We start from the raw sequence: 57,671 nt of genomic DNA on the forward strand, positions 1-57,671 counted from the left end.
GCGATCTCGTCGAAGGGGTTCATCGACATCTTCACGTTCGCAAGGTCAACACCAGACCCGTCCGCCTTCACGCGAACCTTCACGTTGTAGTCGATAACCCGCTTCACGGGCACCAGGATTTTCATGGACAGCTCTCCTTTGCGTCAGGGCGGTTCCCCGGTTCGGGTCATAAACCGGCCATGGCGCAATGTCTATTGGTAGTACCTATAAACCTATAGAGTGCCGCGCATTTCGCCTGCTTCCTGGCTTGTCGTGAAGGGCAGTCACGAAAACGGGCCGTCCCTTTGCCGGGGCGGCCCGTTCGCTTTGGGAGTGCTGCTTACGAGGTCGTCAGGTCAGAAGGGCGAAGAGGCCGACCCAGATGAGGCCGCCCAGGATCACGGCGAGCAGGATTCCGGCGCCCGCTGGCAACGCGCCTGAGCGCGGGGGGGATGCCAGGAGCGCAATATCGGTCTCTGCCCGTGTGTTCATCGCCAAATCCTTCCGAATGGACCCAGAATGATCCTGATCCATGAAGGAACTCTTAACGGGGGCGAAAATATGGCGGCCTCGGGGCGATTCCGAGAGCGGTCAGCGCGTGAGCAGCGCCTCGACCTCGGCCCGCTCGGGCATGGCGGCGGCGGCACCGGGCCGGGTCACCTGCAGCGCGGCGGCTGCGGCGGCATAGCGCATCGCGGCTTCAACCGCCTCGCCCCGGTCCAGCGCCGCGGCCAGCGAGCCCGCGAAGCAATCCCCTGCGCCGGTGGTGTCGACGGGCGTGACACGCAGCGACGGCACGAAAAGCGGCTCTCTGCCTGCGGAAATCCACTCCGCCCCCTCGGCGCCGCGGGTGACGATCACCGCCTCGACCGGCTGGTCGGCCAGCGGAGTGCCGGTGGCCTCGACCAGCGCCCGCGCCTCGCCTGCATTGACCAGCAGATGCGTGACATGGGGCAGCACCGCCAGCAATGGCGCCAGCGCGAAAGGCGCGGCGGAATAGAAGACGCGCATCCCCCGGGCCCGGGCCAGCGCCGCGGCCTCGACCTGATGCGAGGTCTCGTTCTGCAGCAGCAGGATATCATCGGGCCGGGCGCCCGAAAGCGTGGCCTCGATCAGGGCCGGATCCTGCGCCTGATTGGCGCCGGAATAGATGATGATCTGGTTCTCGCCCCGGTCATCGACGGCAACGATGGCGTGGCCGGTCGGCTCGGCCACGGCGCGGATGCTGTCCATGCCGATGCCATGCCCGGCCAGCGCGGCGGCGATCCAGCCATCGCCTTGCCCAACCGCGCCGATATGCACGACCCGCGCCCCGGCCCGGAGCGCGGCGATCGACTGGTTGATGCCCTTGCCCCCCAGACCCGGCTGATAGGCCCGGGCCGAGGCCGTCTCACCGGCCAGCGGCAGGGCCGGCAGCCGGTAGACGTGATCGATGTTGATCGAGCCCAGGCAATAGACGCTCATTTTCCGGCGATCCCCACCCGGCAGGCCGCCATCACCGCCATGTTCATGATGTCGTTGACGGTGGCCCCGGTCGACAGGATCTGAATCGGCTTCGGCACGCCGGTCAGGATCGGGCCGATCACCGTGGCGCCCGCCATCTCCTGCATCAGCTTGACCGAGATCGAGGCCGAATGCCGCGCGGGCACCACCAGGATATTGGCCGGTTTGGAGAGGCGCGAGAAAGGATAGGCCTCGGCCGCCTTGGGGTTGAGGGCGACGTCCACGGTCATCTCGCCCTCGTATTCGAAATCGACGCCGCGGGCCTCCAGCACATCGGGGGCGAGGTGCATCTTGTGGGCGCGTTCCGAGATCGGATAGCCGAAGGTCGAGAAGCTGACGAAGGCGACCCGGGGCTCCATCCCCAGGGCCCGCGCCACGCCCGCCGCCCGCACGGCGATATCGGCGAGGTCTTCTTCCTCGGGCCATTCATGGACCAGGGTATCGGCGATCAGAACGATCTTGCCCTTGTGCAACAGCGCGGTCACGCCGACCGCCCCGTCCTGCGCCCTTGCGTCGAAGACATGGTTTATCATGTCCATGACCAGCGCCGATTTCCGCGTGGCGCCGGTGACCAGCGCGTCGCCATGCCCGTGCTGCAGCATCAGCGCCGAAAAGATATGCCGGTCGCGGGTGGCCATGCGGTGGACGTCGCGCTGGTCGAAACCTTTGCGCTGCAGCCGCTGGTAGAGGAAGTTCTTGTAGGCCTCCAGATGCCTTGTGTTGGCCGCGTTGACCACGGTCAGCTCGCGCACCGCATCGCCCAGACCCGCGGCTTCCAGCCGGCGTTTCACGTCATCGTCCTGACCCACGACCAGCGACTTGCCCAGCCCGGCGCGCTGATAGGCGACAGCGGCGCGCAGGACGCGCTCGTCATCGCCTTCGGCAAAGATCATGCGGCTCTGCGCTTGCCGGGCGCGGGCAAAGAGGCTCTGCTGGATCGAGGCGGTCGGATCCATCCGCGAGCGGAGGTTGTGCTTGTAGGCCTCCATGTCGATGATCGGACGGCGGGCGACGCCGGTGTCCATCCCGGCCTTCGCCACCGCGGGCGGGATCGTGTAGATCAGCCGCGGGTCAAAGGGCGTGGGGATGATGTAGTCGCGCCCGAAGCTGAGCTTGCGGCCATAGGCCATGGCAACCTCGTCCGGCACATCCTCACGCGCGAGTTCGGCCAGCGCCCGGGCGCAGGCGATCTTCATCTCGTCGTTGATGGCCCGGGCGTGGATATCCAGCGCGCCGCGGAAGAGATAGGGGAAGCCCAGGACGTTGTTGACCTGGTTGGGGTAATCCGAGCGGCCGGTGGCGACGATGGCATCGGCGCGGACGGCCTGCGCCTCTTCCGGCGTGATCTCGGGGTCGGGGTTGGCCATGGCGAAGATGACCGGGTTCTCGGCCATGCTTGCCACCATCTCGGCCGTGACCGCGCCCTTGGCGGAGACGCCGAGGAACACATCGGCGCCGACCATCGCCTCTTCCAGCGTGCGGGCATCCGTCACCACGGCATGCGCCGATTTCCACTGGTTCATGCCCTCGGTACGGCCCTGCCAGATCACGCCCTTGGTGTCACACATGATGCAATTGTCGTGCTTGGCGCCCATCGACTTGATGAGTTCCAGACAGGCGATCCCGGCGGCCCCGGCGCCGTTCAGCACGACCTTGCAATCCTCGATCTTCTTGCCCGAGATCTCCAGCGCGTTGATGAGACCCGCGGCGCAGATCACCGCCGTGCCGTGCTGGTCATCGTGGAACACCGGGATATCGCAAAGCTCTTTCAGGCGGCTCTCGATGATGAAGCACTCGGGGGCCTTGATGTCCTCGAGGTTGATGCCGCCAAAGGTGGGCGACATGAGGTGCACGGCCTTGATGATCTCGTCCGCGTCCTCGGTCGCCAGTTCGATGTCGATGGCGTTGACGTCGGCGAAGCGCTTGAAGAGAACCGCCTTGCCCTCCATCACCGGCTTCGAGGCCAGCGCGCCGAGATTGCCAAGGCCCAGGATCGCCGTGCCGTTGGAAATCACCGCGACCATGTTGCCCTTGACGGTGTAGTCGTAGGCCAGCCCCGGGTCCCGTGCGATCGCCTCGACCGGCACAGCCACGCCCGGCGAATAGGCCAGCGACAGGTCGCGCTGGGTGGCCATCGGCTTCGATGCCTGGATCTCGTATTTGCCCGGCACGGGCTCGAAGTGATAGCGCAACGCCTCTTCGGGCGTGGTACGAGACTTGCGGGACATGGGGCCTCCTCCGTTGCGCCTTGTCTAGCGCCTCGGATGGCGCCGAACAACGCGGGAATCGGGGTTTTCCCGGGGTTAGCGGTTTTGTAGGGTCGCGCGAAAATCAAGGAGCAGGATGTGAGCGAGGCGGCTGCCGGCGTCACGCCGATGATGGCGCAATATCTGGAAATCAAGGGCCGGCACGCTGATGCGCTGCTGTTCTACCGGATGGGCGATTTCTACGAGATGTTCTTTGACGACGCGGTTGCGGCGGCGGCGGCGCTGGATATCGCGCTGACCAAGCGCGGGCTGCATCTGGGCGAGGAAATCCCGATGTGCGGCGTGCCGGTCCATGCCGCCGAGGGCTATCTGCTGACGCTGATCCGCAAGGGCTTTCGCGTCGCCATCGCCGAACAGATGGAGGACCCGGCCGAGGCCAAGAAGCGCGGCTCCAAATCGGTGGTGAAGCGCGACGTGGTGCGGCTGGTCACGCCCGGCACGCTGACCGAGGACGCGCTGCTGGAGCCCCGGCGGCACAATTACCTGGCCTGCTGGGCCGATATCCGCGGCGAGGCGGCGCTGGCCTGGGCCGATATCTCGACCGGGGAGCTGAGGGTCATGTCCTGCACCGGCGCCCGTCTGGCGCCGGAACTGGCCCGGCTGGGCGCGCGCGAGATGGTGGTGCCCGAGGATCTGGCCGAGGGGCTGCGCGACCTCGCCGCCGACATGGGGCTGGCCTTGGCCGAGCGCGGTCGGGGATCCTTCGACAGCGCCGCCGGGGGCAAGCGGCTCTGTGCGCTTTTCGGGGTGCAGACGCTGGACGGGTTCGGCACCTTCGGCCGGGCCGAGGTTTCGGCGCTGGGCGCGCTGGTCGATTATCTGGACCTGACGCAGAAGGGCCGGATGCCGCTGCTGCGCCCGCCAGTGCGCGAAAGCGCGGGCGCGGCGATGCAGATCGACGGGGCAACCCGGCGCAATCTGGAACTGACAGCGGCGCTGGCCGGCGGGCGCGAGGGTTCGCTGCTGGCCGCCATCGACATGAGCGTGACCTCGGGCGGCGCGCGGCTGCTGGAACGGCGGATCGCGGCCCCCTCCTGCGATCTGGCGGTGATCCGGGCGCGGCTCGAGGCGGTGGCGGCGCTGGTCGGCGACGACCTGCTGCGCGGCGATCTGCGGGCGGCGCTGCGGGTGGTGCCGGACATCGACCGGGCGCTGTCGCGGCTGGCGCTGGACCGGGGCGGGCCGCGCGATCTGGCGATGCTGCGGGCGGGGCTGGCGCAGGCCGGGGTTCTGGCCGGGCTCATGGCCGACGATTTGCCCGAGGCGCTGGTCACGGCCCGCCGGGCGCTGGTCGGTCATGACGAGATCGCCGGGCTGCTGTCGGGTGCTTTGGTCGAGGAGCCGCCCTTACTGGCCCGCGACGGCGGCTTCATCGCCAAGGGCGTGGACCCGGATCTGGACGCGGCGCGGGAGTTGCGGGACGAGGGGCGCGGGGTCATCGCCCGGATGCAGGCCGAGTATATCGCCGAAACCGGCATCCCCTCGCTGAAGATCAAGCATAACAACGTCTTGGGTTATTTCATCGAGACGACGGCGACCCATGCCGAGAAGATGCTCTCGGCCCCGTTCAACGAGGTCTTCAAGCACCGGCAGACGACGGCCAATCAGGTGCGCTTCACCACCGTGCCCCTGTCCGAGATGGAGACGAAGATCCTGAACGCGGGCGCCCGGGCGCTGGAGATCGAACTGCGGATCTTCGGTGAACTGAAGGCCGCGGTGCTCGACTCCGCCGCCGCGATCCACGGCGCGGCGCGGGCGCTGGCCGAGGTCGATGTGACCGCCGGTTTCGCCGAACTGGCCCGGGTGCGGGACTGGGCGCGGCCGCTGGTCGATGCCAGCCGGGTGTTCGAGGTCGAGGCCGGGCGGCATCCGGTGGTGGAGGCGGCGCTGGCCCGGGCCGGTCAACCCTTCGTCGCCAATTCGCTGGATCTGGAACCGGGCGACAAGGGCGCGGCGATCTGGCTGGTCACGGGGCCGAACATGGCCGGTAAGTCGACCTTCCTCAGGCAGAACGCGCTGATCGCCATCCTGGCGCAGGCGGGAGGCTATGTCCCGGCGCGCTCCGCCCGGATCGGGCTGGTGGAACAGGTGTTCAGCCGGGTCGGCGCCTCGGACGATCTGGCGCGGGGACGCTCGACCTTCATGGTCGAGATGGTGGAAACCGCGGCCATCGTCAATCAGGCGGGGCCGCGGGCCTTTGTCATCCTCGACGAGATCGGGCGCGGGACCGCGACCTATGACGGCCTGTCCATCGCCTGGGCGGTGCTGGAGCATCTGCACAGCGTGAACCGCTGCCGGGCGCTGTTCGCCACGCATTACCACGAGATGGTGGGGCTGGCCGACAAGCTGGAAGGGGTGGAGAACGCCACGGTGGCCGTCCGCGAATGGGAGGGCGAGGTGGTCTTCCTGCACGAGGTCATCAAGGGCGCGGCGGATCGGTCCTATGGCGTGCAGGTGGCGCGGCTGGCCGGTCTGCCGGAGGCGGTGATCGCCCGGGCGCGCGAGGTGCTGGGACTTCTGGAACAGGGCGACAGCGGGCAGAAGGGCGCCAAGGCGCTGATCGACGACCTGCCGCTTTTCGCCATGGCCCCCCCTGCCCCGGTGCGGCGGGTCGAGGCGCCGAAAGCCTCGGCGGTGGAGGAGAAGCTGCGCGGCGTGCATCCCGACGCGCTGACCCCGCGCGAGGCGCTGACGCTGCTCTATGAACTGCGGGATATGCTGGAGCCGTGATGTCGGATGGTGCGTGCGAGCACGCACCCTACGGGGCGCGTCGGGCCCGGGCATGAAAAAGGGTGGGGTGAAACCCCACCCTACAGGGTATCTGGCGCTGTAGGGTGGGATTTCATCCCACCGTTCCGCAATCAACCGGGCGTCGAGCTGACGCCGACCTGCGCCGGACGCAGCAGATGCTCGTGCAGGCGGAAGCCTTCCGAGATCACCTGGATGATCTGACCGGCCTTGGTGCCGGGCACCGGGGCCTCGAACATCGCCTCGTGGAAATGCGGGTCGAATTGCTCGCCGACCTGCGGCGCGACCAGCTCGATCCCGTGCCGCTGGAAGATGTTGCCCAGATCGCGCAGCGTCAGGTCCAGCCCTTCGGCCAGACCCTTCTGCTGCTCGCGCAGGCTGTCGTCCATCAGCGCCAGCGCCCGGTTCAGGTTGTCATAGACCGAGAGCATGTCGCGGGCGAGCTTCTGCCCGCCATAGATCGCCGCCTCGCGCCGGTCCTTCTCGGCCCGTTTGCGGATATTCTCCAGATCCGCCAGCGAGCGCATCAGCCGGTCGCGCATCTCGGCGCGCTCGACCTCGAAGGCCGCGTGGATCGCGTCCAGATCGGGGGTGGGGTCGCCCTGCTCGTTCGGGGCGGCGGTCGTTTCGTCGACCGGCTTTTCCTGGGGTTCAGCCATAGAATCCTCGTCTCAATCGGAACCCAGATCGGTCAGCATGCGGCCGACGAGCTGGGCGGTGTAATCCACGATCGGGACGATGCGGCCGTAATTGAGCCGGGTCGGGCCAATCACCCCGACCGCACCGACGATCTTGCTGTCGGCGTTCATATATGGAGAAACCACCAGAGTGGAACCCGTCAAAGAAAAGAGTTTGTTCTCCGCGCCGATGAAAATGCGCACCCCCTCGCCGCGTTCGGTGTGTTCCAGCACCTCGGCGATGTCGCGCTTGCGTTCGAGGTCGTCGAAAAGCTCGCGGATCCGTTGCAGGCTGTCGGCGTCGGCCTGTTCCAGCAGGTTCGCCCTGCCCCGCACGATCAGGCGTTCATGCCGCTCGCCCTCGTTCTCCCACAGCGCCATGCCGCGGGTGATGAGGTCGGTGGCCAGCGAGTCGATCTCCTGCCGGCGGGCGGTGATCTCGGTCCTCAGGCGGCCGCGGAGACCGGTGAGGGTGAGACCGGCGGCGAAGGCATTGATGAAATTGACCGCCTCGCGCAGCGCCGCGGGCATCAGGCCGGGCGGCGGGGTGAAGACGCGGTTCTCGACATGGCCATCGGCAAAGACCAGCACCACCAGCGCCCGGTCGTTCGAGATGGGGACGAATTCGATATGCTTGATCGCCGCCTCGTGCTTCGGCGCCAGTACCAGCGAGGCGCCGCGGGTGATCCCGGAGAGCGCATTGCCGACCCGGTCCAGCATCGCCGTCACATCGCGGTCGTTCGACTGGCGCGTGGCCTCCAGCCTCTCGCGGTCGGTGGCGGTGACGGGATCGACCTCAAGGAGCGCATCGACGAAAAGCCGCAGCCCCTGCTGGGTCGGCACCCGCCCGGCCGAGACATGCGGGCTTTCCAGAAGGCCCATGTATTCCAGATCCTGCATCACGTTGCGGATCGTCGCCGGGGACAGGCGTTCGTGGAAATCGCGGGTGATGGTCCGCGAGCCGACCGGGGCCCCGGTATGGAGGTAGCTGTCGACCACACGGCGGAAGACCTCGCGCGCGCGGTCGTTCAGATCGTTGAAGGCTTTGTTTTCTGCGCTCATGTCGGTCAGGTTTCGGCAGGTCCAGGGGCGCGGCAGCCCGTCAATCCGGTTGCAAGGCGGGGCGCCCGCCCGTATCTGAGAGCCGCAGCAGGAAAGGATCATGTCATGCGCCCATCGGGTAGGAAACTAGATGAAATGCGGGTGGTTTCAATCGAAACCGGCGTGATGCGGCATGCCGAGGGCTCGTGCCTGATCAAGGTGGGCAACACGCATGTGCTGTGCACCGCCTCGGTCGAGGATCGCACGCCGCCTTTCCTGAAGAACACCGGGCTGGGTTGGGTCACCGCCGAATACGGCATGCTGCCCCGCGCCACCAACACCCGCAACCGGCGCGAGGCCGCAACCGGCAAGCAAGGCGGAAGAACTGTTGAGATTCAACGGCTTATCGGTCGGGCCCTGCGCGCAGGCGTCGATCGCTCGGCGCTGGGCGAACGGCAGATCGTCATCGATTGCGACGTGATCCAGGCCGATGGCGGCACGCGCTGCGCCTCGATCACCGGCGCCTGGGTGGCGCTGCGTCTGGCGGTGGACAAGCTGATGAAGGCCGGGCAGATCGTCTCGGACCCGATGATCGGCCATGTGGCGGCGGTGTCCTGTGGCATTTATGCCGGTCAGCCGGTGCTGGACCTCGACTACGACGAGGACAGCGCGGCCGGGGTTGATGGCAATTTCGTCATGCTGGGCGACGGTCGGCTGATCGAGGTGCAGATGTCGGGCGAAGGCACGGTCTTTGCCCGGTCGCAGATGGATCAGCTGCTGACCCTGGCCGAGAAGGGCGTGGGCGAGCTGGTCGCGGCGCAGAAGGCGGCGCTGTGACCGGCGGGCTGGGCGAGGTTCTGCTCTTTGCCACGCATAACGCGGGCAAGGTCGAGGAGATGCAGCAGATGCTGGCGCCCTATGGGGTGCGCGTGGTCTCGGCCAAGGAGCTGACCCTGCCCGAGCCCGAGGAGACCGAGGACACCTTCGTCGGCAATGCCCGGATCAAGGCGCATGCGGCCGCGAAGGCGACCGGGTTGGTGGCTTTGGCCGACGATTCCGGCCTCTGCGTCGACGCTTTGGGCGGCGATCCGGGCGTTCGGACCGCCGATTGGGCCGAAGGCCCGGGCGGCCGGGATTTCCTGCGCGCCATGGAGCGGACCCGCGCCGCTTTGGGCGATGCACCGCAGCCCTGGGGGGCGGAGTTCCGCTCGACCCTGGTGCTGGCCTGGCCGGATGGTCGGGATGAGGTCTATGACGGCGCGGTCCGCGGACATCTGGTCTGGCCGATCCGGGGCGCGCTCGGCCATGGCTACGATCCCATGTTCGTGCCGGAGGGCGAAACGCGGACCTTCGCCGAAATGACGGCGGAGGAGAAGAATGCGCTGTCGCACCGGTCGCGGGCATTGGCGGCGCTCGTCAAGGCTCGTTTCACGTGAAACATTCCGGGCCCGAGGATTGGCGGAACGGCGGCTTCGCGCTTTACGTGCATTGGCCGTTCTGCGCCTCCAAATGCCCCTATTGCGACTTCAACAGCCATGTGTCGCAGAGCATTTCGCACGAGGATTGGCGCCGGGCCTATGTGTCCGAGATCAAGCGCTGGGCCGAGCGAACCCCGGGGCGCGTGCTGACCTCGATCTTCTTCGGCGGTGGCACACCCTCGCTGATGGAGCCGGAAACGGTGGCGGCGGTGATCGACACCGCGCGCAGTGTCTGGCTGCCGTCCAACGACATCGAGATCACGCTGGAGGCTAACCCGACCTCGGTAGAACGCGCGAAGTTTCAGGCGTTTGCCGATGCCGGGGTCAACCGCGTGTCCCTGGGCGTTCAATCGCTGGACGACGAAGCGCTGCGGCTTCTGGGACGGCGCCACAGCGCCGCCGAAGCGCTGAGGGCCTGGGATGTCGCCAATGCGGTCTTCGCGCGGACCAGTCTGGATCTGATCTATGCCCGGCAGTTCCAGACGCAGGAACACTGGCGCAAGGAACTGACCGAGGCGCTGGCGCTGAGCCCCCGCCATCTGTCGCTCTACCAGCTGACGATCGAGGAAGGCACCGCCTTTGGGGATCGCTATTCGCTGGGCAAACTGCCCGGCCTGCCCAGCGAGGACCGCGGCGCCGACCTCTGGTCGATGACGCAAACGCTGTGCGAAGACGCCGGGCTTCCAGCCTATGAGGTCTCTAACCATGCTGAAACAGGCATGGAATCGCGCCATAATCAGGTCTATTGGCGCTATGGCGATTATGTCGGCATCGGACCGGGCGCGCATGGCCGCGTGACCGAAGGTGGCGTCAGGCGCGCCACCGAGGCCCTGCGGGCCCCTGCCCCCTGGCTGAGGTCAGTCACGCAAGGCATTCCTTCGGTCACCGAGGAGACCCTCAGCGGAACCGACGCCTCGGCCGAGATGCTGATGATGGGGATGCGGCTGCGAGAAGGCATAGATCTGGCGCGCTACACCGCCTTGGCAGGCAGCCCCCTGCCGGAGACTGCCCTGCGCGATCTGCGCGATCTGGACCTGATCTGGCAAGCCGAGGGTCGAATCGGCACCACCGACGCCGGCCGTCCGCTGCTCAACAGCGTGCTGCGCGCGCTGCTCTGAGCCTCAGCGAACCGAGGACAGCAGCTGGCAGAGTTGATCCAGTTGGTCGAGCGACTGATAGCGGATCGTCACCTGCCCCTCGCCGCCCGCACGATGGTCGATGACCACGCTCATGCCCAGATTGGCCGAAAGATCCTCTTCCAAGGCCCGGGTATCGGCGTCCTTCTGGCGGGCGGCACGGGCAGCGCCCGGCATTGGCTTGGTCGAAACGCGGCGCGCCAGATCTTCCGTTTCGCGCACCGAGAGCCCTTCGCCTGCGACCTTCAGCGCCAAGGCGACCGGATCCTCGGCCGTCACCAGCGCCCGGGCGTGACCCGCGCTGATGGTTCCGGCGACGACCATGTTCTGCACATCCTGCGGCAGGTTCAGCAACCGCAACAGGTTGGCGATATGGCTGCGGCTCTTGCCGAGCGCTTCGGCAACCTTCTCCTGCGTGTGGCCGAACTTGTCGATCAGCGCACGGTAGCCCGCGGCCTCTTCGATGGCGTTAAGGCCTTCCCGCTGGATATTCTCGATGATCGCGACTTCCAGGACTTCCTGATCGTCGAAATCCCGAACCAGGACCGGTACGCTGGCAAGCTGCGCCAGTTGCGCCGCCCGCCACCGGCGTTCCCCGGCGACAATCTCATACGTTCCCGCCTCGGCGAGCGGCCGCACCACCAGCGGCTGCACGATTCCCTTGGTTCGGATCGATTCCGCCAGTTCATTCAGCGCGCGCTCATCAAATTTGCGGCGAGGCTGGTCGGGATTGGCGCGAATCGCCTCGATCGGCAATAGCTCCAGGCCGTTGCGGCGGGGGTCCGGCGTGGCGACGGGATCGTTGACACCGGCATCGACACCAATATCCGCCATCAGGGCCGACAGGCCGCGACCCAGGCCACGACGTTCGGGCTTTCGTTCGCTCATCTCAGGCATCCTCACGCAGATCGTTGTTATTCTTCAGAAACTCGCGCGAAAAGGCGCGATAGGCCTGCGATCCTTTGGACGTCGGATCATAGGCCAGGACCGGGACCGCGAAGGACGGCGCCTCACTGAGGCGGACGTTGCGCGGGATGACGGTCTGATAGACCAGCGCCCCCAGGGTTTCGCGCGCGTCGCGCTCCACCTGCTGTGACAGGTTGTTGCGCTGGTCGTGCATGGTCAGAAGCACGCCCTCGACCCTGAGCGCCGGATTGGCGGTCTGGCGAATCTCGCGAATCGTCAGCATCAGTTGCGACAGACCTTCGAGGGCGAAGAACTCGCTCTGCAACGGAATCAGCACGGAATGCGCGGCGACCAGCGCGTTCACCGTCAAGAGGTTCAGCGAGGGCGGGCAATCGATCAGCACATAATCGAAACCCAGGTCCGCCAGTGACGGGCTCGCCAAGGCATCCCGCAGCAGGAAACTGCGCTTGTTGACGTTGTAAAGCTGCACGTCCGACGACGACAGCTCGGTCGTTGACGGGATCAGGCGAACATTCTCCGTTCCCGTATCCATCACGACAGCGCGCGGGTCGGCATCCCCCAGCAGCAGATCATAGACCGTCAGCCGTCGTTGTTCGAGCCCGACACCGAAGCCGGTCGAGGCATTGCCCTGCGGATCCATGTCCACAACAAGTACCTTGCGGCCAAGTTCGGCAAGGCTGGCGGCAAGGTTGATGGCCGTCGTCGTTTTGGCGACGCCGCCCTTCTGGTTGGCGATAGCGATGGTTTTCATCGGGTTCCGTCCAAGGGCCGCAGGTTACGAAGGACCAGGATCGCGCCGTCAGGATCGGCGCGGCTGGGCGATATCTCCAGATCGAAGTGCCACGATTGCCGGGCATCTTCAACCTCCTGCGCGGCATTTCGACCCTTTGGCAGCAGGGCCGTCCCTTCTGGATCGAGATGCCGATGGGCGTAAGTCAGAAGCAATGGCAAGGCGGCAAGAGCCCGGGCAGAGAGGATGTCGGCGCCCAGCGGTGGGGTCTTCTCGATCCTCTCGCGCAGCACCTTGACGTTCAGGTCCAGTTGACGCCCGGTCGTTGCAAGGAAGGCGGCCTTGCGGGCGTCCGATTCTACCAGCGTGACCAGCGCGGCGGGGTTTTCCTCGGCTGCCAGGCAGGCGATAACCAGACCGGGCAGGCCGCCCCCTGCCCCAAGGTCGGTCCAATGCCTGAAATCAGCATGGGCCAGAGGATAGAGCTGCGCCGAGTCGAGGATGTGGCGTGACCAGCTCTCGGCATAGGTGGCCTTGGCGATCAGATTGATCGCGCTCGACCACTTGAGCAGCGCGGCGTCAAAGGCCTCCAGCCTCTCCAGTGTTTCACGTGAAACACTCCGGCCGAGGATGCGCTCCAAGTCAGCCGATCGCGACACGCGCGGCCTGCTGCAAGACTTTGAGATGCGCGAGAATTGCCGTCAAGGCAGCGGGTGTCATCCCTTCGATGCTCCCGGCCTCAGCCAGCGTCGCTGGCCGCGAGGCGGCCAGCTTGAGGCGCAACTCGCTGGAAAGAGACGAAATTTTCGAGAAGTCGAGCCCCGTTGGGATCACTACACCGCCTTCACGCCTAAGCTGCTCTGCTTCGCGCGCCTGCCGCGCCACATAGGGTTCGTAGAAGGTTTCGCGAGCAACCTGAACCACATCATCATCCCGCAAGTCCGGAAATCGAGACCCGACGCCCTCCGAATTGCCGTGCAGCCCAAGAAGATGCCCGGCAACGAAGCGCCAGCTGCGCCGCTGCCCGTCTTTCGGAACAGAGATCCCGAGCTTGTCCAGTTCCGATGGCGTCGCGGGTTCAGCCTCCAGTGCCTGGGCGGTTGCTGCCAGCCGCCCGATCTTGTCCTCAAACGCCACCTTCCGGTGATCGGAAACCAGACCAAGCGACGCACCAATCTGCGTCAAACGCTGGTCGGCGTTATCGGCGCGCAGCGTCAGGCGATACTCGGCCCGCGAGGTGAACATCCGGTAGGGTTCGCTCACTCCCCGGGTCACCAGATCGTCGATCATCACGCCGATATAGCTGTCAAACCGCGACAGCGTCAGCGGCTCCATGTCCAGCGCGGCAGCCGCCGCGTTCGCGCCGGCCAGCAGGCCCTGCGCCCCGGCCTCCTCATATCCGGTGGTTCCGTTGATTTGACCGGCGAGGAACAGGCCAGGCATCGCCTGGACCTCCAGGCTCCGCGTCAGACCCCGAGGGTCGAGATAGTCGTATTCGATGGCATAGCCGAAATGCAGGATCCCGACAGTCTCGAGCCCGACGATGGACCGCAGAAACGCCTCCTGCACCTCGCGCGGCAGCGAGGTCGAGATCCCGTTCGGATAGATCGTGTCGTCGTCCAGACCCTCGGGCTCCAGAAACACGTTATGCGAGGTCTTATCGGCGAACCGGGTCACCTTGTCCTCGACCGAGGGGCAATAACGGGGCCCGACCCCGGTGATATTGCCGGAACGCATGGCCGAGAGATGCAGGTTCCGCTCGATGATCTCATGGGTCCGCGGGTTCGTCTCGGTCACCCCGCAGGCAATCTGTCGCGCCTCGGGCCGACGATTCAGGAAAGACATCATCACCGGATCAGCGTCGCCCTCCTGCCGGTCAACCCTGTCCCAGTCGATGGTTCGCCCGTCCAGCCTCGCCGGAGTCCCGGTCTTCAAACGCCCGATCCCGGTCGCCATCTCGCGCAGCCGTGCGCCCAGGCGATCCGCCGCCTCGGCGCCCCGGCGACCCGCCGACAGCCGTTCGGTGCCGATATGGATCTCGCCCCGCAGGAAGGTGCCCGTGGTCAGGACAACCGCCCGCGCCGACAGCACCATGCCGTCCGCCAGAACCACCCCGGCAACCCGCGCGCTGTCCATGTGGAAATCGACGACCTCGCCCTCCAGGACGGTCAACCGCTCCTGACCCGCAACATGGCGCTGCGCGAAATCGGCATAGCGGCGCCGGTCGGCCTGAACCCTCGGCCCCTGCACTGCGGGGCCGCGCGATCTGTTGAGCAGTCGGTACTGGATCCCGGCGTGGTCCGCCGCCAAACCCATCATCCCGTCCAGCGCATCAATCTCGCGTACCAGATGACCCTTGCCGATGCCCCCGATCGCCGGGTTGCATGACATCACGCCCAGATCGCTGCGCCGGAACGTCACCAGCGCCGTCTCAGCACCCCGCCGAGCCGCGGCCAGCGCTGCCTCAAGCCCGGCGTGCCCGCCGCCCACCACGATAACGTCGAAATGTTTCACGTGAAACGAGCCTCATTTCCCGATGCAGAAGGACGAAAAGATTCGCCCAAGCACATCTTCTACATCGACCCGCCCGATGATGCCATCCAGAGCGCGGATCGCCGCCTTCACATCTTCCCCGACCAGGTCCCAGCCGACTCCACCCGAGAGCCCCGCCAGCGCGGCGTCGACTCCCTCCGCCGCGCGCGCCAGCTTGTCGAAATGCCGCTCGCGGTTGAAGACCGAGGAATGGGCGATCCGTTGCTGCAATACCCCGGCGATCCGGCCGATCAACGCGCCGATCCCCTCCCCGGTCGCCGCCGAGATCCCCGGCTGCCCCCAAAGATCCGCCTTCGACAGCACGACGATATCCTCGGGCTCGACCCCCTCGGCCACCTCGCCCGGGGCGCCCAGCAGATAGACCCGCAGGTCCGCCGCTGCCGCCCGGGCGCGCCCTCGCTCGATGCCCAGCCGCTCGATCTCGTCCTCGGCCTCGCGCAGCCCGGCGGTGTCGATCAGCGTCACGGCCAGCCCGGCGATCTCCATCCGCACCTCGATCACATCGCGGGTGGTCCCGGCACGGGACGAGGTAATCGCCGCTTCCCGACCTGCCAAAGCATTGAGAAGCGAGGATTTTCCGGCATTCACCGGCCCGACGATCGCCACGTCGAAGCCGCTGCGCACCGCTTCCGAGGCCTTGCGACCGGCGATCTGCGCACCCAGGCTGTCGCGAACCCGCAGCAGCGGCGCCATCACATGCCCGGTCAGATCCGGCGGCAATTCCTCATCGGCGAAATCGAGCGCCGCTTCCAGCATGGCCAGCGACTGCAGCAGATCCTCGCGCCAGCCCTCGATCACCCGCGCTGCCGATCCCTCCATCACCGTCAGGGCCTGGCGCCGCTGCACCTCGGTCTCGGCGTCGATCAGATCGGCCAGCGCTTCGACCTCGGTCAGGTCCATGCGCCCGCCCAGAAAGGCCCGCCGGGTGAATTCCCCGGCCTCGGCCGCCCGCACGCCCTCGCAGGCAAGGCAGGCGCGCAGCAGGGCTCCCACCACGGCAATACTGCCATGCACCTGAAATTCGCAGATCTTCTCGCCGGTGAAACTCGCACCCTCGGCGAAGCACAGCACCAGCCCGCTGTCGATCAGCCCGCCCGAGGCATCGCGCAACCGGGCCAGCCGCGCCTCGCGCACCGGCGGCACGAAGCCCGCGAGCGCCTCGCAGACCGCCCAGGCGCAGGGGCCCGAGACCCGGACGATGGCGACACCGGCGCGCCCCTGCGCCGAGGCCAGGGCGACGATCGTGTCCATCGCCCGGACCTTACGAGTTCATCGATTCGAAGAATTCGCCGTTGGTCTTGGTCTGTTTCAGCTTGGAAATCAGGAACTCGATGGCATCCGTGGTCCCCATCGGGTTCAAGATGCGGCGCAGCACGAAGGTCTTCTGCAGGTTGTTGCGGTCGACCAGCAGCTCTTCCTTCCGGGTCCCGGACTTGAGGATGTCCATCGCCGGGAAGACCCGCTTGTCGGCCACCTTGCGGTCCAGCACGATCTCGCTGTTACCCGTGCCCTTGAATTCCTCGAAGATCACCTCGTCCATGCGCGAGCCGGTGTCGATCAGGGCGGTGGCGATGATGGTCAGCGAGCCGCCCTCTTCGATGTTGCGCGCCGCACCGAAGAAGCGTTTCGGCCGCTGCAGGGCGTTGGCATCCACACCGCCGGTCAGCACCTTGCCGGACGACGGCACCACGGTGTTGAAGGCCCGGCCCAGGCGGGTGATCGAATCAAGCAGGATCACCACGTCGCGCTTATGCTCGACCAGCCGCTTGGCTTTCTCGATCACCATCTCGGCCACCGCCACGTGCCGCGTCGCCGGTTCGTCGAAGGTCGAGGACACGACCTCACCCTTCACCGAGCGCTGCATGTCGGTCACTTCCTCGGGCCGTTCGTCGATCAAGAGGACGATCAGATAGCATTCCGGGTGATTGGACGCGATGGAATGCGCGATGTTCTGCATCAGCACGGTCTTACCCGTGCGGGGCGGGGCGACGATCAGCGCCCGCTGACCCTTGCCCAGCGGCGCCACGATGTCGATGATCCGGGCCGAGCGATCCTTGATCGTCGGATCCTCGATTTCCATTTTCAGCCGCTCGTCGGGATAGAGCGGCGTCAGGTTGTCGAAATGGACCTTGTGGCGGGCGCGCTCGGGGTCGTCGAAGTTGATGCGCGTCACCCGGGTCAGCGCGAAATACTTCTCGTTCTCGCCGGGGGCGACGATGACGCCCTCGATGGTGTCGCCGGTCCGCAGGCTGAACTGGCGGATCATCTCGGGCGAGACATAGATATCGTCGGGACCCGGCAGATAGTTGGCCTCGGTCGAGCGCAGGAAGCCGAAACCATCCTGCAGCACCTCCAGCACGCCGTCGCCGCCGATTTCCCAGCCGTCCTCGGCGCGTTCCTTCAGGATCGAGAACATCATCTCGCCCTTGCGCATCGAGGGGGCGTTTTCGATCTCCAGCTCCTCGGCCAGCGCCAGCAGCGCGGCAGGGGTCTGCGCTTTGAGATCGGACAGGTTCAGACGGTCTTCGGCCATGGTCAGCCCTCCAGGAGGCCCCCCGCATTCGGGCTCGGCATCCATTCTTCGCAAATGTCATCGGGAAACACGGGTACCGGACGGCCCCGCTTCGACCCCGGATCTAGGCGAAATCGCCGGTCAAGTCAATCAGGCGGGGTCTGGTGGGGCAAGCCGGTGCCACGGGGCCATTTAAATTAAAGAAAGAATGTAAGAAGGATGATGATGTAGTAAGGGCTGGGGATAAGCGGAATTCCTCATTTGCCCCCGAAATCATCCACAGGCGAGGGACAGTGCGGCAGCGCGGCGTCATGGACGCAAGTCTCTGATTCAAAGCCAGAAAACCGGATTTCCCGCCCGACCCTCTACCCCGTGTCACAAACCGTTCACACCCTGTGCACCGGACTTCTCCCGTGTGGAGAACCGGCCCCGGCGCCTTGACACGGACGGGGGTAACCGGCGATCACACCGCCAACGCCCGTCTTACCCCCGTTTCGCCCCCGGCCGCCGCACAGACTTATCCCCATGTCTATCCTCACCCTCGCGTCCGCATCGACGATCCGCGCCACGCTTTTGCGGGGCGCCGGACTGGAGATCGAGGTCCGTCCGGCCCGAATCGATGAGGAAAATCTGCGCGAGTCGCTGCTGGCCGAGGGGGCGAGTGCGCACGACCTTGCCGATGCGCTGGCCGAGCATAAGGCGTTGAAGATCGCCGCCCGCGATCCTGCCGCGCTGGTGCTGGGCTGTGACCAGATCCTTGAATGCGAGGGGCAGCTCTATGCCAAGCCCGCCTCGCCCGACGACGCCATCGCCCAGCTGACCCGCCTGCGCGGCAAGACCCACCGCCTGCACACCGCCGCCGTCCTCTATGCAGGGGGCGAGCCGGTCTGGCGCCATGTGGCGACCCCCCGGCTGACCATGCGTGACTTCTCCGATACCTACCGCGACGCCTATGTCGCCCGGCATTGGGACGAGATCCGCCATTGCGTCGGCTGCTATCAGATCGAGGGGCCGGGCATCCGGCTGTTCCAGCGGATCGAGGGCGATCTGTTCAGCGTTCAGGGCCTGCCGCTGCTGGAACTCCTCACCATCCTCACCCAGCGCAAGGAGATCGACGGATGAAGGCGCCCCTTCGCCTGGCCGGGGTCATCGGCGATCCCATCGCGCACAGCCGCTCGCCCCGCCTGCACGGCCATTGGCTGGCCCGCTACGGGATCGAGGGGCATTACATCCCGCTGCATGTCCGGCCCGAAGATCTGCGCGAGACGCTGCGCCTGCTGCCGAAGCTGGGGTTCGTCGGCCTCAACGTCACCATTCCGCACAAGCATGACGCGCTGGCGCTGGCCGACCGGGTGACGCCCCTTGCCGACCGGATCGGCGCGGCGAATACCCTCCTCTTTACCGAGAACGGGATCGAGGCCGACAACACCGACGCCTATGGTTTCACCCAGAACATCCTCGATGCGCAGCCCGGTTGGGTGCCGAAGACGGCGGCGCTGATCGGGGCGGGCGGGGCCTCGCGGGCGGTGATCGTGGCGCTGATGGACCAGGGCGCGACCGAGATCCGGCTGACCAACCGCACGCAGGCAAGGGCCGAAGAGCTGACCGGCGATTTCGGCGATATCCTGAGGGTGGTCGACTGGCAGGACCGCGCCGCCATGCTGGACGGTTGCGACACCCTTATCAACGGCACCGCCATGGGCATGACCGGCAACCCGCCGCTGGACCTGCCGCTGGACGCGCTGCCGCAGGGGGCCATCGTCACCGATCTGGTCTATGCGCCGCTGGAGACGCCCCTGCTGGCCGCCGCCCGCGCCCGGGGCAATCCCTGCATCGACGGGCTGGGCATGCTGCTGCATCAGGCCGCGCCCGGGTTCGAGCGCTGGTTCGGCACCCGGCCCGAGGTGGACGCGGATCTGCGCCGGGCGGTTCTGGGATGAGCCTGATCCTCGGCCTCACCGGCTCCATCGGCATGGGCAAATCCACCACCACCGACTTTTTCCGCGAGGCTGGCGTGCCGGTCTGGGATGCCGATGCCGCGGTGCATGCGCTCTACGCCCCGGGTGGCGCGGCCGTCGCGCCGATTGCCGCGCTGCATCCCGCGGCGGTCAGGGACGGGGCCATCGACCGTGCCGCCTTGCGCGACTGGATCGCCGCCGACGCCAGCGCGCTCAAGCGGATCGAGGGCGTGGTTCACCCCCTCGTCGGCCAGTCCCGGGCCGATTTCATCGCCGCGCATGCGGACAGGCCCCTGGTCGTGGTCGATGTGCCGCTGCTGTTCGAAACCGGCGGCGAGCGCTATGTCGACCGCACTCTCGTCGTCTCGGCCCCGGCCGAGGTTCAGCGCGCCCGGGTCCTCGCCCGCCCCGGCATGACTGAGGCGCATTTCCAGACCATCCTGTCCAAGCAGATGCCGGATGCCGAGAAACGCGCCCGCGCCGATCATGTCATCGAGACACTGACCCTCGACCAGACCCGCGCCGCGGTGCAAGGTCTGATTGCCGAGCTGACCGGAGGCAGAAACGATGCGTGAAATCGTCCTCGACACCGAAACCACGGGCTTTGAGCCCTCCGAGGGCCACCGTCTGGTCGAGATCGGCGGGGTCGAGCTGTTCAACCACATGCCGACCGGCCGGAACTATCACCAATACATCAACCCCGAGCGCGACATGCCCGAAGAGGCGTTCAACGTTCACGGCCTGTCCGAGGATTTCCTGCGGCCGCAGCCGAAATTCGCCGAGGTGGCGCGGGCTTTCGTCGAGTTCGTCGATGGCGCGACGCTGGTGATCCACAACGCCGCCTTCGACATGAAATTCCTGAATTTCGAGCTGGAGCGCGCGGGCCTTCCCCGGCTGAAGGTGCAGGTGGTCGATACGCTGGCCATCGCCCGGCGCAAATACCCCGGCTCTCCCGCCTCGCTCGATGCGCTTTGCCGCCGGTTCGGGATCGACAATTCGGCCCGGACCAAGCACGGCGCGCTCCTCGACTCCGAGATCCTGGCCGAGGTCTATCTGGAGCTGATGGGCGGCCGCCAGCCCGATTTCGGCCTGGCCAGCAGCGGCGGCGGACGCAATGCGGGGCCGGTGGACACCGCCTGGCGGGCCCGGCCGCGGCCGACCCCCCTGCCCTCGCGCCTGACCGAGGCCGAGGCCGCCGCCCATGCCGCTTTCGTGGCCGGGATGGGCGAGGCGGCGATCTGGAAACGGTATGACTCCTGACGCGCTGGTCATCGGCGCCGGTCCCGCCGGGCTGATGGCCGCCGACCGTTTGCTGTCTGCCGGATGCTCCGTGCTGCTGGCCGAGGCCAAGCCCTCACCCGCGCGAAAGCTGCTGATGGCGGGCAAGTCGGGCCTCAACATCACCAGGGACGAGGGGTTCGCAACCTTCCTCGCCGCCTATGCCGAGGCCGCCGACTGGCTGCGCCCGATGCTCGCGGCCTTCGGTCCCGCCGAGGTGCAGGATTGGATGCGTGGCTACGGGCAGGAGGTCTTCACCGGCTCCACCGGTCGGGTCTTTCCCAAGGCGATGAAGGCCTCGCCCCTGCTGCGCGCCTGGCTGATGGATCTGGGCGCCCGGGGCCTCGACCTCAGGACCCGCTGGCGCTGGACCGGCGCCGGGTTCGACACGCCCGAGGGGCCGGTTGTGGTGACGCCCAAGGCGACCGTCCTGGCGCTGGGCGGTGCCAGCTGGGCGCGGCTGGGCTCGGACGGGGCTTGGGCGCCTTTGTTGGCCGCGCAGGGGGTGGCGCTGGCCCCGTTCCAGCCGGCGAACATGGGGTTCCGGGTCGACTGGTCCCCGCATATGGCCAAACACTTCGGCCAGCCCCTGAAGAACATCGCCCTGATCGCCGGCGCGCAGCGGGTCCGGGGCGAGGCGGTGATCTCGGCCCGGGGCTTGGAGGGCGGCGGGATCTATGCCGTCAGCCGTGCCCTGCGCGAAGGGGCGGCGCTGCGCATCGACCTCTTCCCCGACCTCGAGGCGGGCGCGCTGGCAGAGCGGTTGGCGAAACGGCCGAAGGGCGAGACGTCGGCCAATACCCTGCGAAAGCTGGGCCTGACCGATGCCCGCCTCGCGCTGGTGCAGGAATTCGTCCGACCGCTTCCCCCCGACCCCGCCGCGCTGCTGAAAGCCCTGCCGGTGCCGCTGCAGGGCTCCCGCCCGATGGACGAGGCGATCTCGACCGCGGGCGGCATTCCCCGGGCGGAACTGACCGAAGACCTGATGCTGAAACGCCTGCCCGGCTGGTTCGCGGCCGGTGAGATGCTGGATTGGGAGGCGCCGACCGGGGGCTATCTGCTGACCGCCTGTCTGGCGACCGGACGCTGGGCCGGGGATGCCGCGGCGCGGTTCATCCAATCCCGGTGAGGATGAAGCCCGCGCCGATGGCAAACCGCCCCTCCAGCGCCTGCCCGGCGCGGAACGGGCCGACATCGCGCTGCCAGACGGCGCGGAACACGCCCTCGCCCAGTTCCACGGCGAAGGTCTCGAAGCCGAAAAGCTGTTTCGTGACAGGATATTGCGCCTTGTAGGCGCATTCCTTGGCGCTGAAGATCAGCCGCGCTGTCCGTCCATCGGCGCCGCGTTCGCCGGGCAACAGCACCGTTTCCCGCACCTCCTCCGGCAGGTCCTGATCCAGCTCCAGATCAATCCCGACCAGCCCCGGGCCGGTCACCGCCAAAGCCCAGCCGCCCGCATGGGTGATCGACCCCCGGACCCCCGGCGGCCAGACTGGCGCCCGGTCCGGCCCCATCGGCAGCGCCACGTCCCGGCCCAAGGCCGTCCGCGCCGCCGCCCGTCCGGCCGAGAACTCGGCCCGCCGCGCCGGGACCGCGCCAGAAAGCGCGGCCTCTTCCTCTGGTTTCAGCGAAACACCGTCGACCGGCGCGATCCCAACCGGCAGCCCCGGAAACACCGACGCCGCCAGCCCGAGAAGCTGGCGGCGCAGGAAGGGATCGCCGGGCGCGCTCACCCCAGCTTGCTCAGCCGTTCCGCCCGCATCGCCCGGCGCTTGGACATCGCGTCCAGCCGCCCGCGCGCAGCCTCGGCCTCGACCGCGGGTTCGGCCACCGGGGCGGCCCCCGAGGTGGCCCCCGAGGCGGCGGTCACCGGCTTCAGCTTGCCGTCGATATGGCCCGCCAGCGCCGAGAGGACCGGGAAGCGGAACACATCGGTGATCGAGAGACCCGGCAGGGCAAGCCCCTCGCGGATCTCGCGATGCGCCTGCACGGCCAGAAGCGAATGGCCGCCCAGCTGGAAGAAATTGTCCGAAGGCTTGACCTCGGCCACGCCCAGCACCTTCTGCCAGATCGCCGCGATCCGCGCCTGCGTATCCCCCGCATTGGCCGCCACCGGCGCTGCGACGGGTGCCGCGCGGACCACAGCCTGCGGGGCGGGCAGCGCCTTGCGGTCGATCTTCTTGTTCGGCGTCAGCGGGAAGCTCTCCAGCCGGACCACGGCCGAGGGCACCATATGCGCGGGCAGCACCGAGGCCAGCTGCGCCTTCAGCCCGGCGGTATCGGCATGGCCCAGCACATAGGCCACCAGCCGCACGTCGCCCGGCTGATCCTCGCGCGCCATGACCACCGATTGCGTGACCCCGGGCAGCGCATCCAGCTGCGTCTCGATCTCGCCCAGTTCGATCCGGTAGCCGCGGATCTTCACCTGATGGTCGGCCCGGCCGAGGAAATCGACCCCGCCATCAGCGCGCAGCCGCACCAGATCCCCGGTGCGATAGAGCCGCTCGCCGCCGATCTCCACGAACCGCTCAGCGGTTAGCGCCTCGCGCCGCCAGTAACCGCGCGTGACGCCAGAGCCGCCGATCCACAGCTCGCCCTCCTGCCCCAGCGGCACCGGGCGCTGGTCGTCGTCCAGCACATGCAGCGTGGTGTTGGCGATGGGCGTGCCGATGCCGACCACCCCCTCGCCGCCTTTCGACAGCGCGGTCGTGGACCAGATCGTCGTCTCGGTCGGGCCGTACATGTTCTGCACCGGCCCGCCGATGATCCCGGCCAGATCGGCGGCCAGCGCGCCCGGCAGCGCCTCGCCCCCGACCATCAGCTGTTTCACCTGCGACAGGGCCGCGCGGGCCTCATCATTGCCGGTCAGCATGCGCGCCATCGACGGGGTGCATTGCAGATGCGTCACGCCATGGCGCTGGATCTGCGCCGCCAGCGAGAAATCGTCCGCCGCCAGCTGCGCCGGCGCGTTCGAGCGTTTCAGCACCTCGGCCAGCGGCCAGAGCCCTTCCAGCACCTGCGAGGTGGGGATGCCGTAATCGATCAGGCAACCGATCTCGCCCACGCCGATCCGCTTCAACTGCTCGACGCGGCGCAGGCAATCCTCGACCGTGCCGAACAGGCCCGAATCCTCGAAATAGCGGTTGAACGCATAATCCAGGATCCCGTCCACCTCGTCCTGGCTGAGCGTGCCGAGGTCGATCTCCATCGGGTTGGTGGTGCCCTTCGGTTTCTTGAAGGCCGGGAAGGCCCAGGCGTATTGCTTGAGCAGCGCCGCCGCCGACATCAGGTAGCTTTTCATCGGCCCGCGCGCGGTTTCGCGGGCCAGATCACGGGTGCGCGCCACATAGGTGTGCAGCATCATCGTGACGATATGGTCCTTCGGATCGCGGCCGACCTCGCGCAGGGCCTCGTGATAGATGGCGATCTTTTCCGCCACCTCGTCGATGGACTGGCCCAGCAGGTGGGTCAGCACGTTGGCGCCGATCCGCCCCGCCTCGCGCCAGGTTTCGGGGTTGCCGGCGGTGGTCAGCCAGATCGGCAATTCCTTGGACACCGGGCGCGGCAGCGATTGCAGGCTGCGGGTCTCGCCGTTGTGGTCGAAGTCCACCGCCTCGCCTCGCCAGAGCGCGCGCACCTTCTCGATCGTGTCGAGCATCGCCGCCTTGTTGTTCGGCACCGAGTTTTCCGGTCTCAGCACAAAGTCGACCGGATGCCAGCCCGAGGCCATGCCGATCCCGGCCCGCCCGTTGGTCAGATTGTCGATGACCGCCCATTCCTCGGCGATCCTCAGCGGATGGTGCAGGGGCGCCACGCAGGAGCCGCCGCGCACGCCGATATTCTTCGTGACCGCCGCCACGGCCGCGCCGGTGACAGAGGGGTTCGGATAGGGGCCGCCGAAGGCGTGGAAATGGCGTTCCGGGGTCCAGACGGCGCTGAACCCGTGGGTATCGGCGAATTTGGCGCCTTCGAGCAGCAATTCGTATTTCTGGGGCCCCGGGCCGTCGTCATTGCCCCAGTAGAACAGGCTGAAATCCATCTTCTGGTCGAGGATCGGCAGCGAGCCGCCCGAGACCATCATCCGGTCCTCGTCCGAGGTCAGCACCAGCTTGAACCCGCGGGACAGCGTCCAGAAGAGCTCCAGCACCGAGATGTCGAAGGACAGCGAGGTCACGGCCAGCCAGACCCCCGGCGGGTCATGGCGGATGCGGTCATCCATCCCGGCGAAGAAATTGGCGACGTTGCGGTGTTCGACCATCACCCCCTTGGGCAGGCCGGTCGAGCCCGAGGTATAGATCAGATAGGCGAGGTTTTCGGGCGCGGCGCCGGTTTCCGGGTTGGTTTCCGGGGCCGAGGCAAGGCGGGTGTCGGTGTCCAGTACCAGCAGCTCCGCCGCATGCGCGGGCAGCGCGTCGATCAGCCCCGATTGCGTGACGATCACCGGCGCGCCGCTGTCGGTCAGGAAATGCTGCAAGCGGTCGGCGGGATAGGACGGGTCCATCGGCACATAGGCGCCGCCCGCCTTGAGGATGCCCAGCGCGCCGATCAGCAGATCGGGCGAGCGGCGGGTACAGAGGGCGACCGGCGTATCCGGCGCGATGCCGAGGCCCTGCAGCACATGCGCCACCTTGTTGGCGCGGGCGTTGAGCTGGGCATAGGTCAGGCTCACCCCTTCAAAGACCAGCGCCACGGCATCCGGCGTGCGGGCGACCTGCGCCTCGAACAGGCGGCTGATGGTCTGGTTGTCGAAATTGCGGGCGGTAGCGTTCAGGCGGTCCATGACCGCGCGCTCCGGGGCGCCGATCCGGTCGAGGTCGGCGAGCGGCGCATCGCCCGCCCCCGCCAGATGCGCGATCCGCGCGGCGAACAGGTCCAGCGTCGCCTCGTCCAGTTTCGACAGATCGGCCGACAGGCTCAGCCCCTCGGGTCCGGCCACCAGACACAGCGCCGTGCCCTCGATCCGCTGGCCGGTCTCCGACAGGCCCAGCGCAGGCAGGGCCAGCGGCATCAGGGCCGGGTCACGGCCGATCAGGTCGCGCGCATAGGCCGGGTGTTGCGCCGCCCTCGCCATCAAATCCGAAATCGAGGCCTCTATGGCGCCAAGGCTTTCGCCTTTGGGCGCCATCGGCAGCCAGCCCGCGATATAGGCGGGCGCCGCGGCCTGGGCCGCCGCCGTCGCCTGACCGCGATAGGCCCAGCCGCCCGGGGCATAGGCAGCGATGATCGCCGCCGCGCGGGCCGCCGAAACGCCGGTCAGCGCGCGGGTGGTGATGCCCTGCCCCTGTGCCCGGGCCGACACTTCCGCCGGGGCGAAGCCCTGCAGCGCCTTGCGCCAGCCCGCCTCGCCCGGGGCCAGTGGTGCCATCGCCTCGGTCAGCGCGGGGTCGGGCAGGGGCAGAACCTCACCCACCGCAACCACATCGCTTTCGGGCAGTCCGCCCAGACAGGTGATCCCGCCCAGTCGCACCGCGCCACTGCCGCAGGCGATGACCGGCTCGTCACCGGCCTCCAGCACCTTGCCCGGGGCACCCTGACCCTCCATCACCTCGGCCGAGGTCACGGCGAAGATGCCCTTTGCCGTCTCGATCTTCGGCAGCGCCAACGGGTTCCAATAGCCGCCGTGATCCAGCGCGCGGACCAGCTGCGCCAGCTCCTCGGCCGGACGGGCGAAATCGAGCCGCGCCGCCGTCGCCGGCCGGTCGTCGCGCTTGCAAAGCGTGCGCTGGCTCAGATCCTGTGCGCGACGGCCGGGGATCCCGGCCTCCAGCGCGCCGACCACGAAGGGGAAACTCTCGATGGCGGCGGCATAGCAGCGCGCGTTCAGCGAAAAAGCCGTGTCGTCCGGGGCGATGTCGAACAGCGCCTGCTCGACGATATCGCCCTCGTCCACCCCGCCCTCGATCAGATGCCAGGTGATCCCGTGCCGTGCCTCGCCCTGCATCAGCGCCCAGACCGGCGCGTTGAGCCCGGCGTAGCGCGGCAGCGGGCCGTCGTGGAAATTGACCGCGCCCTTGGCGGCACGCGACAGCAGCGCTTCGGGCAGGACAGAGAGGTTGGCGATGGACAACAGCCAGTCGAAATCCGCCGTGATCCTGTCCTCGATCCCCTTGCCGGGCGCCACCACCGGGATGCCCGCGCCGGTGGCCCAGGCGATGACCTCGGAATTGCGGCTGGCGACGGTGACGATCCGGTGTCCGCGGCCGGTCAGCACCTTGGCGCATTGCACCAGAAGGGATTCGTTGCCCACCAGGACACATGAAAACGGCGTCATCTCAACTCTCCTGCACAAGCCTTTTCGCGGGGCGCGATCCGAAGCTGTGTTTCAGAAGATCGCGGAGAAAATATGGCGGATTAACCTTTGGTTTCCTTTGAACCAGGACCCGGGCCCCATAGATGCCCAGCCCCGCCACATGCGCCAGCGTCGCCGCCATGGCGTAAAGCGCCCCGTGGTTCTTTTCGAAATAGTACCGGCGCGAGCGGAACCAATAGTCCGGCACCCGCCGCCATTCCTTCATGCCGGTCGAGACCGAGCCCAGATGCATGACCCGGCTTTCGACCACATAGACCGTGGGCCAACTGGCCATGGCAGCGCGGCGGCAGAGGTCGGTTTCCTCGAAATAGAGGAAGAACGTCTCGTCGAAGAGGCCGATTTGGTCCAGCACGGCCTGCCGCATCAGGACCGAAGCCCCCGCCAGCCAATCCACCCGCGTTGTCTGTGTCGGCAGCGGCGGCGCGACAATCGCGTTCTTCAACAGCTTCGACACCGGCCCGGTCTTCGCCGCCCCCTCGAATTCGCTGGCGATGGAGGGGAAGCGGAACGCCGTGGTATGCGGTTCGCCATCCTCGCCATGGATGTGGCTGCCGGCGAAGCCGACCTCGGGATGGGTGTCGAGGTAATCGACCAGCGCCCGGATCGCATCGGGCGCGGGGAAGGCGTCCGAGTTCAGGATATAGACGTAATCGGGGCTCGTGCCGTCCGGCAACCCTGCCCGGATGCCGACATTGTTGCCCGCGCCGTAGCCGCCGTTGCGCCCCGACTGGATCACCCGCACCCGGGGCCAGTCTTTCGCGGCCTCGGTCATCGCCTCGAAACTGCCGTCCTGACTGTCGTTGTCGACGATGGTGATGGCGCCGGGAATACCCTCCATCGCCACCAGCGCGGCTTCGGTGGCTTTCAGCGTCATCTCCGCCGTTCGCCAATTCAGGATCACGCAAAGCACGCTGTTCATGCCTCGGCCTCCGCGATCAGGGCTTTCAGTTTCGCCGCCATCACCCGCACATTCGGCTCCAGCACCATGCTGTCATGGTCGCCCGGCACCTCGTGGACCGAGAGCTTCGGCATGAACCGCGACCAGTCGTTGTCGTCAAAGACGTATTCCTTGGCCCGGCTGACCCAGCGCCCGCCCGTCACCTTCCAGTGACGGTCCAAGGGCGGCCGGAACAGCGCAACCGGCGCATCATAGCGGTCGAGCGCGACGAAGGGCAAAGCCTCGCGGAAGGCGGTTTCGATGGCGCGGTTGTGGAAGCCACTGTCGGCCTCGCCCGCGGCCTCGTCGGCCATGCGCGCCTGTTCCTCCTGCCAGCGTTTCCGGTCAGCCAGCCATTCGCCCAGATAGGCGGGGCCCTTGCGGCGGAATTCGGCCAGCTTGATCGCCGCCTTGTCAGCACGGCTCAGCCACGGCCGTTCCGGCAGCGGCGTGTCGAGCAGCGTCAGCAGCCGGACCTCCTCGCCCGCCGCCCTGAGCTGCTTGGCCATCTCCAGCGCCGTCAGCCCCCCGCCCGAGAAGCCGCCCAGCAGATAGGGGCCATGCGGCTGCACCTGCCGCACCTCGGCCAGGTAATCGCGCGCCGCCTCGTCCAGCCGCCGGTGCGGTTCGGCCCCGCCCAGCAAGCCCCGGGCCTGCAAGCCATAGAAGGGCCGGTCCTTGCCCAGCAGCTGCGCCAGATGCCGCAGGTTCAGCACGTTGCCGAACATGCCGGCGACCAGGAAGAACGGCGTCTTCTCCCCGCCCTCGCCCTCGTGCATCGGCACCAGGAATTCGTAGCGCTTGACGGGCGCCGCGACGGCCGGGGCCTCGCCGGTGTCGCTGATCCCGGCGATGTCGGCGACGCGGGCGGCGATCTTTTCCACCGTCGGGGCCTCGAACAGGACGGAGATGGGGAAATCCACGCTCCATGTCTTCTTGACCCGCGCAAACAGCCGCACCGCGATCAGCGAATGCCCGCCCAGATCGAAGAAGCTGTCCTCGACGCCGACGCCCTCGACCCCAAGCAATTCTTCCCACATGGCGACCAGCATCCGCTCCACGTCATTGCGCGGCGCGACATAGGCGCTGTCGAGGTTGGGACGCTCGAATTTCTGCCCGTCGCCGGTCTCGGCCTCCAAGGGCTGCGCGGCCTCGGCGATCAATTCCGGCAGTGTTAGAGACGAAATCACCACCTGCGATCGCCCGGTCCCCAGCGCCCGCAGGAAGGCCTCGCTCCCCTCCATGGGCGTGATGCCCTGCGCCAGATTGCGGGCCAGACGCGCCTCGCCGGGGCTGAGCGCGCGGTCGGCACCGGCGTCGGTGAACTCGACCTCCGAGGGCAACAGCGGCGCGGGCGCGCCAAAGCCGCCTTCCAGCCGCTTGATGGTAAAGCGCCGGATCTCGGCGCAGACGCGGCCCTCGGGCGTCGCCAGCGTCACGTCGAAACTGGCGAAACCGGGTTCGGCGGGGGCGATGCGGATATGGCTGACGATCTGCGCGGGCAGGGCGGAATAGACCCTGACATTGCCATAACTGACCGGCACCCAGAGCGCGCGGCCCTGATAGCCGGGGATCAGCTCCATCGCCCAGCCGGTCGCCAGATCCATCAGCGCCGGGTGCAGGACATAGCCCTGATCCAGATCGCCGCGGAAGGCTTCGGGCAGGGACAGCCGGGCGATCCCCTCGCCCGCGCCATAGGCCACGCGGTTCAGCACCCGCCAGCGGGGGCCGAAGTTGAGGTGATGCTCCTGCCCGGTGGCGATGCCGCCCGCGTCCTCGCGAATGCCGGTCAGGCAGCGCGCCTCGGTTCCGGCCACATCCAGCCCAGCGGCGGGGGCAATCGCCCCCATGTTGACCCTGGCCGAGGCGTTCAGCACGAACCCCTGCCGCCCGCGCAGGCTGACCTCGGAGCGCAGCGCGAAATCGTAGCCCGCGTCCGAGCGGGTCAGCACCACCTCCACCGCCTTCGGCTGGTCCACCTCCAGCGCGCGGAAGAAGGTCAGGTCGGCGATCTCGAAAGGCTCGACCTCGCCCTGGCCGTGCAGCGATTGCACGGCGATTTCCAGGATGCCGGTGCCGGGGACCAGCGCCTTGCCGTCCTTGGTCCGGTGTTCGTCCAAGAGCCACATGTCGGTGGAATAGGTCGCTGTGAAGCGCCGGTTCATCGAGGCGTCGAAACCCACCCGGTCCAGCAAAGGGACCGTTGCGGGTGCGTCGGGCAAAGCGGGGGCCTTGCCGCTGCGGGCGGCCATCGCCTCGGCCGCCATGCCGACCTCGGCCCAGATGCCCCAGTCGATGGCGGTGACTTTCGTCTTGCCGCTGCGGGCCTTGGCCCAGGCGTTCAGGTATTCGTTCGCCGCGACGTAATCGACCTGCCCGGCGGGCGCGGTGAGCGTCGAGGTCGAGGAGAAGACGACGATCCGCTCCACCGCGCCGTCGGGCAACAGCGCGTCGAGGACCCGCGTGCCGTGGACCTTGGGCGCGAAAACCGATTCCACGCTGCCGACGGTCTTGGCGGCGAGCGGCGCGTCGTCGATGGCGCCGGCCGCGTGGATCACGCCGTGGACCGCGCCGAAGCGGGCTTTCGCGGCATCGAACGCGCGGCGCATGTCGTCGATGTTGCAGACGTCGGCGGCGGCCACCATCACCTCGGCGCCGAGCGATTCCAGTCTCTCGACCTGCAGAATCCGGCGCAAGGCGGGCCCGCCCTGGGCCTTCACCGCCTCCCATTCCGCGCGGGGCGGCAGGGCGGTGCGGGCCAGCAGTACGATCTTCGCCTTGGAGCGCTGGATCAGCGCCTCGCCCACCGTCTGGCCGATCCCGCCGAAGCCGCCGGTGATGACCCAGACCCCGCCTTGCGGCAGGTCGGGCAGCGCGTCCAGCCCCTGCGGGCGCAGGCGTTGTTCATAGCGTTTTCCGTCCCGCAGCGCGGCGACCGCGGTCGAGGGCGCGGCCAGCAGTTCCTCCAGCAGAGCCGCGGTCTGATCCGGGCCGCGCTTGCGGGTCCGGGGCTCGATATCCAGCGTTGAAACCGTGATCCCCGGCATTTCATGCGGCATGACCCGGGCGGGCCCGGCGATCAGCGCCTTTTCCGGCCAGCGCAAAGCCTCATCGCGGACCTGTGCCGCGCCGGCTGTGATCACAAAGCTATGGATCGGGCCGGCCAGTCCCTCGGCGGCGATGGCCTGGCCGAGGAACAGCAGCGAATAGAAGCCCTGCTCGACATGCGCCTGAAACGCGCTGGAACCGGGGCGGAAATGCTCCTCGCCGCTCGCCAGCCAGAAATGGGCGATGCGGGTCGGGATCGTGCCACGATGCACCAGATCTTGCATCAGCTGGTCATAGCCCTCGCGCCCGCGTTCGGGCGGCAGGGTATAGGCGCTGTCGCCCCGGCGGCGGAAGGTGTCGCCGGCCTGAACCTCGATCACCTTCTGCCCCCCGGCGCGCAACCGGGCGAGGATCGGCGCGGCGATGCCGTCCTGATCGGCGAAGATGAGCCAGGTCTCGGCCATCGAGGCGAGCGCGGCATCCATATCCGCCTCGACCTCGGCCGAGCGGGCGACCCAGGCGAGCCTTGTGCCCATCTGCGTCACGTCCTCGATCCGGGCGGGCAGCGCGACGGCGGTTTCGGCCACGGGCTTGGCGGGGGCGATGAAGTATTCGCGGCGTTCGAACGGGTAGGTCGGCAGCGGCAGCTTCACCCGCCGCGCCTCGCCCCAGATCTGGCTCCAGTCGAAGGACCCGCCCAGCGCCCAGATCCGGCCCAGCAGGCCCATGTGATAGAGGTCGTCGGCGATGGCTTCCTCAGGATGGCGCAGGACGGCCAGAACCTGCTGGCCGGGGACCGCGCCATGCATCCGGGTCAGCGAGGACAGCGCCTTGCCCGGCCCCACCTCGATCCAGATGCGATTGGGATTTTCGGCAAGGTTAGAGACACATTCGGCAAAGAGAACCGTGTTCCGCAGGTGCTGCGTCCAATAGTCCGGGCTGGTCGCCTGTTCGGCGGTCAGCGGCTGGCCGGTGCGGTTCGAGATGATCGGCAGGCGCGGCGCCTGCAGCGGGATGGAGGCGAGGAAGGCGCGGAACTGGCCGAGGATCGGCTCCAGCATCCGGGAATGCGCGGCGATGTCGATGGCGATGCGCTGGGTGTCGATGCCGTCAGCCGAGAGGCGCGCGGCCAGATCGACCAGCGCCGCATCGGGGCCGGAGACGACGGTCAGTTCCGGCGCGTTGACGGAGGCAATGTCCAGATCGCCCAGATAGGGGGTCAGTGCCGCGACCGACAGCGGCACCGAGAGCATCCCGCCCGCGGGCACCGTGTCGAAGAGCGAGCCGCGCAGATGCACCAGCGCGATGCAATCCTCAAACGACAGCACCCCGGCAAGACAGGCGGCGGTATTCTCGCCCATCGAATGACCGACCAGCGCAGCCGGTTGCACGCCCCAGGCCATCAGCATCTGCGCCAGCGCGTATTCGGTGATCATGATGAGCGGCAGCTGGACGGAGGGTTTTTTCAGTGCCTCGTCGGCCGCGGCCTCGGCCCCCTTTTCGGGCAGCCACAGGGCGCGGATGTCGTAGGAAAGGCGCGGTTGCAGGATCTCCAGCCCCCGGTCCATCCATTCGGCGAAGACCGGCTCGGTCTCGTAGAGGTCGCGCGCCATGCCGGCGTATTGCGCGCCGCCGCCGGGGAAGAGGAACACCACATCGGGGTTGTCCAGCGCGGTATGGGTGAAGACCCGGCGCGGGTTGTCGGATTCGAGCAGGTCGGCGGCTTCCTCGGCCGTTTCCGCGACGACCACGCGGCGCTTGTCAAAGGCGCGGCGGCCCTTGTGCAGCGTCCAGGCGGTATCGGCGAGGTCGATGCCGGGATTGGCGCGCAGATGCGCGGCGAGCCCCTTGGCCTGCGCGTCGAGTGTGGATTTCGACCGGGCGGAGAGGGTGAACAGCTGGAACGGCCAGTCCGATTCCTCGGACGGCGCGCGGGCGGGCGCTTCCTCCAGGATCGCATGGGCATTGGTGCCGCCGACGCCCAGCGAGTTGATGCCGGCGCGGCGGGGATGGCCGCGCTGCTCCCAGGGGGTCAGCGCGGCGTTGACGGCGAAGGGGGAGGTGGCGAAGTCGATGGTCGGGTTCGGCGCCTCATAGCCCAGGGACGGCGGGATTTCCCGGTGATGCAGCGAGAGCGCGACCTTGATGAGGCTGGCCACCCCGGCGGCGGTGTCCAGATGCCCGATGTTGGTCTTGACTGAGCCGATCTTGCAGAATTGCACGGCGTCGGTCTGGTCGCGGAAAGCCTGGGTCATGGCGGCGACCTCGATGGGGTCGCCCAGATAGGTGCCAGTGCCGTGGCATTCGATGTAATCGACCGTCTCGGCGGGCACATCGGCCACCGCCTGCGCCTCGGCCACGCAGCGCGCCTGCCCCTCGACAGAGGGCGCGAGATACCCCGCCTTCTGCGCCCCGTCGTTGTTGATGGCGGAGCCCTTCAGCACGGCCCAGATATGGTCGCCATCCCGCACGGCATCGGCCAGCCGCTTCAGCACCACGCAACCGGCGCCCGAGCCGAAGACGGTGCCCTGCGCCCGGTGGTCGAAGGCGTGGCATTCGCCATCGGGGCTGAGGATCTCGTTTTCCTTGTAGAGATAGCCGTGCATCTGCGGCAGTTCGATGGTCACGCCACCGGCCAGCGCCAAGTCGCATTCGCCCGACAGCAGCGCCTGCGCCGCGTAATGCAGCGCGACCAGCGAGGTGGAGCAGGCGGTCTGCACGTTCACCGAGGGGCCGCGCAGGTCGAAGATGTGGCTGACGCGGGTGGACAGGAAATCCTTGTCGTTGCCGGTGTGGCGCAAAAGGAAGGCGCCGACATCGCGCACCAGATCGCGGTTCGAGTTGATGTTGACCCAGTAATAGGTCCCCTGCCCGCAGCCGGCGTAGACGCCGATATTGCCCTCGAAAGCCTCGGGCACGGTGCCGGAATCCTCCAAAGCCTCCCACGCGACCTCAAGGAACTGGCGGTGCTGGGGGTCGAGGATCGCGGCCTCTTTCGGCGAGAAGCCGAAGAACTCCGCGTCGAATTCGGCGAAGCCGTTCAGCGGCGCGGCGAAGGGGACGTAGTTCGGCAGGCGCATGACGGAGGAGTCTTCGCCCGCGGCCAGAAGCTCGTCCTCCGACAGACGGCGGATCGCCCGCAGCCCGCCGCGCAGCATCGTCCAATACTCGCGGACCGATCCTGCCCCCGGCAGATGCGCGGCCATGCCGGTGATGGCGATATCGGTATCGGAGATTTCAACGGACATGACAGGCCTGCGCAGGGTTATTTACCACGAAACACTGGTGTTTCTTTGGGGCGAGAGTGGCCCGCCAATCGGGCCAAACGGTGGCGGGGGTCACAGCAGCGTCCGCGGCCCGCGGTCCTGGGCCTCGGTCGGACGCAGGCCCAGCACGATCCCGCCATGCGCCCGGCGGAGCGAGTCGCGCTGCACGGCGTCGGTGGCGCGTTTCATCGCCTCGGCATAGCCCAGAAGCGCCCCGGCGATGAGCCAGGTGAAGGGAATGAGTGTGGCATTGGGCAGCATGTCCAGCATGTTGACCGCAAGGATCAGCGCCAGTGTACTGGCTTCGATGCGCAAGGGCGCGGCGCCTTTTCGTCGCGCCTGCCAGGTCAGGGACAGCACCGGCAGCGCCATCAGGCCGAAAAGCGCCAGATAGCCCAGCCAGCCGTAATGGCCGATGGTGATGATCCACTGGCCGTCGACCACGCTCTCGCTTTCGCCGGTGGCCTGGTCATAGACCGCGAAACGGCCCCAGCCGCCCCAGCCGAACAAGGGCCTCTCGGACACGTGGTCAAGGATGCGCTGTTCGTTGGTGAAGCGGTATTCCAGCGATTCCCGCCGATCCTCGCTGACCGCCGAGACCTGGTCCAGGATGGCCCGGGTCGGCACCAGACCGGCGCCGCGCAGCAGGGGATAGGTGACCACCAGCAAGACGATCAGGCTGGAGACCATCAGATGCAGCCGTGGCCTCATGATCAGCACCATCGGCACGAAGATCAGCGTGTACATCAGCGGCCCCATGGACTTGGTCAGCAGCACCAGTCCGAAACCGGCCAGAACCAGCAGCAGTTTCAGCCCGGCCCGGTTGTCGGCGCCCCGGGCGGCGCGGGCCCGGGCGGCGGCGGCCATGGTCACCATGAAGGCGAAGAACGCGACCCAGAGCCCGTGCGGCATGAAGACGAAGGGCCGGAAGCCGCCCTGCCGGATCGCCTGGTTGAAATCGTGCTGGAAGAAGCCGTAGAGCCTTGTGTGCAGTTGCGGCGACATCCGCACCTCGTAGAGCATCGGCAGGGTATAGATCGCCCCGGCGATGACCAGCGCCAGCAGGATCTCGCGCAGGCCCTCGTCGGTTTTCAGCACCTCGCGCGCCAGAAAGAAGGGCAGGGCGAAGAAGATCTGCTGCACCAGTACCGAGGCGGAATCGTAGATCCTGAGCCCGGGCAGCCCCCAGGTTTCCAGCGCATTGGGATCGACCAGCCGCATGGTGCCGAAGGTGTCGATGCCGAAGCGGATCGGATCGGTGTTGGTGACGACCGTGACCACCGGGCTGATGAGGAACATGACCAGCAGCACGCGGCCGATCCAGGCCTCGGGCAGCGGCTTGGGCATCTTGCCCCAATAGGAGAGGCAGACGGCAAAGGCCATCAGGTTGGGGATGCTCTCCTTGTTCAGGGGCGGGATCAGCGGCAGGTCGATGGCGCTGATCTGCGGCAGCAGCATATAGGCGCCGAGGATCGACCAGATCAGCGCCCGGGTCTGCGGCATGACCCGGAAGAACCAGACGATGACCACCGGCCAGCCGACCAGCGCCAGCAAGGCGACGATATTGCCGATTTGGATCAACATGCCCGCATACCCGCCGGGCGTTGCCGCCCCGAACGTCCCACCATCATCTGCCCCGAGTACCGCCCCATTCTTGCCCTCTTGCGGGGCTATTCCGGCGGTGTCGTGGTAAATATACCCGCGACAGGCCGCCCTGTCTGCCCGAACCCGGGTAATCTGGCGGTGAAATGCGTCCAGACTATGGGGGTTTCGTGGAGTTTTCCTTTCCGCCCTGCACCATCGCGGTGAACATGCCCGACACGGGCACCCTTCTGTCCGAGGTCAAGAGCCGCCTGCGGGCGGGCGAAGGTTTTGCGCTGGCGACGATCAACCTTGACCATCTGGTGAAGCTGGCGAAGGATCCCGGCTTCCGCCCGGTCTATGCCGCGCAGGATCTGGTCTGCGCCGATGGCAATCCGATCGTCTGGCTGTCGAAGCTGGCCGGCCGGCCGGTTTCGCTGGTGCCCGGCTCGGATATGGTGGTGCCGCTGGCCAGCCTCGCCGCGCGCGAGGACGCGCCGATCGCGCTGATGGGGTCGACGCCCGAGGCGCTGGCCGAAGCGGCGGAGGCGCTGAAGGCGCGCGTTCCCAGCCTGCGGATCGCCGCGCAGATCGCCCCGCCGATGGGCTTCGACCCGACCGGGCCCGACGCCCGGCGGATCCTTCTGGACATCGCCGCCTCGGGCGCGCGGCTCACCTTTATCGCGCTGGGCGCCCCCAAGCAGGAGATGTTCGCCGCCTTCGGCCGCGAGGTCACGCCGCATATGGGCTTTGCCTCGATCGGGGCGGGGCTGGATTTCCTGGCCGGACGGCAGCAGCGGGCGCCGGAATGGGTGCGGGCCATCGCCATGGAATGGGCCTGGCGCATGCTGTCGAACCCGCGCAGGCTGGCGAAGCGCTATCTCGATTGCGCGCTGATCCTGCCGGGCGAGGCGGTCAGGGCCTGGCGCCTGCGCCGCTCCTGACCCGCCTTCTGCCCCCCGTTTGCGATTGCATCCGCGCCCCTCGCCGGGCATGGTGACGCAACTTTTTCAACCGGGAGGAAATGATGAAAACCCGTGCCGCCGTCGCCTTCGAAGCCAAGAAACCGCTCGAGATCGTGGAGCTGGACCTTGAAGGCCCCAAAGCCGGTGAAGTGCTGGTCGAGATCATGGCGACCGGCATCTGCCATACCGACGCCTACACGCTGGACGGCTTCGACAGCGAAGGCATTTTCCCCTCGATCCTGGGCCATGAGGGCGCGGGCATCGTGCGCGAAGTGGGCGCGGGCGTGACCTCGCTGAAGCCTGGCGACCATGTGATCCCGCTCTACACCCCGGAATGCCGCCAGTGCAAAAGCTGCCTCTCGGGCAAGACCAACCTCTGCACCGCGATCCGCGCGACGCAGGGCAAGGGGCTGATGCCGGACGGCACCACGCGCTTCAGCTACAAGGGCGCGCCGGTCTATCACTACATGGGCTGCTCGACCTTCTCGAATTTCACCGTCCTGCCGGAAATCGCGCTGGCGAAGATCCGCGAGGACGCGCCCTTCGACAAGGCCTGCTACATCGGCTGCGGCGTGACCACGGGCGTGGGCGCGGTCATCAACTCGGCCAAGGTGACGCCCGGCTCGAACGTCGTGATCTTCGGCCTGGGCGGGATCGGCCTGAACGTCATTCAGGGCGCCCGCATGGTCGGCGCCGACAAGATCATCGGCGTCGACATCAACGACGACAAGGCGCAATGGGGCAAGATGTTCGGCATGACCGACTTCGTGAACCCGACGAAGATTGATACCGACATCGTCTCGAAACTGGTCGAGATGACCGACGGCGGCGCCGATTACACCTTCGACTGCACCGGCAACACCACGGTGATGCGTCAGGCGCTGGAGGCCTGCCATCGCGGCTGGGGCGTTTCCACCGTGATTGGCGTGGCCGAGGCGGGCAAGGAAATCTCCACCCGGCCGTTCCAGCTGGTCACCGGCCGCGTCTGGAAGGGCTCGGCCTTTGGCGGCGCCCGCGGGCGGACCGATGTGCCGAAGATCGTCGACTGGTACATGAACGGCAAGATCGAGATCGACCCGATGATTACCCATGTCCTGACGCTGGACGAGATCAACAAGGGCTTCGAGCTGATGCACGAAGGCAAGTCGATCCGCTCGGTCGTGGTGTTCTGATGGAGCGGATCAACCGCTGGCGCGCCCAGGGCGGCTGGCAGGAAGTCTGGCGCCATGACAGCGCCGAGACGGGAACGCCGATGGAGTTCTCGATCTTCCTGCCGGATGCCGAGGGGCCGCGGCCCGTCGTCTGGTATCTGTCGGGGCTGACCTGCTCGTGGGCGAATGTCACCGAGAAGGGTGAGTTCCGCGCCGCCTGCGCGCGCCACGGGCTGATCTTCGTCGCCCCCGACACCTCGCCCCGCGGCGAGGGCGTGCCGGACGATGCCGAAGGCGCCTATGATTTCGGTCTGGGCGCCGGGTTCTATGTCGATGCGACGGAAGAGCCCTTCGCCCGGAACTACCGGATGCGCAGCTATCTGGAGGGGGAATTGCCCCGGCTGCTGGCCGAGCATTTCCCGGTCGATCTGGCCCGGCAGGCGATCACCGGCCATTCGATGGGTGGCCATGGCGCGCTGACGCTGGCGCTGCGCAACCCGGGGCGGTTCCGCTCGGTCTCGGCCTTCGCGCCGATCGTCGCGCCCTCGTCCTGTCCCTGGGGGCAGAAGGCGCTGGGCCTCTATCTGGGTGCGGATCCGGCCGGCTGGGCCGAGTACGACGCGGTGCGGCTGATCGAGGGCGGCGCGCGGGTGCCCGCGCTGAAGGTCGATCAGGGCGCGGCGGACGGGTTTCTGGCCGGGCAGTTGATGCCCGAGCGCCTGCTCGCCGCCTGCGAAGCCGCCGGGCAGCCGCTGGAATACGGGCTGCACGAGGGCTACGACCATTCCTATTACTTCATCTCCAGCTTCCTGAGCGGCCATCTCGACTGGCACGCGGAACATCTGGGCTGAGGGGTTTCGCCCTCGTTCCTCGGGCGACCAAGGCGGGGGGCCAGCCCCCCGCACCCCCCGCCAAAGGGGGTTTTCCACCCCCTTTGGATACCCCCGAGGATATTTTCAGAACGAAGATGACAGGGGCGTCGGCCCCTATTTGTATTCGATGAGCCGGGCCTGACGGCGGGTCAGGCGGCGGGCGTGGTAGCGGAGCGCGCCCGCGGCTTCGGGGAATTTGCCGAGCGTGTTGAAAAAGGCGCCGGCCCAGCCGAGCCGGGGTTTCAGGCGCAGGACCTGCAGCGGGTAGACCAGCACCAAGAGCAGCGCCGCCGGATGGATCAGCGAGCCGATCAGCGCCGCCAGCGGGATCGCCACGCCCCAGAGCCAGATGCGCCGGACCTCGGCCCGCCAATGCGGCGTCTGCGGGGTCGAGAAACGCGCGGCGCCCTCGGCGAAGGCATGGCCCGCGCGTTCGCTGCGTTTCCACCATTGGCTGAAGCGGGTGATATCGGCGTCGTGCCAGGTCATCTCGGCCTCGATCCGCCAGATGGTCCAGCCCCGCGCGCGGAGCCGGAGGCAAAGCTCGGGCTCCTCGCCCGCGATCAGATCCTCGCGGTAGCCGTTCACCGCATTCACCGCCTGATACCGCATCAGCGCGTCGCCGCCGCAGGCCCGGGCCTCGCCGACAGGGGTGTCCCATTCATGGTCGATGAGCGTGTTGTAGACGCTGGCCTCCGGATGCCGTTCGCGGCGGCGGCCGCAGACCACCGCGGCGCGCAGATTGTCGGAGAGGAATTTCACCGCCCGCGGCATCCACCCCTCACGCAATACGCAATCGCCGTCGATGAACTGGACGTAATCGGGCGGGTCGGCTTTCAGTGCCTTCAGACCGGCGTTGCGGGCCCTTGCGGCGGTGAAGGGGCGGGTGAGATCGAGGTCGATCACCGTGGCGCCCATCGCCTGCGCCTGCGCCACCGAGCCGTCGGTCGAGCCCGAATCGACATAGATCATCCGGCGCACCTGCCCCTCGAGCGACTGCAGGCAGGCCACCAGCCGGGCGCCTTCGTTGCGTCCGATCACCACCGCGTCGATTGTCGGCCCCCGTTTCGCCCGCGCCATCATCCTACCCCCGCACCGGGGGATTATGGGGGCGGCCCGGGCCCTGTCCAGCGTGCAGGTTTTTCTGGGCAAAGGCACCGCGATGTGTTGCATTCCTGCCTAACCACAGGAGGAGAGACCATGCCCCGCGCGCAGATCGTCGGCTGGAGCCATTCCCGTTTCGGCAAGGCCGAGGAACCCGATACCGAGAGCCTGATCACCGGCATTCTGGCGCCAGCGCTGGACCATGCCGGGATCGGCGCCGAGGAGGTGGACGGCATCTTTGTCGGTGTCTTCAACGCCGGTTTCAGCCGGCAGGACTTTCAGGCGGCGCTGGTGGCCTTGGCCGACGACAGGCTGCGCCATGTTCCGGCGATCCGTTATGAAAACGCCTGTGCCACCGGCTCGGCCGCCCTGTATGGCGCCATGGATTTCATCGAATCGGGCCGGGGGCGGATCGCGCTGGTGGTGGGGGCCGAGAAGATGACCGCGACGCCCACGGCCGAGGTGGGGGATATCCTGCTGGGCGCCTCCTATGTGAAGGAGGAGGCGGATGTGCCCGCCGGGTTTGCAGGCCTCTTCGGGCAGATCACCCAGAGCTATTTCCAGCGCTATGGCGACCAGTCCGACGCGCTGGCGATGATCGCCGCCAAGAACCATGCGAACGGGGTGCTGAACCCCTATGCCCATATGCGCAAGGATTTCGGCTTCGACTTCTGCAATACGGTGACCGAGAAGAACCCGCATGTGGCGGGGCCCCTCCGGCGCACCGATTGCTCGCTGGTCAGCGATGGCGCCGCGATCCTGGTGCTGGCGGATGAGGAGACGGCGAAGACCCTGCGCCGCGCCATCGCCTTCCGCGCCCGGGTGCAGACCAATGATTTCCTGCCGATGTCGAAGCGCGACGTGCTGGAGATGGCGGGCGCGCGGCTGGCCTGGGCCGGGGCGCTGGAGCAGGCGGGGATGGGGCTGGACGACCTGTCCTTCGTCGAGACCCACGATTGCTTCACCGTGGCCGAGATGCTGGAATACGAGGCGATGGGTCTGGCCGAGCGCGGGCAGGGCCACCGGGTGATCCGCGACGGCGTGACGCGCAAGGACGGGCGGCTGCCGGTCAACCCCTCGGGCGGGCTGAAGTCCAAGGGCCATCCGATCGGCGCCACCGGCGTGTCGATGCATGTCATGGCGGCGATGCAATTGGCCGGGGAGGCAGGCGACATGGCGGTGAAGGACCCGCGCGTGGCCGGCGTCTTCAACATGGGCGGGGTGGCGGTGGCCAATTACTGCTCGATCCTCGAGCGGGTGAAATGAGGCTGGATCTGTCGGCGGGGATCGCCCCGGTTTCCACCCGGGTAATGAACCTGTCGACCCTGCTGACCGAGGCGGCGCGGCGTCATCCCGCGGCGCCCGGTTTCCTCTGGGGCGAGCGGGTCTGGACCTGGGCCGAGATGGAGGCACGGGCCGCCGCCTTTGCCGAGCTGCTGATCCAGCGCTTCGGGGTGCAGAAGGGCGACCGCATCCTGGTGCAATCGGCCAACAACAACCAGATGTTCGAGGCGATGTTCGGTTGCTGGCGGGCGGGGGCGGTCTGGGTGCCGGCCAATTTCCGCCAGACGCCCGAGGATGTGGCCTGGCTGGCCGGTTCCGCTCAGGCCAAGGGCTTGCTGGTGGGGGCCGAATTCGCCGCCCATGCCGAGGCTTGCGCCCCTCATGTCGATTTCACCATCGCCATCGGCGAAAGTCCGTTTGCCGAGGATTACGAGGCGCTGATCGCCCCCTATCTGGGCCAGTCGCGCCCGGCCGTCGCCGTGCAGCGCGACGATCCCTGCTGGTTCTTCTTCACCTCGGGCACCACGGGGCGGCCGAAGGCGGCGGTGCTGACCCATGGACAGATGGGCTTCGTGGTAACGAACCACCTGTGCGACCTGATGCCGGGGACCGGGCCGGACTGGGGCGGGCGCGATGCCTCGCTGGTGGTGGCGCCGCTCAGCCATGGGGCGGGGATCCATCAGCTGGCGCAGGTGGCGCATGCGGTGCCGACCATCCTGACGACCGGGGCCAAGCTGGATCCCGAGGAGGTCTGGTCGCTGGTCGAACGCTACCACGTGACCAACATGTTCACCGTGCCGACCATCGTGAAGCTGCTGGTCGAACACCCGGCGGTGGACCGGTACGATCACTCCAGCCTGCGCTATGTGATCTATGCGGGGGCGCCGATGTACCGCGCCGACCAGATCACCGCGCTGGAGAAACTCGGCCCGGTGCTGGTCCAGTATTTCGGGCTGGGCGAGGTGACCGGCAACATCACCGTCCTGCCCCCGGTGCATCACGGCATGGGCGAGATTAAGCTCGGCACCTGCGGTTTCGCGCGGACCGGGATGCAGGTCATGGTCCAGCGCGAGGACGGGACGGAATGCGATCCCCTGGAAACGGGCGAGATCTGCGCCACCGGCCCCGCCGTTTTTGCCGGCTATTTCAACAACCCCGAGGCCAATGCGAAATCCTTCCGCGACGGCTGGTTCCGTACCGGCGATCTGGGCCACAAGGATGCCGAGGGCTTCGTCTATCTGACCGGGCGCTCGTCTGACATGTATATCTCCGGCGGCTCGAACATCTACCCGAGGGAGATCGAGGAGAAGATCCTGCTGCATCCCGCCATCTCCGAGGTCGCGGTTCTGGGCGTGCCCAGCGCGAAATGGGGGGAGGTCGGGATGGCCGTCTGCGTGGCGGGCGCCGAGGTCACGGGGGCTGAACTGCTGGCCTGGCTCGGCGACAAGCTGGCGCGCTACAAGCTGCCGCAGCATGTGGTCTTCTGGGATGAGATGCCGAAATCGGCCTATGGCAAGATCACCAAGAAGATGATCCGCGAGGAACTGGACCGCCGCGGCGAGGTGCCGCCGGCATGATCGAGCGGCTGGTGCATCCCGGCCCTGCCCCGGCGCGGCGCTGGGCCGTGGCGCCCTGCCGGGCCGAACCGGTCGATCTGGTGCTGCCGGTGGCCGACAGGCTGGCGGATTCGGTGGCGCTGGCGCTCGCGGATTTCGATGGCGGCTGGCTGGAGATCGAGGAGGCGACCCTCGGCACGCTGGATTTCGTCATCCCGGGCGAGGATCCGACCGGCGCCCATGCCGCCTGGTACGCCGGTCCCTACCGGATGGGCGCGGGGCGGATCGTGCATCTGGGCCTGCACGCGGGGCGCAAGGAGGGCGGGCCCTGGCTGCACGGTCACGGCGCCTTTGCCGCGCCCGGCTGGGAGGGGCCGGATTTCGGCCATATCCTGCCGTTCGAGAGCCGTCTGGCGCAGCCGATCCGCGCCCGGGGTTGGGGGCTGAAAGGCGCGCGGCTTGAGGTTTCGGCAGATACAGAGACGCATTTCCCGCTGTTCCAGCCGGTGGCGCTGGGGGCCGGGGGGAATGCGGCGCTGGTGACGCTCAGGCCCAATCAGGACATCACGCTGGCGCTGGAAGCGGCGGTGGCCGAGGCGGGCATCCGGGATGGGCGGGTCTATGGCCTCGGTTCCGTGGTCCGGCCGAAGCTGGAGGGGCAACCCCGGATCGACAGTTTCGCAACGGAATTGCTGCTGACCGAGGCCGAGGTCCGGGGCGGCCGGGCGCGGCTGGGGATCGAGGTGGTGACGCTTCAGGGCGCGCGCCATCGGGGAGTGCTGGAGCGGGGCGAGAACGGGGTCTGCATCACGGCGGAGGTGTTGGTGGTGGCGGATCGGGGCATGGTGGGGTGAAACCCCACCCTACGGGGTGCGCGCTTGGTGCGTGCGAGCACGCACCCTACAGGGGCCAGCGTGTAGGGTGGGGTTTCACCCCACCGCACCCATCCACCCGGCAATGGGACCCGCCGTAGGGTGCGTGCTTGCACGCACCGTCGCCGGGCTCAGAACCCCGCCAGCACCAGATCCGCATGCTCGGCCAGATAGACCCGCAGCCAGGGCGTGAAATCCTGCGGCCGGGCGGCGATTTCGGCGTGCAGCGCCTCGGTGTCGATCCAGCGGATCGCGGCGACTTCCTCGGGGTCGGGCGTGACCGCAGGCGGGGCCTCGCAGACGCCGAGGAACAGATCGACCACCTCATGCTCGATCATCCCGCCGCCCACCTCGGCCCGGTATTCGACCACGCCCCGGTGTTCCAGCGCCACGCCCCGGATCCCCAGCTCCTGCGCCAGACGCCGGTCGGCGCAGGCCAGCGGCGTTTCGCCCCAATAGGGATGCGTGCAGCAGGTATTCGCCCAGAGGCCCGGCGTGTGGTACTTGGCCAGCGCCCGCTGCTGGATCAGCAGCTTGCCCCCGGCCACCACGAAGACCGACACCGCCGGGTGCCTGAGCCCGCGGCGGTGTACCTCCAGCTTGTCCATCGGCCGCAAGGCGCCGTCGATCCAGGCGGGAATATCCTGCGCCATGCTGACCCCCATCGTTTGCGCGCTTCTAGCGCCAAGCAGGGCCCAGGGGAAAGGGTCAGATGAGCCCCAGTTGCAGGGCCGACGCCAGCGCCAGACCGATCAGCACCAAACCGCCCAGTCCCCAGATCATCACCCGCCGCCGCCTTTCGCGCACGCTCATCGTGAAGGGGATCGAGATCACCGGCCTGAGTTGCAAATCGCGCTCCATCCTGGCCGAGGTGCGCATCACCGGCTGCATCCATTCCAGCCCGTAGGCCAGCATCAGCCCCAGCATCAGCCCGGCGACGATGCCCATCGCGGCCACCGTCTTGCGGCTGCGCGACACCGGGTATTCCGGCACCAGCGCGCGTTCCAGAAGCTCGAAGCGCTCGGCCTGCTGGTCATCCTCGATCCGGGCGCTCAGCTCGGCCTCGCGGCGGCGGTCGGCGGCGGCGGTCAGCTGCGCCTGCAATTGTTCCATCCGCCGGTTCATCGCCAGCACCTGCTGCTCGTAACCGGGCGACCGGGTGAGGATGTCCTGGATCTCGGCGATGCGCGAGCGCATCTCGACCTCCTGCTGGCTCAGCTGCTCGACCGAATCGCGCAGCGTTGCCACCTGCCGCTGCACCACCGTCCGGGTCGAGCTCTGGTCCAGAGTGTCCAGCTCGCTCTGCCGGGCGCTGAGATCGGCCTGAAGGTCGCGCAGCCCGTCGATCAGCCGCGCCCGCTCGGCCCGCCGCAGGGCGACCGAATCCGACAGGAAGGCCTCGTTTTGCGAACGGAACTCGGCGATGTCGTCCTCGAGCGTGGCGATGCTGGTTTCCAGCCTCGTTTCCTCGGCGCGGAAGAAATCCAGCGCCTGCTGGGCGTTCGACTGCCGGGCATCGACCGAGCGCTGCACAAGCTGGTTGGCCAGCTCGTTGGCGATATCGGCCGCCGTCTGCGGGTCGTCGGCATCGGCCGAGACCACCAGCGCCGACAGCGAGCCGTCGCGGGCAAAGCCCTGTTGCGCGGCGGCGATCGAGGTGATGGTGAAGGCGCGCCGCATCAGCGCGACCTGTTCCGAGGGGTTCAGCGGCATTCCCTCGAACAGGCGATGGCGCTGGGCGAGGTCCAGCAGCGCATCGCGCGACATCAATTGCTGTTCGATGACCTGCACGCGGCGGGTGACATCGGTGCTGGCGGCGCCGGTCCCGTCCTCGCTGGCGGCGACAATCACCGGATTGATGACCTGGATCACCGCGCTGGCGGTAAAGACGCGGTCGGTGTTCACGGCCAGGATGACCCCGGCCAGGGCGCCCAGCAGCGTGGTCAGGGCCATCAACCGCCAGCGGCGGCGCAGCCAGCTGAGGATTTCGTGCAGGTTCTGGATCGGTCCCATGGTCGCGCTCCCTCAGCCCTTGCGCCGCGCCGCGCGCGCGTCGCGATCCTCGGATTTGTTCAGGACGATTCCCAGAAGCGGCACCTGCCCTTCCAGCACGCGCTCGCATTCCAGCACGTCCTGCGCCGTGGTGCGAAGCCCGTCGGCGACCAGAATCACCGCGTCGAGCTGCGGCAGCAGCGCCGGCAGCAGCGGGTCCTTCAGCACCGGCGGCAGGTCGTGGATCACCACATCGGGGCCGATGCAATCGATGAGGCCGCGCAGGGCCTGCACCGCCTCGGGCGCCATCATCCGTTCCGAGGCCTGCGCCATCCGCGCGTCGTTCAGCGCCAGCGCCAGGCAGGCACCGACCCGGCGCAGATGCGCCTCGGGCGGGGTCATGCCGTCCAGCACCATCTCCAGCGGGCCCGGGGCATCGAGGCCCAGCAGCGCGGCCAGGCCCGGATCGTCCAGATCGCTGTCCACCAGCAGTACGCGCAGCGTCTCCAGCCTTGCGATGCTGGCGGCCAGACCCGCCGCGATGAAGCTGCGCCCGGCACCCCGCGTGGCCGAGGTGACGCCGATCCGGCGCCAGCCCTTTTCGGCGGTGACCCGCAGAAGCTGGCTGCGCAGCTGGTCCATTGCCGCCCCGGCGGCGGTGTCGCGGGCGATCGAGGGTGCCCGGCCCGTCACCTTCAGGCGGTTCACATCGTCCAGGATGACCGGGATCTCATCCCAGGTCTCTTCGACCTCGATCCGGCGATGGGCCCGCAGGGGGACGTTGCGGCGCCCGGGATCCTGGGCGGCGGCATCGACGCGGCCCTGCAGGATCGCCTGATGGGCGATGCGGCGCGAGGGTGGCGAGGGCGCCTCGCCCTCTTCCGCCGAGCGCCAGCCCAACCGTTGTTCAAGAATACGCGTGTTGACCATGACTGACCCTTCGCGACGGCCTGCGGAGCGTCCGCGCCCCGCCATTTAACCCTCTGGTGACGGGAAAGCCTGTCACAAATAGGGCAGAAGCGTGGTCATTGTCGATGAAACCGGCGCGGTTCAGAGCCCGAAGATCACCGACAGCTGGTCGCCATGCACCGTCAGCACCACCGTCAGCAGCACCAGCGCCACGGCGGCCATCACCGCGTCATGCAGCGCGTCCCAGGCACCGTATTTGCGCGCCAGACGCACCTGCAGCGGGTAGCTGAGCAGCGCGGTCGAGGCCATGGCGATCGGCGCGCCGGGGATGCCCAGCATCGGCACCAGAATCAGCAGCAGCGTGACCAGCAGCGTGGCCCGCGTCGCGTTCAGCGTGAAGAAGCCGCGCGAATCGCCCGAGGCCAGCGTCACCTGGTCATAGGTCAGGCCCAGCATCTGCGGCAGCAGCGCCATCGACACCATGACCGTGACCGCGCCCGAGGCCGCATACCGCGAATCGTAGAGCAGATCGACGATATAGACCCCGCCCAGCGCCAGCGGCGCCACGCCCGCGATCAGCAGGCCCGACAGCATGAAGCGGATGCGGCGCAGATGCAGGAAATTCTCGCGCGATTCCGACGGGGGGGACGAGCGGTAGATCGGGATCATCAGCCGCTGTACCAGCAATTGCCCCAGCATCAGCGGGAAGCCGGCCAGGAAGAAGCCGATGTTGTAAAGGCCCAGCTGCTCCATCGACAGGAAGCCGCCGAGGATCAGCTTGTCCGATTGCAGGACCAGAAAGCCCGCGACGGTCGAGAAGAAGATCCAGCGGCCATAGTGAATGAGTTCATGCGCGCAGTCGCGGTCCAGCTGAATCCTGTTGACGATGCCGGGCAGCATGACCCAGGCCAGACCCGCACGGGCGGCGGCGGCGACCAGATTGCCGATGACCAGCGCCCAGATGGATTGCGTGGCCCAGGCCAGGATCAGCATGGCGGTGATGCTGATGATCTGCGCCGTCACTTCCAGCAGCGTCAGGCGACCCAGCAGCATGTGGCGCGAGGCGGTCTCGGCCCGGGTCGGCTCCAGCGCGAGCAGCGGCAGGCTCAGCGCCGCGACCGGGATCAGCTGCGACAGGATCGGTTCCTCATAGAACCAGGCCACCGGCCAGGCCAGCGCGCAGGCGGCGGCGAACAGGATCCCGGCGCGGATCATGTTCAGCGTCCAGGCGGTGTTCAGGAACGCCGGATCATCGCCGCGCTTCGAGGATTGGATGGCGGGCTGGATGCCCAGATCGGACAGCATGGTCAGGCCGACCAGCAGCACCGTCACCAGCGCCATGGTGCCGAAAGCCTCGGGGAACAGCAGCCGTGCCAGCACCAGGTTCGAGCCGAAGCGGATCGCCTGCTGCAGACCGAAGCCCATGATGGTAAACATCGACGACCGCATGATGCGGTTGGTCAGGCTGTTTCCGGGCTTCTCGATCATCATGGCAGCAGCGTGCGACACATCTAACACTCCGGAAATTGGGTACTTTCAGGCGGCCGCTTCAAGGGGCGCGGCCCATATTCAACGCAATGAAGGTTAATTGGGGCGCCAGTGTGGCGCGGGCTTTTGGAATGTGGCGAAAATGGGGCGGGGGTCTTTGCGGTCCGTCGCCGCGCCAATTCCCTCTGCTTTTCTTGAATTTGCCTGAATTGACCCCTAGCCCGGAGGCCAACCAGACAGCCAAGGTGACGGCGTGAAGATCGGCTACATCCTTAACACCTACCCCTCTCCCTCGCAGAGTTTCATCCGCCGCGAGATGCGCGCGCTGGAGCGTCGCGGGGTGGCCGTGCAGCGTTTCGCCATGCGGCCGTTCGAGGGCGATCTGCCCGATCCCGCCGACCGGGATGAAAAGAAAGCGACCGAATACGTGCTGGCCCGCGGGCTGGTGGCGCTGGTCTGGGCGGTCTTCGTCATGGGGCTGCAATCGCCCGTCCGGATCTACAAGGCGCTGTTTCTGGCCCTGCAGGCCAGCCGCGGTTCCGAGGCCGGGCTGCTGAAGCATCTGATCTATTTCCTGGAGGCCGCCTATGTCGCGCGGCGGCTGGGCGAGCTGCAGATCGACCGCATGCACGCGCATTTCGGCACCAATTCGGCGACCGTGGCGATGCTGGCGGCCGAGATCAGCGGCAAGCCCTTTTCCTTCACCGTCCACGGGCCCGAGGAATTCGACAAGCCCGCCGCCATCGCCCTGCCGCTGAAGCTGCAAAAGGCCGAATTCGCGGTGGCGATCTCGTCCTTCGGGCGCAGCCAGCTGTGTCGTCTGGTCGATTACCGGGTCTGGCCGCGCATCAAGGTGGTGCATTGCGGGATCGAGCCGCAGCATTACGACGCAGCCCGGCCCATGCCGGTGAGCCGGCCCATGACCATGGTGAACATCGGCCGCTTCGTCGAGCAGAAGGGCCAGCTGATCCTGATCGAGGCGCTGGCCGAGGTCACGCGCCGCGGTGTCGACGTCAAGCTGGTGCTGGTCGGCGACGGCCCGATGCGCCGCCCGATCGAACGCGCCATCGCTCAGTCCGGTCTGGGCCACCGGGTGGAGATCACCGGCTGGCTGGACGAGGCCGGGGTCCGCCGCCAGATCGACAATGCCCATGCGCTGGTGCTGTCCTCTTTCGCCGAGGGGCTGCCGATGGTGGTGATGGAGGCCATGGTCTCGGCCCGGCCGGTCATCGCCACCTGGATCGCCGGGGTCCCGGAACTGGTGCAGGACGGCCGCACCGGCTGGATGGTGCCCGCGGGCGATGCGCAATCGCTGGCCGAGGCGATCACCCAACTGGCCACCAGCCCCGACGACAAGCTGCGTCGCATGGGCACCACTGCGCGCGCCCGGGTCATGGTGCGCCACAACATTGATACCGAGGCCGCCAAACTGGCCGCGCATTTCTGTCAGCGGCCGCGCACCCAGCCGGTTTGAGCGCCCCAGCCTGCGCGCACCGCGATCTTGACCGCGGCATAGACGCCAAAGGCGATCGGATCGGCCAGCGCCCGGCGGATCAGCCAACCCTTGCCGGGGGCGTCCTTGCCCTCGTTCGCCATCAGCCCGGGTTCCAGCGCCATCAATTCACTGACCCCCTGATCCTGCCGCCTGCGCACCTTGACCAGCCGGTCGAAGCCCTCGACCAGCGGCCAGCGATAGGGGGCGGGGACTTTCACCCGTTCAGCGGGGGTGAACAGCACCCGGACATAGGTGTCGTCGCTGATGATGCGCGGGAAAGTGCCCCAGCGCGCCCGCCCTGCCCCGTTCACCGCGTAAAGGCCGAAGCCCGGCACGCCCTCGGCCACGAAGGGCAGCCGGGTCCAGAACCGGGCGAAGGCGCGGGTGACCCAGCTTTCCGCCGTCACCACCGGCGTGCCCGAGGCATAGACCGCCCCCGGCCCCGCAAGTGCCCCGGCGATCTGGGCCATGAGGGGCGGCGAGACCAGCACATCGGCATCGAGGTAGACCCGCGCCGGGAAATCGGCCATCGCCTCGCCCGCGTCCAGCGCGCCCATCTTGCCCAGCGCCGGCAGGTCCATGACCAGCAATTGCCAGCGACGCGCCGCGAAGGCTGGCGTATGGGCCAGCGCCCGGGCCACGGTGTCGTCGGTGCAGCCATTGGCGGCGACGATGACCTGCGCGCCCTCCGGCCCCGACGACGCCAGCAGCGCCGCAAGGCAGGCGTCAATATAGCCGCCCTCGTTGCAGGCGGGGATGACGATGGACAGGCTCACGGTGCCGAGGCCTCCATCAGCGCATCCCAGCGCGGGGTGGAATCGTCGAGGTGGCGCAGATGGCCCCAGGAGCCCCAGACGCTGGGCCGCGAGACATCGTTGAAGGCGACGAAGGGCGCGGGGGTCAGAGCCTGCCAGCCACGGATCAGCTCGCGGTAGAGGTCACCCATCTGCGGCGAGTAGTTCAGCGCCTCGAAGAAGGCGATCCGTTCCTCGTCCTGATGGTCGCGCGGATGGGTCACCACATGGGTGCCGCCCTCGTACATGACCAGCGCCATGCCGTGCTCGGCCGCGACCCGCGCGTGATGGGCCAGCGTCCGGTCCAGCAGGTCGCGCACCGAATTCTCGGCGCTGCCCGAAAGGGAGCCATCGCGCAATTCCTGCGCCGCCCAGTCGATGGCCCGGTCGAAGCGATGCGCCTCGACATACTCGCGCAGCGCCCGGGCGCTCAGGCCCTGCGCCCGGCCCTCGGTTTCCGCCGCCGCGCGGCTGTCGGCCAGCCAGCGCCGGACCAGCTCGGATTTCGATTCCGCCTGCAATTCGCCGCTGAAATAGCCGGTGACGGCAAGGGCATCGAAGAATTCGCGCGGCGGGCGGTGGGTGGCGGGATCCTCGGCCATGAAGTCGGGAGCGTCCAGCATGACGCTTTCCAGCCCCAGCCAGGCGGTGAACAGGCCCAGCACCCGCACCCGCCGCGCCGTGTCCCCCTGATAGACCCCGTCGATCAGCCGCATCACCTCGGCCGCGCGGACCGCGCCGTACTGGACCCAGGCGGAATCGACGTTCCAATGGCGACGCCCGGTCTGATCGGCCCAATGCGCCTGATCGAACTGCCAGTTCCAGATCTCGTTGGAGAACTCGAACCAGCCGCGCAGATCGGGCCTCAGCCCGTCCCGGACCGCCTGCGCGAACTGGCGGACGTAATCGTCATCGGCCAGATGCGGCAGGGTGAACCAGGGCTCGGCGCCGGTCTGGTTGGCAAGCTGCAGCAAGATCTCCAGCGGCACGCCCCGCCGCGACCAGGAATAATCGCTGACCTGCGGGCGGTCCTGCCATCGGCTCAGCGTCGAATGGTTGGTCAGCATCCAGTCCATGAAGCGCAGGATTTCCATATCCCCCACAAGCGCCAGCCAGTCGGGGTTGAAGACCTCGCCCCGCGCCGCGCGGTCGAGGTTGCGCTCATGCACGATCCGCAGGTTGCGCAGCGTGCCGCGGTTGAACTGGACCAGCACGCCGCCCTGCCCCGGGGTGAAGTCGAAGGTCGCGCTGTTCTCGCCGTACCGCACATTCCGCGCCGCGCCGTCGAAACCGAGGGTGGCGCTGCCCTCCCAGCTGGCGTGCCAGGTCCCGGCGGCCGAGGTCATCCCGGCCGGCAATTCGTTCAGCACGAAGGTCGAGATGCGGCGCAGCCCGCGTGGGAAGGCCACGACCCAGCCGTCGGCGTCCAGCGCGCCCGCCGCGAACAGCGCCGGCTCGTCCATGCCGCCCCAGCCCTCGCCGGTGTGGCCGGTCCAGCGGCTGGCGCTGTGCATCACGTCGAGGAACGGCAGCTCGGTGGACCAGCCCGCGACCTCGGCCAGATTCAGGCCCAGCGCGCGGCGCCCCTCGCGCGGGGCGGTGTCGATCTGGGCCGCGGCGGGCAGCGCCAGGGCCAGAAGCAGGATCAACGCGCGAGCAAGGGCGCGGAGCGGCGAAAATGGCATGGCGATTGGGTCCCTTCGGCGGCCAGGGCCAATTTAGGATGGACTTTTCCCGACATTCCAGCCTTTTCTCCAACGCAGGAACAAAGGGATAGACGCGCCGGTATGGCATCGCTGGTCATGCTCTCGCCCGCCCCGGTCGTCGAATTGCCGGGGGGCGAAGTCGTCCTCGACGTGAAATTCGTCGAGGGCATGAAATTGCACTGCCAACTCTGGCCCGGACCCGTGCGCTGCGTCATGCGCCGCGGCCCCCATCATATCGACGCGCCGATGCGCTATTCGGTGGCGCAGCTGGGCTTCGACCTGATCGTGCTGGACCCCGACGCGCCGGTGCCGGACCTGCTGCTCGACAGCGCCAGCCTGGTCTATGTCGCCGCCGATGACATGAAGTATCTCCATCTGCCCAAGGCGATGGCGGGACGGCTGGGCAAGCTGGTCTACACGATCGAGGAGCCGCTGGGCGGGCGCATCGCCCATGCGCTGGCCGCCAGCCCCTCGATCCGGCGCAAGCTGGGCGGCGCCTGGTGGAACCTGACGCGCGAGGGCGGGCTGAAGGCCGCGCTCAGGGCGGCGGACGGGATGCATTGCGACGGCTATCCGGCGCATGACCGCTACCACCGGCTCAATCCCCGCTCGCTGCGCTATCTCGACAACCGGATGCGCACGCCGATGATCGCCCGCCCAGCCGAACAATCCGAGCGCGCCGCGCATCTGCACCGGGGCGCGCCGCTGCGGCTGGCCTGGTTCGGCCAGGCGGATGCGATGTCGGGGGTCGAGGATCTCTTGCCCATGGCCTTCCTGCTGCGCCAGCGCGGCATCCCCTTCCGGCTGGAGATGTTCGGCACCGGCCCGCTGGCATCGCGGATCCGGAACGGGATCAGCGGGCTGGCTCTGGGCGATTGCGTCTCGCTGGCCGAACCGGGGGCCTTCGATCCGGTGCTGGTGCCGCATCTGCGCCGCGCGGCGGATCTGTTTGTCGCGCCCCTCAGCCTGTCGTCGCCGCAAAGCGCCTATGTCGAGGCTTTGGGCTGCGGCCTGCCGATCCTGGGCTATGGCAACCGGATGTGGCGGCGGATGCAGGCGGAATCGGGCGCGGGCTGGGTGGTGCGCCGGGGCAGTGTGCAGGGGCTGGTGCGCCGGATCGCGGCGCTGGACCGCGACCGGGTGGCGATCATCGAGGCCTCGCGCAAGGCGGTGGATTTCGCCCGCGCCAATGCCTTCGAGCAGGTGTTTGCCCGGCGGATGAATGATCTGCGACTGATCGCCGGGGTGGAGTGACGGCCCGTAGGGTGGGATTTCAACCCACCCTGGGCGTTACCTCGCGATCCGCGCGGCGATGGCGGGCAGCTCGGCCCAGTCGCTGAAAGCCTCGGTATGCGGCAGCGCCTCGACGGGGTTCTTGCGATAGCCTTCGGTATAAAGCGCGAAGGGCACGCCCGCCGCCTTGGCCGTCGCCGCATCGACCTCGCTGTCGCCGACGAACAGGCACAGCCCCTCGCCCAGCTCTTCCAGCGCGGCTTCCAGCGGTTCGGGTTCGGGCTTCATCCGGGTCAGGCTGTCACCGGCGAAGACCGTCTCGAACAGGTCCTCCCAGCCGAAATGCTTCAGCACGGCGCGGGTCGGCACCATCGGCTTGTTGGTGCACAGCCCGATCCGCCAGCCCTGCGCCTTCAGCGCGGCCAGCGCCTCCTCCACGCCCGGATAGACCTGCGTGAGACCATGCGCCTTGCGGTATTCCTCGGCGAAGACGGCGCGCATCCGCTCGGTCCGCTCGGGGATGTTGGAACCCGCCACGGCGCGCTCCAGCCGTTCGACGAAGACCCGCGCGCCGTTGCCGACGAAGCTGCGGGTCTGGGCCAGCGTCACCTCGGACAGGCCCTCGGCCCGCAGGGTGGCCGAGGCGGCGTGGTGGATGTCGGCGGCGCTGTCGATCAGCGTACCGTCCAGATCGAAGACAATTCTCATCGGGGCCCTCATGCCGGGATCGCGTTCAGCGGGCGTTCGCGGATCGGCAGATGCACGATGGCCGAGAAGGCGCCGACGCCGACGCCGACCCACCAGACCAGCGTGTAATCGCCATACACGTCATAAAGCGCGCCGCCCAGCCAGACCCCCAGGAAGCCGCCGATCTGGTGGCTGAGGAAGACGAAGCCATAAAGCGTGCCCATGTAGCGCAGCCCGTAGATATGCGCGACCAGACCCGAGGTCAGCGGCACCGTCGCCAGCCACAGCGCGCCCATCAGCAAGGAGAAGATCAGCACCGAGCCGGGCGTGATCGGCAGCGCGATGAACAGGCCCGCGACCACGGTCCGCGCCAGATAGATCCCCGCCAGCAGGTATTTCTTGGTCCAGCGCTTGCCAGCCCAGGCGGCCAGCAGCGTGCCGCCGATATTGGCCAGCCCGATGACGGCGATGGCGACCGCCCCCAGTGCCGAGGTGGTGGTGATGCCGATCCCCGCCAGGAAACTGTCCGGCGCGATGGCGCCGCACATCTCGGTCACCATGGCCGGGAAATGGGCGGTGATGAACGCCAGCTGATACCCGCAGGAGAAAAAGCCGAGGAAGATCAGCGAGAAGGACGGGTCCTTGAACGCCTGGGTCAGCGCCTGACCCAGCGATTGCTCCAGCTGCGCCTTCGACGCCATGGCCGGCGAGCGCATCATCGGCAGCACCAAGAGCACGGCGAGGATGGCCACGGCGAAGATGATGAACACGGTTTGCCACGGGTAATAGCTCAGCAGCACCTCGGCAATCGGCGCGCCGATCACCTGCCCGGCCGAGCCCGCCGCGGTGGCGACGCCCAGAGCCAGCGAGCGGTTCTCGTCCGAGGCCGCGCGGCCGACCACGGCCAGGATCACGCCGAAGCCGGTGCCCGCCACGCCGAAGCCCACCAGGATCTCCAGCAATTGCATGGTGCCCGGGGTCATGGCGAAGGCGGTCAGCAGCAGGCCCACCGAATAGAAAAGAGCGCCGAGGATGATCGCCTTGCGGTCGCCGAAGCGTTCCGCCACGGCGCTGAACATCGGCTGGCCGATGCCCCAGGCCAGGTTCTGGATGGCGATGGCCAGCGAGAAATCGGCCCGCGGCCAGCCGAATTCCTCGGCGATCGGGATCTGGAACACGCCGAACGAGGCGCGGATCGCGAACCCCAGCAGGATGACGATCGAGCCGCCGATCAGGACGGGCGTGAACAGCGGGGCGCTACGGGCGGTCGACATCGGGATCCCTCGGGTCAAGCGGGGTTGAGCCCGCTTAACCTGTTCAAGAACCCGTGAGCGTCAAGCCCCGATCAACGGGATTGCGCATGATATTCCGCGTTGGGTTCCATGCCGATCGCTGATGCGACGCGGTTCGACATGGCATAGAACCCGGCCACCGCGGCGATATCGAAGATATCGCGGTCGCTGAAGCCCGCGTCGCGCAGCGCCTGGCGGTCGGCCTCGACCACCTCGGAACTGGTCTTGGTGATCTTCTCGACGAAGGTCAGCATGGCGGTCTGCCGCGCGTCCAGATGCGCGAAGCGCCAGTTCATCACCATCGCCTCGCCCAGTTCCGGGGTGCCCAGCGCGCGGACTGCGGCGCCATGCGCCACCTGGCAATACCAGCAACGGTTGATCGAGCTGACGACGACCGCGATCATCTCGCGCTCCAGCTTCGACAGGTCCGACGGGCCCAGCATCAGGTCGTTGTACATGACCGTGAAGGCGTTCAGCTTGTTGATGTCGAAGGTATAGGCCTGCAGCACGTTGGGGATCATCCCCAGCTTTTCCTGACAGATGTCGAAATAGCGCTGGGTCGCTTCGGGCAGCGGATCGACCGGCGGCAGGTTCAGGGCGGTGACGGGCTTACTCATGCTACTCTCTCCCGGTAGTGATAGGCGGATGTCTCGGTCATGCCGAGGCCGAGGTAAAGCGCCCGCGCCCCGGCATTCGCCTCGGTCACGGCCAGCGCCAGTGTATGCGCACCGTTCTGCTGTGCCCAATAAGCCATGCCGCGCATCATCCCCGCGCCGACGCCCTCGCGCCGGAAGGCGGGTTCGACATGCACGGCGTGGACCATGGCGATGCCCTGGTGGATCGCGAGGAACCCGACCCCCGCCGGTTTGTCCCGGATCCGGGCGATGAAGCTCATCTTCGGATCGACCGCGCGGGCCATCACCGCCAGCCGTTCGGGGCCGACATGGCCGTCCTCCCAGATCCGCCGCTGGATCGCCAGAGGCGGCCAGATCGTCGGCAGCGACACCGCCTTGGGCTTGGCGGCCAGCGCGTCGACCGGGGACTCCATCAGCACGGTCGGGTCGATGATCCGGTAGCCGCGGGCGTGAAGCGCGCGGTCCAGATCCTCCTGCCCCGGGCGCAGCTGGAAGAGCGGCGCGTCCAGCGCGTCCAGCGCGGCCTCGTCGAACGGACCTTCCAGCAGCGCCGCGCTGACCCGCTTGCCGCCGCCCGCCCCGTCGCGCAGCCGGAAGGGGCCCCGGGTCTGGCTGGCGGCCGGGGGCCACGAGGCCTCGAGCGCGTCGAAAAGCGCGTCCGTCCCGGTCATGCCGCCCCCGCCAGCGACGCCAGTTCCACCATTGCCGCGGCCAGCAGCCCGGCATCGGTGCCCCGCACCACCAGCTGCGTGCCATAGGCGCCGTTGCGCTGATAGGGATAGGAGCCGAAACTGAGCGCCGGATATTTCCCCGCCAGATCCTTCAGCGCCTGGGCGATCTCGCCCTCGCCGCGCGGCACGTCGATCATCTGGCTCAGCAGCGGGTCGCCGCCGGTCAGCCCGGGCAGGACGCTGGCCACCATCGCCTCGAAGATCGCCGGGACGCCGGCCATGACATGGACATTGCCCAGCGTGAAGCCGGGCGCGGCGGAAATCGGGTTGTCGATCAGCACGGCGCCCTCGGGGATGCGCGCCATCCTGAGCCGCATCGCGTTCAGCTCCAACCCGGTGCGCTGGTAATGCGCCTTGAGGATCTCATGCGCGTCGTCGCGCACGTCGATGCCGACGCCAAAGGCCGCGGCCACCGCATCGGCGGTGATGTCGTCATGCGTCGGCCCGATCCCGCCCGAGGTGAAGACGTGGTCATAGGCCCCGCGCAGCGCGTTCAGCGCGGCGACGATGGCGGCGTGATCGTCGGCCACCACGCGGGCCTCGCACAGGCGGATGCCGCGGCCGGTCAGTTGCGTGGCCAGATGGTTGGTGTTGGTGTCGCGGGTGCGGCCCGACAGGATCTCGTCCCCGATGACCAGCATGGCGGCGGTAGGATTGCCCATGGTGTCCTCTCTCTTCTGAGCGGACGTTAGCGCCGTTCCACGGGCTTTCCAATGCGCCTTGGACGGGGCTCAGCGATGGGTGACGAAGGGGATCTTCACGCCCAGCGTCAGCGTCAGCGGCGAGAAGCCGCCCGAGCTGACCGCCCTGAGCTGCCCCAGACCGGCCGACAGGCGCCAGTTCTGGCCGACGCGGTAATCGACCTCGGCGCGCAGGCCGGCGACCAGACCGCCCGCGGTGTTCACCCCGCCGCCGCCCGCCGCGCCCAGCTGGCCCTCAAGCGACAGATGCCAGCGCTCGCCGATCGGAATCTCGT

At 67.8% G+C, this 57,671-nt stretch carries 46 protein-coding genes and 1 pseudogene (1 of these 47 running past the window's edge); 17 read left to right on the forward strand and 30 right to left on the reverse strand.

Translation table 11 applies throughout. From position 1 onward, the window contains the following. The 4 genes and pseudogenes from DDE23_RS20760 to DDE23_RS20770 all read right to left on the reverse strand — a co-directional run. Window positions 1–125: pseudogene (locus tag DDE23_RS20760) on the reverse strand (electron transfer flavoprotein subunit beta/FixA family protein); the annotation flags it as partial. A gap of 205 nt (window positions 126–330) precedes the next feature. Continuing rightward, window positions 331–513 (reverse strand): hypothetical protein, encoded by a 183-nt coding sequence (locus tag DDE23_RS24965; RefSeq protein ID WP_133239602.1) that lies wholly within the window; start codon window positions 511–513, stop codon window positions 331–333. A gap of 57 nt (window positions 514–570) precedes the next feature. Beyond that, entirely contained in the window at window positions 571–1,443 is an 873-nt protein-coding gene (locus DDE23_RS20765; protein WP_107754312.1) for a ribokinase, read from the reverse strand. After that, on the reverse strand, window positions 1,440–3,710 hold the full coding sequence (locus DDE23_RS20770) for an NADP-dependent malic enzyme (protein ID WP_107754314.1): 2,271 nt from the start codon (window positions 3,708–3,710) through the stop codon (window positions 1,440–1,442). The genes DDE23_RS20765 and DDE23_RS20770 overlap by 4 nt, the downstream gene beginning before the upstream one ends. A gap of 147 nt (window positions 3,711–3,857) precedes the next feature. Between DDE23_RS20770 and mutS the strand changes: the two genes are divergently transcribed. Next, complete coding sequence (gene mutS, locus DDE23_RS20775) at window positions 3,858–6,479, forward strand: DNA mismatch repair protein MutS (protein ID WP_107754492.1); 2,622 nt, start codon at window positions 3,858–3,860, stop codon at window positions 6,477–6,479. Between the two features lie 131 nt (window positions 6,480–6,610). On the opposite strand, the gene DDE23_RS20780 is transcribed toward mutS, so the two are convergent. Beyond that, window positions 6,611–7,156: a nucleotide exchange factor GrpE gene (locus DDE23_RS20780; RefSeq protein WP_107754316.1), complete on the reverse strand. Its 546-nt coding sequence runs from the start codon at window positions 7,154–7,156 to the stop codon at window positions 6,611–6,613. Between the two features lie 12 nt (window positions 7,157–7,168). Continuing rightward, window positions 7,169–8,236 carry a heat-inducible transcriptional repressor HrcA gene (gene hrcA, locus DDE23_RS20785; RefSeq protein WP_107754318.1) on the reverse strand — a complete coding sequence of 356 codons (1,068 nt, stop codon included), beginning with the start codon at window positions 8,234–8,236 and terminating at the stop codon, window positions 7,169–7,171. A 105-nt stretch (window positions 8,237–8,341) separates the two neighbouring features. Here hrcA and rph point away from each other — a divergent pair, with 105 nt between their 5' ends. The 3 genes from rph to hemW are packed head-to-tail and all read left to right on the forward strand — an operon-like array spanning window position 8,342 to window position 10,811. Beyond that, on the forward strand, window positions 8,342–9,052 hold the full coding sequence (gene rph / locus DDE23_RS20790; protein WP_107754320.1) for a ribonuclease PH: 711 nt from the start codon (window positions 8,342–8,344) through the stop codon (window positions 9,050–9,052). Continuing rightward, window positions 9,049–9,651, forward strand: coding sequence for an RdgB/HAM1 family non-canonical purine NTP pyrophosphatase (rdgB, locus tag DDE23_RS20795; RefSeq protein WP_238150076.1), 603 nt, complete (start codon window positions 9,049–9,051; stop codon window positions 9,649–9,651). The genes rph and rdgB overlap by 4 nt, the downstream gene beginning before the upstream one ends. Further along, the gene (gene hemW, locus DDE23_RS20800) at window positions 9,648–10,811 is read left to right on the forward strand and encodes a radical SAM family heme chaperone HemW (protein ID WP_107754322.1); all 1,164 of its coding nucleotides are present in this window, start codon (window positions 9,648–9,650) and stop codon (window positions 10,809–10,811) included. Before rdgB ends, hemW begins: the two co-directional genes overlap by 4 nt. Before the next feature lie 3 nt (window positions 10,812–10,814). Here hemW and DDE23_RS20805 read toward each other — a convergent pair whose 3' ends face one another. From DDE23_RS20805 to rho, 6 genes are read right to left on the reverse strand one after another with little or no spacing between them, the layout of a single operon-like run. Then, window positions 10,815–11,717 carry a ParB/RepB/Spo0J family partition protein gene (locus DDE23_RS20805; protein ID WP_107754324.1) on the reverse strand — a complete coding sequence of 301 codons (903 nt, stop codon included), beginning with the start codon at window positions 11,715–11,717 and terminating at the stop codon, window positions 10,815–10,817. 1 nt (window position 11,718) lies between these two features. Continuing rightward, window positions 11,719–12,507: a ParA family protein gene (locus DDE23_RS20810; protein WP_107754326.1), complete on the reverse strand. Its 789-nt coding sequence runs from the start codon at window positions 12,505–12,507 to the stop codon at window positions 11,719–11,721. Continuing rightward, complete coding sequence (rsmG, locus tag DDE23_RS20815; RefSeq protein ID WP_238150077.1) at window positions 12,504–13,127, reverse strand: 16S rRNA (guanine(527)-N(7))-methyltransferase RsmG; 624 nt, start codon at window positions 13,125–13,127, stop codon at window positions 12,504–12,506. The genes DDE23_RS20810 and rsmG overlap by 4 nt, the downstream gene beginning before the upstream one ends. 1 nt (window position 13,128) lies before the next feature. Then, complete coding sequence (mnmG, locus tag DDE23_RS20820) at window positions 13,129–15,000, reverse strand: tRNA uridine-5-carboxymethylaminomethyl(34) synthesis enzyme MnmG (RefSeq protein ID WP_107754330.1); 1,872 nt, start codon at window positions 14,998–15,000, stop codon at window positions 13,129–13,131. 12 nt (window positions 15,001–15,012) lie between these two features. Beyond that, window positions 15,013–16,290 carry a tRNA uridine-5-carboxymethylaminomethyl(34) synthesis GTPase MnmE gene (mnmE, locus tag DDE23_RS20825; RefSeq protein ID WP_107754332.1) on the reverse strand — a complete coding sequence of 426 codons (1,278 nt, stop codon included), beginning with the start codon at window positions 16,288–16,290 and terminating at the stop codon, window positions 15,013–15,015. A 10-nt stretch (window positions 16,291–16,300) separates the two neighbouring features. Next, window positions 16,301–17,572 (reverse strand): transcription termination factor Rho, encoded by a 1,272-nt coding sequence (gene rho, locus DDE23_RS20830; RefSeq protein ID WP_107754334.1) that lies wholly within the window; start codon window positions 17,570–17,572, stop codon window positions 16,301–16,303. 504 nt (window positions 17,573–18,076) lie between these two features. Here rho and DDE23_RS20835 point away from each other — a divergent pair. The 5 genes from DDE23_RS20835 to DDE23_RS20855 are packed head-to-tail and all read left to right on the forward strand — an operon-like array spanning window position 18,077 to window position 21,916. After that, complete coding sequence (locus DDE23_RS20835; RefSeq protein WP_107754336.1) at window positions 18,077–18,673, forward strand: Maf family protein; 597 nt, start codon at window positions 18,077–18,079, stop codon at window positions 18,671–18,673. Beyond that, window positions 18,670–19,491, forward strand: a complete 822-nt coding sequence (locus DDE23_RS20840; protein WP_107754338.1) for a shikimate dehydrogenase — start codon at window positions 18,670–18,672, stop codon at window positions 19,489–19,491. Before DDE23_RS20835 ends, DDE23_RS20840 begins: the two co-directional genes overlap by 4 nt. After that, complete coding sequence (coaE, locus tag DDE23_RS20845) at window positions 19,488–20,084, forward strand: dephospho-CoA kinase (RefSeq protein WP_107754340.1); 597 nt, start codon at window positions 19,488–19,490, stop codon at window positions 20,082–20,084. The genes DDE23_RS20840 and coaE overlap by 4 nt, the downstream gene beginning before the upstream one ends. Then, entirely contained in the window at window positions 20,077–20,769 is a 693-nt protein-coding gene (gene dnaQ, locus DDE23_RS20850) for a DNA polymerase III subunit epsilon (RefSeq protein WP_107754342.1), read from the forward strand. Before coaE ends, dnaQ begins: the two co-directional genes overlap by 8 nt. Further along, entirely contained in the window at window positions 20,759–21,916 is a 1,158-nt protein-coding gene (locus tag DDE23_RS20855) for a TIGR03862 family flavoprotein (protein ID WP_107754344.1), read from the forward strand. Before dnaQ ends, DDE23_RS20855 begins: the two co-directional genes overlap by 11 nt. Here DDE23_RS20855 and DDE23_RS20860 read toward each other — a convergent pair. From DDE23_RS20860 to DDE23_RS20880, 5 genes are all read right to left on the reverse strand, one after another. Next, entirely contained in the window at window positions 21,900–22,520 is a 621-nt protein-coding gene (locus DDE23_RS20860; RefSeq protein WP_107754346.1) for a 4'-phosphopantetheinyl transferase family protein, read from the reverse strand. The genes DDE23_RS20855 and DDE23_RS20860 overlap by 17 nt on opposite strands. Further along, the gene (locus DDE23_RS20865; RefSeq protein WP_107754348.1) at window positions 22,517–27,058 is read right to left on the reverse strand and encodes a MupA/Atu3671 family FMN-dependent luciferase-like monooxygenase; all 4,542 of its coding nucleotides are present in this window, start codon (window positions 27,056–27,058) and stop codon (window positions 22,517–22,519) included. Before DDE23_RS20865 ends, DDE23_RS20860 begins: the two co-directional genes overlap by 4 nt. Window position 27,059: 1 nt before the next feature. After that, a complete protein-coding gene (locus DDE23_RS20870; protein ID WP_107754349.1) occupies window positions 27,060–28,016 on the reverse strand; it encodes a glycosyltransferase family 2 protein in 957 nt (318 codons plus the stop codon). Then, entirely contained in the window at window positions 28,013–34,330 is a 6,318-nt protein-coding gene (locus DDE23_RS20875) for a type I polyketide synthase (protein WP_107754351.1), read from the reverse strand. Before DDE23_RS20875 ends, DDE23_RS20870 begins: the two co-directional genes overlap by 4 nt. A gap of 90 nt (window positions 34,331–34,420) precedes the next feature. Then, a complete protein-coding gene (locus DDE23_RS20880) occupies window positions 34,421–35,932 on the reverse strand; it encodes an O-antigen ligase family protein (RefSeq protein ID WP_107754353.1) in 1,512 nt (503 codons plus the stop codon). Window positions 35,933–36,120: 188 nt separating this feature from the next. Here DDE23_RS20880 and DDE23_RS20885 point away from each other — a divergent pair, with 188 nt between their 5' ends. The 3 genes from DDE23_RS20885 (at window position 36,121) to fghA (ending at window position 38,896) form a co-directional block, all read left to right on the forward strand. Further along, a complete protein-coding gene (locus DDE23_RS20885) occupies window positions 36,121–36,873 on the forward strand; it encodes a WecB/TagA/CpsF family glycosyltransferase (RefSeq protein ID WP_238150078.1) in 753 nt (250 codons plus the stop codon). An 83-nt stretch (window positions 36,874–36,956) separates the two neighbouring features. Then, the gene (locus DDE23_RS20890) at window positions 36,957–38,066 is read left to right on the forward strand and encodes an S-(hydroxymethyl)glutathione dehydrogenase/class III alcohol dehydrogenase (RefSeq protein ID WP_107754494.1); all 1,110 of its coding nucleotides are present in this window, start codon (window positions 36,957–36,959) and stop codon (window positions 38,064–38,066) included. Continuing rightward, entirely contained in the window at window positions 38,066–38,896 is an 831-nt protein-coding gene (fghA, locus tag DDE23_RS20895) for an S-formylglutathione hydrolase (RefSeq protein WP_107754356.1), read from the forward strand. The genes DDE23_RS20890 and fghA overlap by 1 nt, the downstream gene beginning before the upstream one ends. A gap of 135 nt (window positions 38,897–39,031) precedes the next feature. Here the strand turns inward: fghA and DDE23_RS20900 are convergent, their stop codons facing one another. After that, window positions 39,032–40,000: a glycosyltransferase family 2 protein gene (locus DDE23_RS20900; RefSeq protein WP_107754357.1), complete on the reverse strand. Its 969-nt coding sequence runs from the start codon at window positions 39,998–40,000 to the stop codon at window positions 39,032–39,034. A gap of 117 nt (window positions 40,001–40,117) precedes the next feature. On the opposite strand from DDE23_RS20900, the gene DDE23_RS20905 reads away from it, so the two are divergent. The 3 genes from DDE23_RS20905 to DDE23_RS20915 are packed head-to-tail and all read left to right on the forward strand — an operon-like array spanning window position 40,118 to window position 43,715. Continuing rightward, window positions 40,118–41,287, forward strand: a complete 1,170-nt coding sequence (locus DDE23_RS20905; protein ID WP_107754358.1) for an acetyl-CoA acetyltransferase — start codon at window positions 40,118–40,120, stop codon at window positions 41,285–41,287. After that, window positions 41,284–42,882 (forward strand): acyl-CoA synthetase, encoded by a 1,599-nt coding sequence (locus DDE23_RS20910; RefSeq protein ID WP_107754359.1) that lies wholly within the window; start codon window positions 41,284–41,286, stop codon window positions 42,880–42,882. The genes DDE23_RS20905 and DDE23_RS20910 overlap by 4 nt, the downstream gene beginning before the upstream one ends. After that, entirely contained in the window at window positions 42,879–43,715 is an 837-nt protein-coding gene (locus DDE23_RS20915; RefSeq protein ID WP_107754360.1) for a hypothetical protein, read from the forward strand. The genes DDE23_RS20910 and DDE23_RS20915 overlap by 4 nt, the downstream gene beginning before the upstream one ends. Window positions 43,716–43,864: 149 nt before the next feature. On the opposite strand, the gene idi is transcribed toward DDE23_RS20915, so the two are convergent. The 4 genes from idi to DDE23_RS20935 all read right to left on the reverse strand — a co-directional run bounded on the left by idi (window position 43,865) and on the right by DDE23_RS20935 (window position 48,143). Then, window positions 43,865–44,386, reverse strand: a complete 522-nt coding sequence (gene idi / locus DDE23_RS20920; protein ID WP_107754361.1) for an isopentenyl-diphosphate Delta-isomerase — start codon at window positions 44,384–44,386, stop codon at window positions 43,865–43,867. A gap of 55 nt (window positions 44,387–44,441) precedes the next feature. Continuing rightward, the gene (locus tag DDE23_RS20925) at window positions 44,442–45,746 is read right to left on the reverse strand and encodes a GumC family protein (protein ID WP_107754363.1); all 1,305 of its coding nucleotides are present in this window, start codon (window positions 45,744–45,746) and stop codon (window positions 44,442–44,444) included. A gap of 12 nt (window positions 45,747–45,758) precedes the next feature. After that, window positions 45,759–46,655 carry a P-loop NTPase gene (locus DDE23_RS20930; protein ID WP_157958094.1) on the reverse strand — a complete coding sequence of 299 codons (897 nt, stop codon included), beginning with the start codon at window positions 46,653–46,655 and terminating at the stop codon, window positions 45,759–45,761. A gap of 120 nt (window positions 46,656–46,775) precedes the next feature. Continuing rightward, entirely contained in the window at window positions 46,776–48,143 is a 1,368-nt protein-coding gene (locus DDE23_RS20935) for an oligosaccharide flippase family protein (RefSeq protein WP_238150079.1), read from the reverse strand. A gap of 232 nt (window positions 48,144–48,375) precedes the next feature. Here DDE23_RS20935 and DDE23_RS20940 point away from each other — a divergent pair, with 232 nt between their 5' ends. Continuing rightward, entirely contained in the window at window positions 48,376–49,596 is a 1,221-nt protein-coding gene (locus DDE23_RS20940; RefSeq protein WP_107754369.1) for a glycosyltransferase, read from the forward strand. On the opposite strand, the gene DDE23_RS20945 is transcribed toward DDE23_RS20940, so the two are convergent. Both DDE23_RS20945 and DDE23_RS20950 read right to left on the reverse strand, forming a co-directional pair. Continuing rightward, window positions 49,569–50,393 (reverse strand): glycosyltransferase family 2 protein, encoded by an 825-nt coding sequence (locus DDE23_RS20945; RefSeq protein ID WP_107754371.1) that lies wholly within the window; start codon window positions 50,391–50,393, stop codon window positions 49,569–49,571. The two genes, DDE23_RS20940 and DDE23_RS20945, sit on opposite strands and share 28 nt — an antisense overlap. Further along, window positions 50,390–52,096, reverse strand: coding sequence for a hypothetical protein (locus tag DDE23_RS20950; protein WP_107754373.1), 1,707 nt, complete (start codon window positions 52,094–52,096; stop codon window positions 50,390–50,392). The genes DDE23_RS20945 and DDE23_RS20950 overlap by 4 nt, the downstream gene beginning before the upstream one ends. A gap of 102 nt (window positions 52,097–52,198) precedes the next feature. On the opposite strand from DDE23_RS20950, the gene DDE23_RS20955 reads away from it, so the two are divergent. After that, window positions 52,199–53,371: a glycosyltransferase gene (locus DDE23_RS20955; RefSeq protein ID WP_107754375.1), complete on the forward strand. Its 1,173-nt coding sequence runs from the start codon at window positions 52,199–52,201 to the stop codon at window positions 53,369–53,371. Between the two features lie 36 nt (window positions 53,372–53,407). Here the strand turns inward: DDE23_RS20955 and gph are convergent, their stop codons facing one another. The 6 genes from gph to DDE23_RS20985 form a co-directional block, all read right to left on the reverse strand. Then, on the reverse strand, window positions 53,408–54,058 hold the full coding sequence (gene gph / locus DDE23_RS20960) for a phosphoglycolate phosphatase (RefSeq protein WP_238150080.1): 651 nt from the start codon (window positions 54,056–54,058) through the stop codon (window positions 53,408–53,410). An 8-nt stretch (window positions 54,059–54,066) separates the two neighbouring features. Continuing rightward, entirely contained in the window at window positions 54,067–55,311 is a 1,245-nt protein-coding gene (locus tag DDE23_RS20965) for an MFS transporter (RefSeq protein WP_107754379.1), read from the reverse strand. Between the two features lie 71 nt (window positions 55,312–55,382). After that, the gene (locus DDE23_RS20970; RefSeq protein ID WP_107754381.1) at window positions 55,383–55,946 is read right to left on the reverse strand and encodes a peroxidase-related enzyme; all 564 of its coding nucleotides are present in this window, start codon (window positions 55,944–55,946) and stop codon (window positions 55,383–55,385) included. Continuing rightward, complete coding sequence (locus DDE23_RS20975; RefSeq protein WP_107754383.1) at window positions 55,943–56,635, reverse strand: GNAT family N-acetyltransferase; 693 nt, start codon at window positions 56,633–56,635, stop codon at window positions 55,943–55,945. The genes DDE23_RS20970 and DDE23_RS20975 overlap by 4 nt, the downstream gene beginning before the upstream one ends. Next, window positions 56,632–57,357: a competence/damage-inducible protein A gene (locus tag DDE23_RS20980; RefSeq protein ID WP_107754385.1), complete on the reverse strand. Its 726-nt coding sequence runs from the start codon at window positions 57,355–57,357 to the stop codon at window positions 56,632–56,634. Before DDE23_RS20980 ends, DDE23_RS20975 begins: the two co-directional genes overlap by 4 nt. Before the next feature lie 69 nt (window positions 57,358–57,426). Further along, window positions 57,427–57,671, reverse strand: the 3' portion of a protein-coding gene (locus tag DDE23_RS20985; protein WP_107754387.1) for a hypothetical protein. The gene runs 1,186 nt beyond the window's last position; the window shows 245 of its 1,431 coding nt (coding positions 1,187–1,431); its start codon lies beyond the right edge, outside the window — the gene reads right to left on this strand; it ends in the stop codon at window positions 57,427–57,429.

Origin of the sequence: Pararhodobacter aggregans, from assembly GCF_003075525.1 — a bacterium.
Taxonomy (GTDB): Bacteria; Pseudomonadota; Alphaproteobacteria; order Rhodobacterales; family Rhodobacteraceae; genus Pararhodobacter; species Pararhodobacter aggregans.

Excerpts from the sequence above, each read along its gene's own strand:
- DDE23_RS24965 (WP_133239602.1), bottom strand. The coding sequence starts at position 513 with ATGGATCAGGATCATTCTGGGTCCATTCGGAAGGATTTGGCGATGAAC.
- DDE23_RS20765 (WP_107754312.1), bottom strand. The coding sequence starts at position 1,443 with ATGAGCGTCTATTGCCTGGGCTCGATCAACATCGATCACGTCTACCGG.
- DDE23_RS20770 (WP_107754314.1), bottom strand. The coding sequence starts at position 3,710 with ATGTCCCGCAAGTCTCGTACCACGCCCGAAGAGGCGTTGCGCTATCAC.
- mutS (WP_107754492.1), top strand. The coding sequence starts at position 3,858 with ATGATGGCGCAATATCTGGAAATCAAGGGCCGGCACGCTGATGCGCTG.
- DDE23_RS20780 (WP_107754316.1), bottom strand. The coding sequence starts at position 7,156 with ATGGCTGAACCCCAGGAAAAGCCGGTCGACGAAACGACCGCCGCCCCG.
- hrcA (WP_107754318.1), bottom strand. The coding sequence starts at position 8,236 with ATGAGCGCAGAAAACAAAGCCTTCAACGATCTGAACGACCGCGCGCGC.
- rph (WP_107754320.1), top strand. The coding sequence starts at position 8,342 with ATGCGCCCATCGGGTAGGAAACTAGATGAAATGCGGGTGGTTTCAATC.
- DDE23_RS20805 (WP_107754324.1), bottom strand. The coding sequence starts at position 11,717 with ATGAGCGAACGAAAGCCCGAACGTCGTGGCCTGGGTCGCGGCCTGTCG.
- DDE23_RS20810 (WP_107754326.1), bottom strand. The coding sequence starts at position 12,507 with ATGAAAACCATCGCTATCGCCAACCAGAAGGGCGGCGTCGCCAAAACG.
- mnmE (WP_107754332.1), bottom strand. The coding sequence starts at position 16,290 with ATGGACACGATCGTCGCCCTGGCCTCGGCGCAGGGGCGCGCCGGTGTC.
- rho (WP_107754334.1), bottom strand. The coding sequence starts at position 17,572 with ATGGCCGAAGACCGTCTGAACCTGTCCGATCTCAAAGCGCAGACCCCT.
- DDE23_RS20835 (WP_107754336.1), top strand. The coding sequence starts at position 18,077 with ATGTCTATCCTCACCCTCGCGTCCGCATCGACGATCCGCGCCACGCTT.
- DDE23_RS20840 (WP_107754338.1), top strand. The coding sequence starts at position 18,670 with ATGAAGGCGCCCCTTCGCCTGGCCGGGGTCATCGGCGATCCCATCGCG.
- coaE (WP_107754340.1), top strand. The coding sequence starts at position 19,488 with ATGAGCCTGATCCTCGGCCTCACCGGCTCCATCGGCATGGGCAAATCC.
- dnaQ (WP_107754342.1), top strand. The coding sequence starts at position 20,077 with ATGCGTGAAATCGTCCTCGACACCGAAACCACGGGCTTTGAGCCCTCC.
- DDE23_RS20855 (WP_107754344.1), top strand. The coding sequence starts at position 20,759 with ATGACTCCTGACGCGCTGGTCATCGGCGCCGGTCCCGCCGGGCTGATG.
- DDE23_RS20865 (WP_107754348.1), bottom strand. The coding sequence starts at position 27,058 with ATGACGCCGTTTTCATGTGTCCTGGTGGGCAACGAATCCCTTCTGGTG.
- DDE23_RS20870 (WP_107754349.1), bottom strand. The coding sequence starts at position 28,016 with ATGAACAGCGTGCTTTGCGTGATCCTGAATTGGCGAACGGCGGAGATG.
- DDE23_RS20875 (WP_107754351.1), bottom strand. The coding sequence starts at position 34,330 with ATGTCCGTTGAAATCTCCGATACCGATATCGCCATCACCGGCATGGCC.
- DDE23_RS20880 (WP_107754353.1), bottom strand. The coding sequence starts at position 35,932 with ATGTTGATCCAAATCGGCAATATCGTCGCCTTGCTGGCGCTGGTCGGC.
- DDE23_RS20890 (WP_107754494.1), top strand. The coding sequence starts at position 36,957 with ATGAAAACCCGTGCCGCCGTCGCCTTCGAAGCCAAGAAACCGCTCGAG.
- fghA (WP_107754356.1), top strand. The coding sequence starts at position 38,066 with ATGGAGCGGATCAACCGCTGGCGCGCCCAGGGCGGCTGGCAGGAAGTC.
- DDE23_RS20900 (WP_107754357.1), bottom strand. The coding sequence starts at position 40,000 with ATGATGGCGCGGGCGAAACGGGGGCCGACAATCGACGCGGTGGTGATC.
- DDE23_RS20905 (WP_107754358.1), top strand. The coding sequence starts at position 40,118 with ATGCCCCGCGCGCAGATCGTCGGCTGGAGCCATTCCCGTTTCGGCAAG.
- DDE23_RS20910 (WP_107754359.1), top strand. The coding sequence starts at position 41,284 with ATGAGGCTGGATCTGTCGGCGGGGATCGCCCCGGTTTCCACCCGGGTA.
- DDE23_RS20915 (WP_107754360.1), top strand. The coding sequence starts at position 42,879 with ATGATCGAGCGGCTGGTGCATCCCGGCCCTGCCCCGGCGCGGCGCTGG.
- idi (WP_107754361.1), bottom strand. The coding sequence starts at position 44,386 with ATGGCGCAGGATATTCCCGCCTGGATCGACGGCGCCTTGCGGCCGATG.
- DDE23_RS20925 (WP_107754363.1), bottom strand. The coding sequence starts at position 45,746 with ATGGGACCGATCCAGAACCTGCACGAAATCCTCAGCTGGCTGCGCCGC.
- DDE23_RS20930 (WP_157958094.1), bottom strand. The coding sequence starts at position 46,655 with ATGGTCAACACGCGTATTCTTGAACAACGGTTGGGCTGGCGCTCGGCG.
- DDE23_RS20950 (WP_107754373.1), bottom strand. The coding sequence starts at position 52,096 with ATGCCATTTTCGCCGCTCCGCGCCCTTGCTCGCGCGTTGATCCTGCTT.
- DDE23_RS20955 (WP_107754375.1), top strand. The coding sequence starts at position 52,199 with ATGGCATCGCTGGTCATGCTCTCGCCCGCCCCGGTCGTCGAATTGCCG.
- gph (WP_238150080.1), bottom strand. The coding sequence starts at position 54,058 with ATGAGAATTGTCTTCGATCTGGACGGTACGCTGATCGACAGCGCCGCC.
- DDE23_RS20965 (WP_107754379.1), bottom strand. The coding sequence starts at position 55,311 with ATGTCGACCGCCCGTAGCGCCCCGCTGTTCACGCCCGTCCTGATCGGC.
- DDE23_RS20970 (WP_107754381.1), bottom strand. The coding sequence starts at position 55,946 with ATGAGTAAGCCCGTCACCGCCCTGAACCTGCCGCCGGTCGATCCGCTG.
- DDE23_RS20975 (WP_107754383.1), bottom strand. The coding sequence starts at position 56,635 with ATGACCGGGACGGACGCGCTTTTCGACGCGCTCGAGGCCTCGTGGCCC.
- DDE23_RS20980 (WP_107754385.1), bottom strand. The coding sequence starts at position 57,357 with ATGGGCAATCCTACCGCCGCCATGCTGGTCATCGGGGACGAGATCCTG.